The sequence below is a fragment of the Cupriavidus sp. 05L310 genome (assembly GCF_056398185.1).
Genome location: NZ_JBFTOX010000010.1, coordinates 1 through 57,352, shown reverse-complemented (window position 1 = coordinate 57,352; position 57,352 = coordinate 1). Strand labels below are relative to the sequence as shown.

46 protein-coding genes, 1 tRNA gene, 2 pseudogenes and 2 riboswitches (1 of these 51 cut by a window edge) are annotated in these 57,352 nt (G+C 65.2%); of the genes and pseudogenes, 16 read left to right on the top strand and 33 right to left on the bottom strand.

Annotated elements, in window-relative coordinates; all coding sequences use genetic code 11:
• Positions 1–1,363: the 5' portion of an aspartate-alanine antiporter gene (gene aspT / locus AC1DS6_RS09270; RefSeq protein ID WP_441634514.1), read on the bottom strand. Its footprint begins 326 nt before the window's first position; only the first 1,363 of its 1,689 coding nucleotides appear in the window; its start codon is at positions 1,361–1,363; its stop codon lies off the left edge, out of view.
• A 243-nt stretch (positions 1,364–1,606) separates the two neighbouring features.
• On the opposite strand from aspT, the gene gad reads away from it, so the two are divergent.
• Positions 1,607–2,980: a glutamate decarboxylase gene (gene gad / locus AC1DS6_RS09265; protein ID WP_441634516.1), complete on the top strand. Its 1,374-nt coding sequence runs from the start codon at positions 1,607–1,609 to the stop codon at positions 2,978–2,980.
• A gap of 213 nt (positions 2,981–3,193) precedes the next feature.
• A pseudogene (locus AC1DS6_RS09260) lies at positions 3,194–3,637 on the top strand (bifunctional aspartate transaminase/aspartate 4-decarboxylase); the annotation flags it as partial.
• Positions 3,638–3,667: 30 nt separating this feature from the next.
• Here the strand turns inward: AC1DS6_RS09260 and AC1DS6_RS09255 are convergent.
• A tRNA-Arg gene (locus AC1DS6_RS09255) sits at positions 3,668–3,743 on the bottom strand.
• Positions 3,744–4,130: 387 nt separating this feature from the next.
• On the opposite strand from AC1DS6_RS09255, the gene AC1DS6_RS09250 reads away from it, so the two are divergent.
• Positions 4,131–5,003: a c-type cytochrome gene (locus tag AC1DS6_RS09250; RefSeq protein WP_441634518.1), complete on the top strand. Its 873-nt coding sequence runs from the start codon at positions 4,131–4,133 to the stop codon at positions 5,001–5,003.
• A gap of 116 nt (positions 5,004–5,119) precedes the next feature.
• Here AC1DS6_RS09250 and hemN read toward each other — a convergent pair whose 3' ends face one another.
• Positions 5,120–6,553: an oxygen-independent coproporphyrinogen III oxidase gene (hemN, locus tag AC1DS6_RS09245; RefSeq protein ID WP_441634528.1), complete on the bottom strand. Its 1,434-nt coding sequence runs from the start codon at positions 6,551–6,553 to the stop codon at positions 5,120–5,122.
• A gap of 395 nt (positions 6,554–6,948) precedes the next feature.
• Here hemN and AC1DS6_RS09240 point away from each other — a divergent pair, with 395 nt between their 5' ends.
• On the top strand, positions 6,949–8,100 hold the full coding sequence (locus AC1DS6_RS09240; protein ID WP_441634520.1) for an ABC transporter substrate-binding protein: 1,152 nt from the start codon (positions 6,949–6,951) through the stop codon (positions 8,098–8,100).
• A 28-nt stretch (positions 8,101–8,128) separates the two neighbouring features.
• On the opposite strand, the gene AC1DS6_RS09235 is transcribed toward AC1DS6_RS09240, so the two are convergent.
• The gene (locus tag AC1DS6_RS09235) at positions 8,129–9,292 is read right to left on the bottom strand and encodes an ATP-binding protein (RefSeq protein WP_477102464.1); all 1,164 of its coding nucleotides are present in this window, start codon (positions 9,290–9,292) and stop codon (positions 8,129–8,131) included.
• On the bottom strand, positions 9,264–9,995 hold the full coding sequence (locus AC1DS6_RS09230; protein ID WP_441634524.1) for a response regulator: 732 nt from the start codon (positions 9,993–9,995) through the stop codon (positions 9,264–9,266). Before AC1DS6_RS09230 ends, AC1DS6_RS09235 begins: the two co-directional genes overlap by 29 nt.
• A 397-nt stretch (positions 9,996–10,392) precedes the next feature.
• Between AC1DS6_RS09230 and AC1DS6_RS09225 the strand changes: the two genes are divergently transcribed.
• Both AC1DS6_RS09225 and AC1DS6_RS09220 read left to right on the top strand, forming a co-directional pair.
• Positions 10,393–11,025, top strand: coding sequence for a hypothetical protein (locus AC1DS6_RS09225; protein ID WP_477102463.1), 633 nt, complete (start codon positions 10,393–10,395; stop codon positions 11,023–11,025).
• Positions 11,015–11,716, top strand: a complete 702-nt coding sequence (locus AC1DS6_RS09220) for an intradiol ring-cleavage dioxygenase (protein WP_441632271.1) — start codon at positions 11,015–11,017, stop codon at positions 11,714–11,716. The genes AC1DS6_RS09225 and AC1DS6_RS09220 overlap by 11 nt, the downstream gene beginning before the upstream one ends.
• A gap of 248 nt (positions 11,717–11,964) precedes the next feature.
• Here the strand turns inward: AC1DS6_RS09220 and AC1DS6_RS09215 are convergent, their stop codons facing one another.
• The gene (locus AC1DS6_RS09215) at positions 11,965–14,058 is read right to left on the bottom strand and encodes a UvrD-helicase domain-containing protein (protein WP_441632269.1); all 2,094 of its coding nucleotides are present in this window, start codon (positions 14,056–14,058) and stop codon (positions 11,965–11,967) included.
• Between the two features lie 223 nt (positions 14,059–14,281).
• Positions 14,282–14,369, top strand: a riboswitch (glycine riboswitch).
• Between the two features lie 21 nt (positions 14,370–14,390).
• A riboswitch (glycine riboswitch) is annotated at positions 14,391–14,530 on the top strand.
• A gap of 99 nt (positions 14,531–14,629) precedes the next feature.
• Here AC1DS6_RS09215 and gcvT point away from each other — a divergent pair.
• The 9 genes from gcvT to AC1DS6_RS09170 all read left to right on the top strand — a co-directional run bounded on the left by gcvT (position 14,630) and on the right by AC1DS6_RS09170 (position 23,499).
• A complete protein-coding gene (gcvT, locus tag AC1DS6_RS09210; RefSeq protein ID WP_441632267.1) occupies positions 14,630–15,757 on the top strand; it encodes a glycine cleavage system aminomethyltransferase GcvT in 1,128 nt (375 codons plus the stop codon).
• Positions 15,758–15,867: 110 nt separating this feature from the next.
• Positions 15,868–16,248, top strand: coding sequence for a glycine cleavage system protein GcvH (gcvH, locus tag AC1DS6_RS09205; protein ID WP_035873078.1), 381 nt, complete (start codon positions 15,868–15,870; stop codon positions 16,246–16,248).
• 101 nt (positions 16,249–16,349) lie between these two features.
• Complete coding sequence (gcvP, locus tag AC1DS6_RS09200; protein ID WP_441632265.1) at positions 16,350–19,271, top strand: aminomethyl-transferring glycine dehydrogenase; 2,922 nt, start codon at positions 16,350–16,352, stop codon at positions 19,269–19,271.
• A gap of 111 nt (positions 19,272–19,382) precedes the next feature.
• Positions 19,383–19,925: a DUF421 domain-containing protein gene (locus tag AC1DS6_RS09195; protein ID WP_441632263.1), complete on the top strand. Its 543-nt coding sequence runs from the start codon at positions 19,383–19,385 to the stop codon at positions 19,923–19,925.
• 31 nt (positions 19,926–19,956) lie between these two features.
• The gene (locus AC1DS6_RS09190) at positions 19,957–21,333 is read left to right on the top strand and encodes an L-serine ammonia-lyase (RefSeq protein WP_441632262.1); all 1,377 of its coding nucleotides are present in this window, start codon (positions 19,957–19,959) and stop codon (positions 21,331–21,333) included.
• Positions 21,334–21,418: 85 nt separating this feature from the next.
• Positions 21,419–21,742: an EthD family reductase gene (locus AC1DS6_RS09185; RefSeq protein ID WP_441632260.1), complete on the top strand. Its 324-nt coding sequence runs from the start codon at positions 21,419–21,421 to the stop codon at positions 21,740–21,742.
• Positions 21,743–21,824: 82 nt separating this feature from the next.
• Entirely contained in the window at positions 21,825–22,142 is a 318-nt protein-coding gene (locus AC1DS6_RS09180) for a hypothetical protein (protein WP_441632258.1), read from the top strand.
• 79 nt (positions 22,143–22,221) lie between these two features.
• Positions 22,222–22,959 carry an MBL fold metallo-hydrolase gene (locus tag AC1DS6_RS09175; RefSeq protein ID WP_441632256.1) on the top strand — a complete coding sequence of 246 codons (738 nt, stop codon included), beginning with the start codon at positions 22,222–22,224 and terminating at the stop codon, positions 22,957–22,959.
• Positions 22,960–23,019: 60 nt separating this feature from the next.
• Positions 23,020–23,499, top strand: a complete 480-nt coding sequence (locus tag AC1DS6_RS09170; protein ID WP_441632254.1) for an OsmC family protein — start codon at positions 23,020–23,022, stop codon at positions 23,497–23,499.
• Positions 23,500–23,615: 116 nt separating this feature from the next.
• Here the strand turns inward: AC1DS6_RS09170 and AC1DS6_RS09165 are convergent, their stop codons facing one another.
• From AC1DS6_RS09165 to AC1DS6_RS09040, 26 genes are all read right to left on the bottom strand, one after another.
• On the bottom strand, positions 23,616–23,837 hold the full coding sequence (locus tag AC1DS6_RS09165; RefSeq protein ID WP_441632252.1) for a hypothetical protein: 222 nt from the start codon (positions 23,835–23,837) through the stop codon (positions 23,616–23,618).
• A 100-nt stretch (positions 23,838–23,937) separates the two neighbouring features.
• Positions 23,938–25,053, bottom strand: coding sequence for a YbdK family carboxylate-amine ligase (locus tag AC1DS6_RS09160; protein ID WP_441632251.1), 1,116 nt, complete (start codon positions 25,051–25,053; stop codon positions 23,938–23,940).
• Positions 25,053–26,267 carry a cation:proton antiporter gene (locus tag AC1DS6_RS09155; protein ID WP_441632249.1) on the bottom strand — a complete coding sequence of 405 codons (1,215 nt, stop codon included), beginning with the start codon at positions 26,265–26,267 and terminating at the stop codon, positions 25,053–25,055. The genes AC1DS6_RS09160 and AC1DS6_RS09155 overlap by 1 nt, the downstream gene beginning before the upstream one ends.
• 160 nt (positions 26,268–26,427) lie before the next feature.
• Positions 26,428–28,341, bottom strand: coding sequence for a tetratricopeptide repeat protein (locus AC1DS6_RS09150; protein WP_441632248.1), 1,914 nt, complete (start codon positions 28,339–28,341; stop codon positions 26,428–26,430).
• Between the two features lie 202 nt (positions 28,342–28,543).
• Positions 28,544–29,695: a branched-chain amino acid ABC transporter substrate-binding protein gene (locus tag AC1DS6_RS09145; protein ID WP_045242258.1), complete on the bottom strand. Its 1,152-nt coding sequence runs from the start codon at positions 29,693–29,695 to the stop codon at positions 28,544–28,546.
• Positions 29,696–29,839: 144 nt separating this feature from the next.
• The gene (gene putA / locus AC1DS6_RS09140) at positions 29,840–33,841 is read right to left on the bottom strand and encodes a trifunctional transcriptional regulator/proline dehydrogenase/L-glutamate gamma-semialdehyde dehydrogenase (protein ID WP_441632244.1); all 4,002 of its coding nucleotides are present in this window, start codon (positions 33,839–33,841) and stop codon (positions 29,840–29,842) included.
• Positions 33,842–34,024: 183 nt separating this feature from the next.
• On the bottom strand, positions 34,025–36,343 hold the full coding sequence (locus tag AC1DS6_RS09135; RefSeq protein ID WP_441632243.1) for a primosomal protein N': 2,319 nt from the start codon (positions 36,341–36,343) through the stop codon (positions 34,025–34,027).
• A gap of 574 nt (positions 36,344–36,917) precedes the next feature.
• Complete coding sequence (hemE, locus tag AC1DS6_RS09130) at positions 36,918–38,015, bottom strand: uroporphyrinogen decarboxylase (RefSeq protein WP_477102462.1); 1,098 nt, start codon at positions 38,013–38,015, stop codon at positions 36,918–36,920.
• Between the two features lie 116 nt (positions 38,016–38,131).
• Positions 38,132–39,088 carry an alpha/beta hydrolase gene (locus AC1DS6_RS09125; protein WP_441632239.1) on the bottom strand — a complete coding sequence of 319 codons (957 nt, stop codon included), beginning with the start codon at positions 39,086–39,088 and terminating at the stop codon, positions 38,132–38,134.
• A 56-nt stretch (positions 39,089–39,144) separates the two neighbouring features.
• Positions 39,145–39,567, bottom strand: a complete 423-nt coding sequence (locus AC1DS6_RS09120) for a CoA-binding protein (protein WP_035873322.1) — start codon at positions 39,565–39,567, stop codon at positions 39,145–39,147.
• Between the two features lie 5 nt (positions 39,568–39,572).
• Entirely contained in the window at positions 39,573–40,550 is a 978-nt protein-coding gene (locus tag AC1DS6_RS09115) for an RsiV family protein (RefSeq protein ID WP_441632237.1), read from the bottom strand.
• A 787-nt stretch (positions 40,551–41,337) separates the two neighbouring features.
• Positions 41,338–41,754 (bottom strand): F0F1 ATP synthase subunit epsilon, encoded by a 417-nt coding sequence (locus AC1DS6_RS09110; RefSeq protein WP_035873030.1) that lies wholly within the window; start codon positions 41,752–41,754, stop codon positions 41,338–41,340.
• Positions 41,755–41,893: 139 nt separating this feature from the next.
• The gene (gene atpD, locus AC1DS6_RS09105; protein ID WP_441632234.1) at positions 41,894–43,297 is read right to left on the bottom strand and encodes a F0F1 ATP synthase subunit beta; all 1,404 of its coding nucleotides are present in this window, start codon (positions 43,295–43,297) and stop codon (positions 41,894–41,896) included.
• Between the two features lie 33 nt (positions 43,298–43,330).
• Positions 43,331–44,206, bottom strand: a complete 876-nt coding sequence (gene atpG, locus AC1DS6_RS09100) for a F0F1 ATP synthase subunit gamma (protein ID WP_441632232.1) — start codon at positions 44,204–44,206, stop codon at positions 43,331–43,333.
• Positions 44,207–44,280: 74 nt separating this feature from the next.
• Entirely contained in the window at positions 44,281–45,822 is a 1,542-nt protein-coding gene (atpA, locus tag AC1DS6_RS09095; protein WP_276287619.1) for a F0F1 ATP synthase subunit alpha, read from the bottom strand.
• 52 nt (positions 45,823–45,874) lie between these two features.
• Complete coding sequence (locus AC1DS6_RS09090) at positions 45,875–46,414, bottom strand: F0F1 ATP synthase subunit delta (protein WP_441632230.1); 540 nt, start codon at positions 46,412–46,414, stop codon at positions 45,875–45,877.
• 2 nt (positions 46,415–46,416) lie between these two features.
• Positions 46,417–46,887, bottom strand: a complete 471-nt coding sequence (locus AC1DS6_RS09085; RefSeq protein WP_441632228.1) for a F0F1 ATP synthase subunit B — start codon at positions 46,885–46,887, stop codon at positions 46,417–46,419.
• A 99-nt stretch (positions 46,888–46,986) separates the two neighbouring features.
• On the bottom strand, positions 46,987–47,253 hold the full coding sequence (gene atpE, locus AC1DS6_RS09080) for a F0F1 ATP synthase subunit C (protein WP_006157246.1): 267 nt from the start codon (positions 47,251–47,253) through the stop codon (positions 46,987–46,989).
• A 63-nt stretch (positions 47,254–47,316) separates the two neighbouring features.
• Positions 47,317–48,180: a F0F1 ATP synthase subunit A gene (atpB, locus tag AC1DS6_RS09075; RefSeq protein ID WP_441632227.1), complete on the bottom strand. Its 864-nt coding sequence runs from the start codon at positions 48,178–48,180 to the stop codon at positions 47,317–47,319.
• 246 nt (positions 48,181–48,426) lie between these two features.
• Positions 48,427–48,963 carry an ATP synthase subunit I gene (locus AC1DS6_RS09070; RefSeq protein ID WP_441632225.1) on the bottom strand — a complete coding sequence of 179 codons (537 nt, stop codon included), beginning with the start codon at positions 48,961–48,963 and terminating at the stop codon, positions 48,427–48,429.
• Positions 48,964–49,307: 344 nt separating this feature from the next.
• The gene (locus AC1DS6_RS09065; RefSeq protein ID WP_441632223.1) at positions 49,308–50,210 is read right to left on the bottom strand and encodes a ParB/RepB/Spo0J family partition protein; all 903 of its coding nucleotides are present in this window, start codon (positions 50,208–50,210) and stop codon (positions 49,308–49,310) included.
• Between the two features lie 37 nt (positions 50,211–50,247).
• Complete coding sequence (locus AC1DS6_RS09060; protein ID WP_035873008.1) at positions 50,248–51,021, bottom strand: ParA family protein; 774 nt, start codon at positions 51,019–51,021, stop codon at positions 50,248–50,250.
• Positions 51,022–51,089: 68 nt separating this feature from the next.
• Positions 51,090–51,797 carry a 16S rRNA (guanine(527)-N(7))-methyltransferase RsmG gene (gene rsmG, locus AC1DS6_RS09055; protein ID WP_441632221.1) on the bottom strand — a complete coding sequence of 236 codons (708 nt, stop codon included), beginning with the start codon at positions 51,795–51,797 and terminating at the stop codon, positions 51,090–51,092.
• The gene (gene mnmG / locus AC1DS6_RS09050; protein WP_441632219.1) at positions 51,798–53,738 is read right to left on the bottom strand and encodes a tRNA uridine-5-carboxymethylaminomethyl(34) synthesis enzyme MnmG; all 1,941 of its coding nucleotides are present in this window, start codon (positions 53,736–53,738) and stop codon (positions 51,798–51,800) included. It lies immediately after the preceding gene.
• 198 nt (positions 53,739–53,936) lie between these two features.
• Positions 53,937–54,797 carry an N-formylglutamate amidohydrolase gene (locus AC1DS6_RS09045; RefSeq protein ID WP_441632217.1) on the bottom strand — a complete coding sequence of 287 codons (861 nt, stop codon included), beginning with the start codon at positions 54,795–54,797 and terminating at the stop codon, positions 53,937–53,939.
• A 4-nt stretch (positions 54,798–54,801) separates the two neighbouring features.
• Entirely contained in the window at positions 54,802–55,797 is a 996-nt protein-coding gene (locus AC1DS6_RS09040; protein ID WP_441632215.1) for a tripartite tricarboxylate transporter substrate binding protein BugE, read from the bottom strand.
• A 123-nt stretch (positions 55,798–55,920) separates the two neighbouring features.
• On the opposite strand from AC1DS6_RS09040, the gene AC1DS6_RS09035 reads away from it, so the two are divergent.
• Positions 55,921–56,865 (top strand): LysR substrate-binding domain-containing protein, encoded by a 945-nt coding sequence (locus AC1DS6_RS09035; RefSeq protein WP_441632213.1) that lies wholly within the window; start codon positions 55,921–55,923, stop codon positions 56,863–56,865.
• A gap of 264 nt (positions 56,866–57,129) precedes the next feature.
• Here AC1DS6_RS09035 and AC1DS6_RS09030 read toward each other — a convergent pair.
• Positions 57,130–57,352, bottom strand: a pseudogene (locus AC1DS6_RS09030) (ABC transporter ATP-binding protein); the annotation flags it as partial.

Below are 57,352 nucleotides of genomic sequence, written 5' to 3'. Positions count from 1 at the left end.
CGTTGAGGCCGACCGAACTCATGAACCAGATCGTCGGCTCGGGGATGCGGCCGAACGTCGGGTGTATCGCCCGGAACCATCCGAAAATGATGCCCGCAATCAGCGTACCGCCTGCGGTGGAGATGGTTAGCGGAATACCGCCGACCTTCAACACGCTTGCACCGATCAGCGCACCGGCCATGATCGCCAGTGACATCAAAGCCACATCCGTCACGTTGGTTGGCCGGTCGACGTAGCCCAGATGCGTTGCGGTGGCGTTGATATCCTGGATACGGCCCACCAGCGTGATCACGTCGCCGCGATAGAGTTTCGTTTTCGGCAGCACCGGTATCACGGTTTCAGTCGGACCCCGCTTGATATTCTTGAGAAACACGCCACGTGCCCACGGCCAAGTTGCCAACTCCTTCAGTGAATGGTCATCGACCTCCTTGTTCGTGATGTAGATGTCGACGCCCTCTGTCTGCACATTGAGCAGTTCCGCATCGTCGACTTCCCTGCTGCTAGGACCCAAGCGTTCGATCAACTGATTGCGCTTACCGCCGATGGCGACAATATCGCCGGGCGCGAGGCTCGTGTTCAGGTGCGCCTCGATGATCTTGCCATCCCTGCGAATGCGTTCGATAAAGGCGCGATGTCCTTCCGGGGTGCTGGCCTCGATGTCCCCGACCGCCCTGCCGATAAAAGGACTGTCCGGCGCCAATGAATAGGCACGCAATTCGAACTCATGCCATTCCGTGCCAACTTCTCCCGACTCTCCCGCACCAAGTTGTCGCTCGTAATCCCTGCAAGCGGCTACCAGATCAATGCCCAGCAGCTTCGGGCCGATCTGGGCCAGGATGATCGCCGAACCCACGGTGCCGAAGATGTAAGTCACAGCGTAGGCAATCGGCATGCCTTCCAGCAGTTTCCTGGCCTCATCCGGCGGCAGCCCGAGCCGGTTGATCGCGTCAGTGGCAAGCCCCATCGATGCGGAAATCGTTTGCGACCCGGCGAAAAGCCCCGCCGCCGAACCCAGGTCGTATCCCGCCAGGATTGCCGCTCCGACCACCGCCGTCAGTGACAGCACGCAAGAGATCACTGCGAAGATAACCTGCGGTATCCCGTCCTTGGCGATGCCTCGCACGAACTGCGGTCCGACGCTATAGCCCACGGCGAACAGGAACATCAGGAAGAACACAGCTTTCACATTGACCGAGATCTTGACGCCCAGGGTCCCGATGACAATGGCTACGAGCAACGTTGAGGTTACCGCTCCCAGGCTGAAGCCCCTGAAGCTCTTCCCGCCCACCCAGTAACCGACCCCCAACGCAAGGAAAATGGCGATCTCAGGATAGGCTTTTAGCGTTGACACGAACCAGGACATGGCTACGGCTCCCGTTTGCTGCCAAACACGCGTTTTCAGGCATCGCGCTCGTCTTGGTTAAGCTAGCCCATACCGGCACTTGAACATTGATCCATGACAAGGAGCGGAGCGCGACCTCATCTATTGTGGAGTTGATCCGTCGCCTGTGCGCGTGAGAGACAGTCATACATGCGTGTTCTCGGGCGAAAACAATCTCCCACCGGACAAATCGGCCGATGGGTTAATCACTGCGAGAGGTGAATAATGGCCGCCAATCCGGATAAGGTTACTGCTTACGACGAGTTCAATATCAAGATCCCGGAGGATCACTTTCCTAAGTTGGGAATTTCCGCACGCGCCGCTGCGGCGCTCGTGGTCAGCGAGGAATGGACCGATGCGAACCCGATGCTGAACATGTCGTCCTTCGTGACGACCTGGGCCGAGCCAGAAGCCAGGGAGGTTGCCGCTCGAAACATCTTCAAGAACTATATCGATCACGATATGTATCCGCAGGTCTTCGAGATGGAGCAGCGGATGGTGCGCTGGCTGCACCAACTCTGGAACGGGCCCAAGGGCGTGGAGCCATATGGCACTGCAACAGTGGGCTCATCGGAAGCCTGCATGCTGGCTGGCCTGGCACACAAGTGGAACTGGCGGCAAAGGCGTCAGGCGGAGGGCAAAGATGTTTCGCGCCCTAATATGGTGACGGGTGGCAACGTTCAGATCGTCTGGAAGAAATTCCTGCGCTACTTCGATGTGGAACCGCGTATCGTGCCGCTCAAGCCGGGAAACTATCGGCTGACCGCCGAGGATCTCGACAGCTATGTAGACGAGAACACCATTGCCGTCGTCGCCATCGCCGGACAAACCTTTACCGGGGAAGATGACGACATCCAGGCGATTCACGACTGGCTGGATGACTATGAGAAGCGCACCGGAACTTCCGTCCCGATGCATATTGACGGCGCTTCCGGCGGCTTTGTGAACCCCTTCCTTTATCCCGACTACAAGTGGGACTTCAGCCTGCCACGCGTGTTATCCATCAATGCGTCCGGACATAAATACGGCCTGACGCCTCCCGGTCTGGGTTGGGTGATTTTCCGGGAGCGCAAGATTTTCAACGAGGATCTGGTGTTCTACGTGAATTACCTTGGCGGCGAAATGCCAACAGCCACGCTCAATTTCAGCCGCAACGCCTTTCAGGTTGCGGTGCAGTACTACCTGTTCCTGCATCTTGGCTTCGACGGCTACAAGAGAATCATGACGCACACGCTGGACAATGCGATCGCGCTGCGGAAGGTGCTGGTCGATAGTGGGTACTTCGACATCATGAACGAGACGCAACGTATCCCCGTGGTCGCAGTGACGCTGAACAAGAAGATCAAGAATTTCAACGAATTCGATGTCTCAAACAAGGTCCGCGAGCATGGCTGGGTTCTCTCCGCGTATTCCATGCCACCGAATGCCGAGACCGTGACCAGTCTTCGGGTTGTCATCCGGCCACATATCAATCAGACGGTGGCGATGTTGCTGGCAAACGATATTGTCAAAGCCTGTCAATACCTTGAGACGCACGGTGGTAACGCGACTCCTCCCGAACTCCATGCGAAAGAGAAGACCACTCAGGTCAAATGCTAGTTGTCAGCGCAATGTCCGGGCAAGCGTATTTGATTTGGCATGCCCGGGTATCGCCCCGTCTCATAGAGTAGGCCGGAGGCTCCGGCCGATTACTGGTGGGTGGTCCCCGTTGGATCCCGCCCGTATCCCCAGACGCGGCTTCAGGCCGGTGGATAACACCATCGCATGCCAGAACTCTTGCGTTGCGCGGTGCAATATTCTGGGCGATATGCCATGAGTCGACCGGATATGTCGAAGTTCGCAAACCTCTCGCCCTTTGAACTCAAGGACGAGCTGATCAAGCTGGCGGGCAGCGTTTCGAACCGGCTGATGCTCAACGCCGGGCGTGGCAATCCGAACTTCCTTGCAACGGTTCCACGCCACGGCTTTTGGCAGCTTGGGCTGTTTGCCATGATTGAATCGGAACGGTCATTTTCGTATCTCGCGGAAGGCGTCGGCGGCTTTCCCCGGCGCGCTGGCATTGCGGAGCGCTTCGATCTCTTCGCGCGCTATTACCGCGACGCCCCAGGAGTCAAGTTCCTGACCGGCGCCATCTCCTTCGTGCGCGACCAGCTTGGGCTGGATGGCGGAGATTTCCTCTATGAAATGTGCGAGGGCATCCTGGCTTGCAACTATCCGGTACCGGATCGCATGCTCAGGCTCAGCGAGAAAATCGTCTGCCGTGGCAGCAACTGCAAGGTGGAATCTTGGTGCGCCCGGCTGGGATCGAACCAGCAACCCCTGCCTTCGGAGGGCAGTACTCTATCCATTGAGCTACGGGCGCACAGGGTATGACGGGGTACTTCGCAGGCAGCGCGCGAGTGCCGCTGCCGGAAAGTCGCATAGGATACCGTGTTTGTCCGCGGACGTCCATGTCCGGCTCAATCAGGGTGGCGTGGTGACGTCTCTTCCAAGCCGCTTTTGCCTCATGCCATAGGCCTTTGAGGCTATAATCGCGAGTTATTTGTGTAAAAACGGGGCTGCGCAACGTCCACATCAGGTCGGTGGATGGCGGTGGCATACCCCGCTGGCTGGCCCCTTTGGGGACAGTTGACGCCGGATAACAGTCCGATGCACGCAATTGGCCAGGGGGAATTGGCCACCGAGCAAGCGGCCACATAAGCAGCCGATCGCGAGCGGCCACAGGTTTCCTGCAAATTGAGAGTTGAGTATGAGCGACGTCCACAACGCACACGACGAACACGAGTCTCCCATCAAGACCCCCAAGCAGCTGATCGCTGTGGTGATTGCCGCCTTCCTGGTGCCAATCATCGTGATCATCCTGCTGGTCAATTTTGTCGGACACGGCGCCAAGGAAGGCGCGGGCTCCACCGCTACCGTGGAAGCCGTCAATGACCGCATCAAGCCGGTCGCCTCGCTCGAACTGAAGGATCCGAATGCAGCGCGCGTCTATAAGACGGGCGAACAGGTCTACAAGGAAGTCTGCGCCGCCTGCCACGCCACCGGTGCTGCCGGTGCGCCCAAGTACGGCACCGCCGGCGACTGGGCTCCGCGTATCGGCCAGGGCTTCACCGGCCTGCTGAACTCCGTGCTGCACGGCAAGGGCGCCATGCAAGCCCGCGCCGGCACCACCGCCGACGATTACAGCGACTACGAACTGGGCCGTGCCGTGGTCTACATGGCCGACGCCGGCGGTGCCAAGTTCCCGGAGCCCGCAGCGCCCGCTGCTGCCGCTCCGGCTACCGCCGCTGCCTCGGATGCCGCTGCCGCGCCTGCCGCAGCAGCAGCCCCGGCAGCTCCCGCTGCTGCTGCCGCACCGGCTGCTGCTGCAGCGCCGGCTTCCGCCGAAGTGGGCAAGAAGGTCTACGACCAGGTCTGCGCCGCCTGCCACGCCGCCGGTGTTGCCGGCGCGCCGAAGCTGGGCGACAAGGCTGCCTGGGCGCCGCGCCTGAAGGAAGGCATGGACGCCGTTCACGCCTTCGCCCTGAAGGGCAAGGGCGTGATGCCGCCGAAGGGCGGCTACGCCGGCCCGGACGCCGACGTGATCGCAGCGGTCGACTACATGGCCAACGCGTCGAAGTAACCGGCCGGAAATCATCCCGGGGCCACCACGGCGCAAGCGGTGGAACGGACCCGGAGAACAAAAAGCCCGCGGCTCGCCGCGGGCTTTTTGTTTGCCTGCTGCCGGGCGTCAGTGGCTCAGACCACGCGCGAGTAGCGCAGTGGCGCCGGCAGCGGCGTACCTGCATCGGCGCCCGGGGTTCCCGCTGGTGCCACTGCCGGCACCGCGTCCGCAGCCCGCCGCGCGTCTTCACGCAGGAAGCCGTCGAAGACCATCGCCAGCCGGCGCACCAGCAAGCGGCCCAGCGGGGTCACTTCGATGCGGCCGGGCTCGCATCGCACAAGGCCTTCCCCGGCGAGCCGCCCCAGGTCCGCCATCTCGCCAGCGAAGTGCGCGGCAAAGTCGATGCGATGCCGGGCTTCCACCGCTGCAATATCGAGCACGCCGTTGCACATCAACGCACCGATGACTTCACGCCGCAAGTGATCCTCATCGCGCATGGCGAAGCCGCGCATCACCGGCAGCACGCCGCCGTCGAGCACGCGGTAATAATCGTCCAGCGTGCGCGCGTTCTGTACATAGCGGCCCGCCACCGCACCGATCGACGAGACGCCAAATCCAAGCTGGTCATGGCCGGCGTGGGTGGAATAGCCCTGAAAGTTGCGCTGCAGCCGGCCCTCGCGCTGGGCCACGGCCAGCGCGTCGTCCGGCAGCGCGAAATGATCCATGCCGATATAGACATAGCCCGCGGCGGTGAGCTGTTCGATGGTGCCGACCAGGATGTCGAGTTTTTCAGCGGGCGCCGGCAGCGCGCGCTCGTCGATGCGCCGCTGGGGCTTGAACACGTGCGGCAGGTGCGCATAGCTGTACACGGAGAGCCGGTCCGGGCGCATCGCCAGCACTTGCTCCACGGTGGCGGCGAAGCGCGCCGTGGTCTGGTGCGGCAGGCCGTAGATCAGGTCCATGCTGACCGAGCGGAAGCCGAGCCGGCGCGCGGCGTCGACCACTGCCCGGGTTTCGGCCTGCGATTGCACGCGGTGGATCGCTTGCTGCACCTCGGCGTCGAAATCCTGCACGCCCAGGCTGATGCGGTTGAAGCCGAGTTCGGCCAGCAGCGCCATCTGCGCGTCGCCGATCCGGCGCGGGTCGATCTCAATGGAGTGTTCGCCCTCGGGCAGCAGGTTGAAATGCTGGTGCAAGGCATCCATCACGCGGCGCATCTCCGCCGGGTCGAGGAAGGTCGGCGTACCGCCGCCCCAGTGCGATTGCACCACCTCGCGCCGCGCGCCGAGTTGTTGCGCTACCAGCGCCATCTCGCGCGCCAGGTAATCCACATAGCGGGCGCTGCGGCGATGGTCTTTGGTAATGATCTTGTTGCAGCCGCAGTAGTAGCAGATGTTCTCGCAAAACGGCACATGCACATAGAGCGACAAGGGCGGCTGCCGGCCGGCATCCACGCCAGCGCTGGCCGCGCAATCGGCCAGTGCTTGCCGGTAGTCCTGCTCGCCAAAACCGCCATGGAAGCGGTCCGCCGTGGGGTAGGAGGTGTAGCGCGGGCCGTTGATGTCCATGCGGCCGGCCAGCTCGCGGAAGTCCGACAAGGCATGCCGGTCCGGGGCCGAGGCGGCCCGGCCCAGTTGCTTGCTCTTGCAGGCGGCGCCGCAATTGCCGGAGCAGGTGTTCGGCGGACTGGCAATGGAAACGGGGACGGATGCGGTGGCGCGGGCGAGATCAGCCATGGGGCGGCCTTCGTGGTGGATTGGATGGCTCATCGTAGTGGGGGCCGCTCCTGCGCGCGTTGACCGGCGTCAAGTCGTGGCCCATGGCACCAGGGCCCTTGGCCGGCCACCAGCGGCCAGGCCGTCACCAGCGTGCGCCGCGTCATGCTAGCGTCACCTGGACCGGATAGGCTGCCCCGCGCTTGCCGGCTTTCCATCCACCAGCTCAATCCGTCCCTTCGGCCCCCATGCACGCTTCTCCCCTGATTGCGCAGGCGCATTGCGCGCCACAAATGCCGCGCCGCCGCCTGCTGGCCGCCCTCGGCAGCGCTCTGCTGGCGCCCGCCACGTTACTGGCGCAGTCACCCCCGCGACGCCCGCTGGTGATTGGCCACCTGGTGGATCGCGGCGGCGCGCAGGCCGATCTCGCGCGCGACTACCTGGCCGGCGCCAAGGTCATGTTCGACGCGGCCAACGCCGGCGCGCGCGAGCCGCGCGTGGTGCACGTGGTGCGGGAAGTCGAAACCGATCCGCGTGCGGCCACCGCGCAGGCGCTGTCGCTGGTCGACGGCGAGCGCGCCGAACTCCTGTTCGGTCCCAGCGACGCCTTGTTGCCGGTGCTGGCCGCCTCTCCCGAGCTGGCCCGGCGCGGCGTGCAGATCGTCGCGCCCTTATCGGGGCTGTCGCTCGCGGCCGATCATGTCTGGTACACGCGGGCCGACTACCGCGCCGAACTGGATGCGGCGATTCACCAGTTGCGCAGCTACGGGCTCAAGCAGCTGGTGTTGGCCGTGGCGCCGGATTTCGCTGCAGGAAGCCTGGCCGCAGGCACGCCGTGGCGGCGCCGGCTGGAGCAGGAGCCGGGCCTGCAAGCGCTGACGCTGGAAGCCGGCAAGGGCAGCGACAGCGGCGCGGCGGCGTCGCGCATCGCCGCGGCGCGCCCGGCGGCGGTGATCATGGCCGGCGACACGCTGGCCTACGGCAATCTCGGCCGTGCGCTGGCCGCGCGGGGGTGGTACGGCTTCCTAGTGGGCTTGTCCGCGGTCAACCCGCTGGCGGCGCGCGAGATCCTCGGCGCCGGCTATAACGGCGGCATCGTGCTGACGCAGATTGCGCCGGGTCCGCAGGACCTGACCCTGCGCGTGGTCAAGGAGCACGTGGGCCGGATGAAGCAGTTCCTGGACGAGCCCGCTTCACCCGCCACGCTGGCTGGCTACATCGGCGCGGCCTGGCTGGTGCGGGCTGCGTTGTCCGCGCCGCGCGCCGCCACGCCGGCCGACCTGCGGCGTGCCCTGCAGGCCCGCGTCGATGTGGGCGATTTCGTGCTGGATTTCACGCACGGATCGCGCGGCTCTCAATACGTGCAGCTCGCGGCGATGGGCAGCGGAACGGCCCGCTGAATGGTAGCGGCCGCGCACTAGCTGCCGCTCAGGCTCGCGGCAGCACGATCCGCACGCGCAGCCCGCCCTCCGGCCGGTTGGCCAGGCTCAGTTCGCCACCGTGGCGCGAGACGATATCCGCGGCGATCGACAGGCCCATGCCGACCCCGCCGGTGGCGCGGTTGCGCGAGGATTCGAGCCGGTAGAACGGCTCCAGCACGCGCGCCATTTCTTCCGGCGGAATGCCGGGGCCGTCGTCGCAGACGTCGATGACCACGCGCTCGGCGCTGTCGGCCAGCGCGATGCGCGCGCTGCCGCCGTAGCGGTGCGCGTTTTCCACCAGGTTGACCACGGCCCGGCGCAATTCGGCGGGATAGGCCAGCAAAGGCTCGGCGCCGCCGGACAGGCTGACGTCCTGTCCAATCTCCGTGGCGTCGTCCACCACCGCCTGCAACAGGGCATGCACATCCACCCGCTGGCGCGGCGCGGCGGCGCCGTCGCGCTCGCGCAGGTAATACAGCGTGGCATCGATCAGCCCGTTCATCTCGGCGAGGTCCTGGCGCAGGCGATAGCGCACCTGATTGTCGTCGACCCCTTCGATACGCAGGCTCATGCGTGTCAGCGGCGTGCGCAGGTCGTGGGACACCGCGGCCAGGAAACGCGATTGCTGCGCCAGCTGGGTGCGGATGCGCTGCTGCATATGGTTGAAGGCCTTGGCGGCGTCGCGGGCCTCGGCCGGGCCGCTGTCCTCATCCAGCGGCGGCGCGTGCACGTCCTGGGCCAGCCGGCCGGCGCTGCTGGCAAGGCGCTGGACGGGCCTGGCCAGCAGGCGCGCTCCCACCCACGACGCAGCCACGATGGCCGCAAGCTGGAACAGCAGCCCCAGCCGGGGCGGGCCAAAGCCACGGCTGCCGCGCGGCCGGCGTGGCGGCGGCGGACCGCCTTCGCTGCTGCCCGTGCCCGCTTCGGCGCCGGACGGGGGGACTCCCCCGCGGCCCGGTTCGCCCGGCGGTGGGGGCGGAGGCTCGTCGCCGGGGACGAAAGTGAATCCGCTGTGCCCGGGGTGAGGAAAGATGCTCTCGATGACCGTGACGCCGAGCAGGTGCACGGCCAGCATGATCGCCGCCATCACCAGGAACAGGCGGATGAACATGGAGTCATGGCGGGCCACCCAGGCCGGGCGCTCAGCCTTCGGCGGTGCCGGTAAAGACATAGCCTTCGCCTCGGACGGTACGGATCAGCGCCGGGTCGCGCGGGTCGTCGCGCAGCTTCTGGCGCAGGCGCGAGACCAGCAGGTCGATGCTGCGGTCGAAGACATCAAGATCGCGGCCACGCGCCTGGTTGATCAGCAGTTCGCGGTCGAGCACGCGGTTCGGGTGTTCGATAAAGGCCAGCAGCAGGCGGAACTCGGCATTGGACAAGGGCACCACGGTGTCCTCGCCGTCCACCAGTTGCCGCAGCGTGGTATTGAGGCGCCAGTGGCCGAAACGCAGCTCATGGCCGCCCACCGCCGGGGGGCGTTTCACGCCGCCGCCACGGCTGCGGCGCAGTACGGTGTGGATGCGCGCCACCAGTTCGCGCATCTCGAAGGGCTTGGTGACGTAGTCGTCGGCGCCCACTTCCAGCCCGACCACGCGGTCGGCCAGTTCGGTGCGCGCGGTGAGCATGATTACCGGCAAGTCGCCGCGCTCGCGGATTTCGCGGCAAAGCGCCAGGCCGTTTTCGCCGGGCAGGGAGAGGTCGAGCACCACCAGGTCGTAGTCGCGCACGGCCAGCGCGGCGCGCATGGCGGCACCACCCTCCGCGCCATCGGCTTCGATGCCGAAGGTGGCCAGGTACTCGGCCAGCATGGAGCGGATCTGCGGATCGTCGTCGACGATCAGCAAGTGCAAGGGCGTAGCGGGGGAAAGATCCATCGGGTTTCGCAGGAGGCTATTGCGGCGGTTTGCAGCGGAGTTCGCGGCAGGTTTGCGTCGAATCGGGGGGGAACCGGGCTCGGCCGGGCAGCGGCCGCCGCCAGGGATTCACTCTACCAGCCCGGCGTTGCGCCCTGATAGGCGCGTTGTGGCCGCTTTGTATCAGGCACGATACAAAGCCCGCCGCCCGGCGGCCCGCTTTGTACGGCATTGCTTCGGCGCGCTGACCAAGCGCTCAAGCAAACGGGGGCCTGGCTTTTTAAGATGGCATGTCGCCAACCCGCCGCTTTGCACCCGGCAGACCCGCACCGGCGGCCCGGCGCCCCGCTATGCTTGAGCCATCCGCATGGTATCGGCAGCCCGGACCTCTCCCCGCAAGACTTCCACGGAGATTCCCATGACCCAGCCACAAGCCTCGTTACCCCGCTTGTTACCCTCGATCCGTGCCCTGCTATCGCTTGCCGCGCTGTGCGCGGCGTGCGCGCTGGCCTTGCCTGCCCATGCGCTGCAGACCGGCGCGCCGGCCACGGCCGGGCCTGGCCGGCCAGGCCCGGCCGACTCGCTGCGTGACGCGCTGGCACTCACGCCGGCGCAGACAGCCCTCTGGCAAGCCGCCCGCGCCGCCGCGCGCGAGGCGCATGCGCATGCACTGGAACTGCGGGCGCGCTTTATCCGCGAGGAGGGACAGTCCGATGCCACCGGCACGGCCAATGCGCCGGAGCCGTCGCTGCGCGCCCGGGCGGCGCGCGAAGACCACCTGCACGACGCGCTCGACAAGGACCGCCGCGCCGTGCGCGACCGCTGGATCGCCTTTGACGAAAGCCTGGATGCCGGCCAGCGCAAACGCCTGCGCGCCATGCCGGAAGCGGGCCGCTGGCCGGGGCCGGGCGGGATGCCTGGCCTCTTCGCCGGCGGCGCGATGCCCCCGCATGGGCCCGCGCCCATGCCCTGCGCCTTCGGCGCGGACGGCCCGGGCAACGTACCCGGTGCTGCGGGACCTCACCGACAAGGAGCACACGATGCGCAGTAAGCTTGACTCCCCCGGCAGCCGCCGCCGCTTTCTCGGCGGTGTGCTGGGCGGCTCGCTCGGCGCGGGCCTGATCGGGCTGGCGGGCGATACCGCCGCGCAGTCCGCGCCGGCCGCCTGCCTGCTTACGCCGACACTGACCGAGGGCCCTTTCTATATTGACCAGGCGCTGATGCGCAGCGATATCCGCGATGGCCGGCCCGGCCAGTTGCTTCGACTGCGGCTGGTCGTGGTGGATACCGACCGCGGCTGCGCGCCGGTGGCCGGCGCGCTGGCCAGCATCTGGCACTGCGATGCCGGCGGCAGCTATAGCGGCTATGACCAGGCCGGCATGCACGCCGCGCCCACCAGTGCCGCTCGCTTCCTGCGGGGCGTGCAACCCACCGGAGCCGATGGCAGCGCGCAGTTCCTGACGATCTACCCCGGCTGGTACGCGTCGCGCGCGGTGCATATCCATCTGAAGATTCATGTCGGCAAGGAGGAAGTGCTGACCTCCCAGATGTTCTTTGACGAGGCGCTGAACCGCGAAGTGCTTCTCGGCCACCCCGCTTATCGCGCTCGCGGCGCCTCGCCGTACCGGAACAGCCAGGACCCGATTGCCGGCGCGCATCCCGGCCTGGTGCGGGTGCGCCGCTTGCAGGATGCGGCCGGCACGCTGGAGGGCGAGTTCACGATCGGTATCGCGCGAACCTGAGGCAGCCCCCGCTCCTGCCCATCAAAAAAACGCCCCCGGACACTAGAGTACGGAGGCGCGTAACAGGGAAGAAGTCGGGCATCACGGCCCGGCCACCCCGCTCCGAAGGGACGAAGCAGTGCGGCGCCCGGACCAGAACGACAGCCCAGGCACGATCCATGGTAATGAGGCATCAGGCCGGGGTCTTGTCCCGCTTGTAGGGCAATGTATCGGCAGTGTAGGTTCGGGCTTTGTACGTCCGGCGTCGGCTACGCCGCGGTCTTGCCGGGCGTGCCCAGCAAGGCCTTGAGTCCGGCCAGGCGGTCTTTCGGACTCATGGCCGGGGTCTCGTCCTTGATCTCCGGCGCTTCCTCTAGCTTCATCTCGCCGATAAACCGCGAGGGCTGGCATGAGTAGGTGTCGCGCGCGCGCTTGCGCTTCTTGCACCAGCTGATATGCAGGCTGCGCTGGGCGCGGGTGATGCCCACATACATCAGGCGGCGCTCTTCCTCGATTTTCTCGTCGGTCATGTCCTCGTCTTCGCGGCAGTGCGGCAGGATGCCCTCTTCCACGCCGACCAGGAACACGTGCGGATACTCCAGTCCCTTGGAGGCGTGCAGCGTGGACAGGCGCACGGCGTCGGGATCTTCCTCGCGGCCTTCAAGCATGCTCATCAGCGCCACCGTCTGCGTCAGCTCCAGCAAGTTCTTGCCTTCGTCGCCAAAGCCGTCGGCGGTGTCGAAGCCAGTGGCTTCGCCTTCACCCGTGGCCTCGGGCTTGGTGCCCTTGCGCTTGAGCCAGTCGAGGAATTCCAGCGTGTTGGTCCAGCGCGACTGCGCCTGGCGTTCGTCGAACATGTCGTAGAGGTAGGCTTCGTAGTGGATGCCTTCCATCAGGTCGTCCAGCACTTCGGTGGCGGGGTCGCTGGCCGCGCGCCCGGCCAGCCGCACCATCGCCTCGCAGAACACGCGCAGCGGCTCCATCTGGCGCGGCTGCAGCTTGCCCTCGATGCCGCCCATCATGGCCGCCTCGAACAGCGAGACCTTGGCCTGCCCGGCGAAGGTGCCCAGCACTTCCAGCGTGGTGTTGCCCACGCCACGTTTGGGCGTGGTGATGGCGCGGATGAAGGCGGGATCGTCGTCCGGGTTGGCGATCAGGCGCAGGTAGGCGCAAATGTCCTTGATCTCGGCCTTGTCGAAGAAGCTCTGCCCGCCCGACAGCACATAGGGAATGCGCTCGCGGCGCAAGATCTGCTCGAACAGGCGTGCCTGGTGGTTGCCGCGGTACAGGATGGCGTAGTCGCGGAACTGCGCGCGCCGCTCGAACTTGTGCGCCGACAGGCGGAACACCACGGATTCCGCCTCGTGCTCCTCATCGTTCATCGGGTTGATGGCGATGGGGTCGCCCATGCCGTGCTCGCTCCACAACTTCTTGTCGAACAGCTTGGGATTGTTGGAGATGACCGCGTTGGCCGCTTCCAGGATGCGCACGGTGGAGCGGTAGTTCTGCTCCAGCTTGACCACCTTGAGGTCGGGAAAATCGGTCTGCAGCAACTTCAGGTTGTCCAGCGTGGCGCCGCGCCAGCCATAGATGGCCTGGTCGTCGTCGCCCACCGCCGTAAAGGCCGGGGCGCGCAGGTGCGAGCCGCCGGCGAGTTGCTTGAGCAACTGGTACTGGCAGGCGTTGGTGTCCTGGTATTCGTCCACCAGGAAGTAGCGCAGCCGGTTCTGCCAGCGCAGGCGCACCTCTTCGTTGCGCGCGAACAGCTCGGCCGGCAGGCGGATCAGGTCGTCGAAATCCACTGCCTGGTAGGCATGCAGCGTGGCCACATAGTTGCGGTAGATCAGCGCCGCCTGGTGATCGTCGGGGTTTTCGGCCTGGGCGATGGCCGTCTCGGGATCGACCATGCCGTTCTTCCACAGCGAGATGGTGCTCTGCACGCTGCGGATCAGCTTCTTGTCGGTGCTGGCAAGCTGCTCCTGCACCATGCCGAAGCAATCGTCCGAATCCATGATGGAGAACCGCGGCTTCAGGCCTACGTGCTCCGCCTCGGCGCGCAGGATCTGCACGCCCAGCGAGTGGAAGGTGCTGACGGTGATCTGCTTGATCGGAATCCGCTTGCCCTCGCGCGTGGTCTTGCCTTCCATCAGCTTGGCGATACGCTCCTGCATCTCCTTGGCGGCCTTGTTGGTAAAGGTCACCGCGGCGATGTGCTTGGGCTGGAAGCCCTTGTCCTCGATCAGGTGGGCGATCTTCTGCGTGATCACCCGGGTCTTGCCCGAACCGGCGCCGGCCAGGACCAGGCAGGGGCCATCGAGGTAGCGAACGGCTTCGGATTGGGCAGGATTAAGTCCGTGGGTCATGCGAGGGCTGGTGGTGAGGCTGGGTGGCGGGATGTCCGGCAAGGGCGGGCGCGAGGCTCCGCGCGGCACATGGGCAGCACATGCGCGGCCACGGGTGAAGCCTGCGGCACAGGAAAAGCCATCGGAGCCGCAGATGTTAACATGCCCGCGGGCCGCCCCGTCCTCCCGGCCAGCCCGGCAATCGCCCGCGTTGACAAGCCCCCGAGGCTGGCTGTAGAGTCGCGCCATCCGACCGGGAGAGCGCGCAGATCTTGCGCCGCCGAAGGGGTATCACCCGAAAACTCTCAGGCACCATGGACTGGTCGGATCGGCTTGCAACATGCACACGATGCACGCCGTACTCTGGAGAGCGGCACCCGCCATTGCTGAATCAATGGTGAGCGTGCCCACCGAAGGGGCGCGCAAGGCCTGGGTCCTGGTTTAGCCGGGGCCGCCTTGTAATCTCTCAGGTATCGAGGACAGAGGGGTCATCCGCCGCAGCGGATTTGGCAGCGCTATTGCGCGCCGAATCCTGCGGCGGATGGCCCTTTTTTCGTTTTCGAACCGAGATTAGCCTTCCCCCGAGGATTCCATGACGCTCCAGGCCACGCCCCTCAACGCTATCCACCGCGCCCTCGGCGCCCGCATGGTCGACTTCGGCGGCTGGGACATGCCGGTCAACTACGGCTCCCAGATCGAGGAACACCACGCCGTGCGCACGGACGCCGGCATGTTCGACGTCTCCCACATGTGCGTGGTCGATCTCAATGGCGAGCATGTGCGTGCCTTCCTGCGCGGCCTGCTGGCCAACAATGTGGACAAGCTGCAAACGCCGGGCAAGGCGCTGTACTCCTGCATGCTCGACGAAAAGGGCGGCGTCATCGACGACCTGATCGTCTACTACTTCGCCGAGGATCACTTCCGCCTGGTGGTGAACGCCGGCACCGCCAACGCAGATATCAAATGGATCGCCGCACGCAACGCGGCCACCAATAGCGGCGTGAGCATCACGCCGCGCCGCCACGACAACGCGCCCGGCGGCGTGGACCCGCTGGCCATCGTCGCGGTGCAGGGCCCGAACGCCCGCGCCAAGGTGTGGAGCGCCTTTCCCTCGACGCAACCCAGCGAATCCCTGAAGCCGTTCAACGCCGTGGTGGTGCAGGATCCGGCGCTCGGCGAAGTCATGGTGGCGCGCACCGGCTATACCGGCGAAGACGGTTTCGAACTGGTGGTACCGGCCGAGAACGTGGCCGGCCTGTGGGAAAAGCTGATCGCCGCCGGCGTGCGCCCGGCCGGCCTGGGCGCGCGCGACACGCTGCGCCTGGAAGCCGGCATGAACCTGTACGGCCAGGACATGGATATCCACACCTCGCCGCTCAATGCGGGCCTGGCCTGGACCGTGGACCTGCAAAGCGAACGCGACTTCACCGGCAAGGCGGCACTGGTCGCCGGTGGCCAGACCCAGCAGTTCGTCGGGCTGATCCTGCGCGAAAAAGGCGGCGTGCTGCGCGCCCACCAGAAGGTGATCACCCCCGCCGGCGACGGCGAGATCACCAGCGGCACCTTCAGCCCCTCGCTGTCCCAATCCATCGCTTTTGCCCGCCTGCCTCGCGACGTTGCCATCGGCGCCGAGGTGCAGGTCGAGATCCGCGACCGCAAACTCGCCGCGACTGTGGTTAAACTGCCGTTTGTGCGTAATGGCAAGGCACTCGTGAGCTGAACGCTCGCACCCGGTCACAGCGCGCCCGCCGGCGGGTACCCATCGATCATCGTGTATCGGAACCTCCGCCCGGCTGGCGCTGAATAACAAATTGAATCTGGAGCAATCCCATGAATTTCCCCGCCGACCTGAAATACACCGAGTCCCATGAATGGGTGCGCGTCGAAGCCGACGGCACGCTGACCATCGGCATCACCGACCACGCGCAGGACGCGCTGGGCGACATCGTCTTCCTGGAACTGCCGGAAGTGGGCAAGTCGGTCGGTGCCGGCGACGCGCTGGCCGTGGTGGAATCGGTCAAGGCCGCGTCCGACATCTACGCCCCGGTGGCCGGCGAAGTGATCGCCGTCAACGATGCCGCCGCCGCCGCGCCCGAGAGCGTCAATGCCGACGCCTTCGACGCCTGGCTGTTCAAGCTCAAGCCGGCCAACAGCGACGACGTGAACGGCCTGATGTCGGCCGACGCCTACAAGGCCAACGTCGGCGCCTGATGCCAGATCGTCATTCCCGCGCCACGGGAATGACGGACAAAGACTGCCGCGACGCGGACCGGGCCGACCACCCGCCGCACCGCTCCCACGAGATTCTTGCCATGAACGCCCCCCTGCCCATGACTGCCGCCCAAGTTGCCCGGCCCACGCTGGCCGAACTGGAGGCGCGCGACGCCTTCGCCTCCCGCCATATCGGCCCCGATGCCGCCGAGCAACAGCACATGCTCAAGGTGCTCGGCTATGACAACCGCGCCGCGCTGATCGACGCCGTCATCCCCGCCGCCATCCGCCGCCGCGACGGCATGCCGCTGGGCGAGTTCACCGAGCCGCTGACCGAGGAAGCAGCGCTTGCCAGGCTGCGCGGGCTGGCGAACAAGAACAAAGTACTCAAGAGCTTTATCGGCCAGGGTTACTACAACACCCTGACGCCGGGCGTGATCCTGCGCAATATCTTCGAGAACCCGGCCTGGTACACCGCCTACACGCCCTACCAGCCCGAGATCTCGCAAGGCCGCCTGGAAGCCATGCTGAACTTCCAGCAGATGGTGACCGACCTGACCGGGCTGGACATCGCCAACGCGTCCATGCTGGACGAAGGCACCGCGGCCGCCGAGGCCATGACCCTGCTGCAGCGCGTCAACAAGCACGCTTCCAATACCTTCTACGTGGCCGACGACGTGCTGCCGCAAACGCTGGAAGTGGTACGTACCCGCGCCCTGCCGCTGGGCATCGAGGTCAAGGTCGGCCCCGCTTCGGAAGCCGCCGGCGCCCATGCCTTCGGGGTACTGCTGCAGTACCCCGGCGTCAATGGCGATGTCGCCGACTACCGCGCCATCGCCGATGCCGTGCACGCCGCCGGCGGCCTGGTGGTGGCTGCCGCCGACCTGCTGGCGCTGACCCTGATCGCCGCGCCCGGCGAATGGGGCGCCGACGTGGCGGTGGGCAACTCGCAGCGCTTTGGCGTGCCGCTCGGTTTCGGCGGCCCGCACGCCGGCTACATGGCGGTCAAGGATGCCTTCAAGCGCTCCATGCCCGGCCGCCTGGTGGGCGTGACCATCGACGCGCAAGGCAACAAGGCCTATCGCCTGGCCCTGCAGACGCGCGAGCAGCATATCCGCCGCGAGAAGGCCACCTCGAACATCTGCACGGCGCAGGTCCTGCTGGCCGTGATGGCCTCGATGTACGCCGTGTACCACGGCCCGCAAGGCCTCAAGCGCATCGCGCAGCGCGTGCACCGCCTGACCGCCACGCTGGCCGGCGGCCTGCAGCAGCTCGGCTATGCGCGCACCAACGCCGACTATTTCGACACGCTGACCCTGGAAACCGGTTTCAACACCGAAGCCCTGCACGCATCGGCAACCGCCCGCGGCATCAACCTGCGCCACGCCGGCGCCACCCGCATCGGTATCTCGCTGGACGAAACCACCTCGCGTGAAGACGTCGTCACCCTGCTGGAAATCTTCGCCCACGGCAAGCCGGTGCCCGATTTCGACGCGCTGGAAGCCGCCGCGCAGGACGCCTACCCGGCCGGCCTGGCGCGCCAGAGCGCCTACCTGACCCATCCGGTGTTCAACACGCATCACGCCGAGCACGAGATGCTGCGCTACCTGCGCATGCTGGCCGACAAGGACCTGGCGCTGGACCGCACCATGATCCCGCTGGGCTCGTGCACCATGAAGCTCAACGCCACCAGCGAGATGATCCCGGTGACGTGGCCCGAGTTCAGCAAGGTGCACCCGTTCGCGCCGCTGGACCAGACGGTCGGCTACCGCGAGATGATCGACCAGCTCGAAGCCATGCTGTGCGCCGCGACCGGCTACGCCGCGGTGAGCCTGCAGCCCAACGCCGGCTCGCAAGGGGAATACGCCGGCCTGCTGATCATTCACGCCTATCACGCCAGCCGTGGCGAAAGCCATCGCGACATCTGCCTGATCCCCTCCTCCGCCCACGGCACCAACCCGGCCTCGGCGCAGATGGCCGGCATGAAGGTGGTGGTGGTGGCCTGTGACGAGAACGGCAACGTCGACCTGGAAGACCTGGCGAAGAAGGCGGAACAGCACAGCAAGAACCTCGCCGCCATCATGATCACCTACCCGTCCACGCATGGCGTGTTCGAGCAGGGCGTGCAGCAGATCTGCGATATCGTGCACAAGCACGGCGGCCAGGTCTACGTGGACGGCGCCAATATGAACGCCATGGTCGGCACCGCCGCGCCGGGCCAGTTCGGCGGCGACGTGTCCCACCTGAACCTGCACAAGACCTTTTGCATCCCCCACGGCGGCGGCGGCCCGGGCGTTGGCCCGGTGGCGGTCGGCGCGCACCTGGCGGACTTCCTGCCCAACCAGGACAGCGTGGGCTATCGCCGCGACGACCAGGGCATCGGCGGTGTTTCCGCCGCGCCGTTCGGCTCGGCCAGCATCCTGCCAATCTCGTGGATGTACATCGCCATGATGGGCTCGGCCGGCCTGACCGCCGCCACGGAGAACGCCATCCTGGCCGCCAACTACGTGGCCCGCCGCCTGTCCCCGCACTTCCCCGTGCTCTATACCGGCCAGCACGGCCTGGTGGCGCACGAGTGCATCCTGGATCTGCGCCCGCTGCAGAAGAGCACCGGCATCTCCAACGAGGACGTGGCCAAGCGCCTGATGGACTACGGGTTCCACGCCCCGACCATGAGCTTCCCCGTACCGGGCACGCTGATGATCGAGCCGACCGAAAGCGAAGCCCTGCACGAGCTGGACCGCTTTATCGACGCCATGATCGCCATCCGCGCCGAGATCGGCCGTGTGGAGGACGGCAGCTTCGACCGCGAGGACAACCCGCTGAAGAACGCGCCGCACACCGCCGCCGTGATCACCGCCGATGCGTGGGAGCACAAGTACACGCGCCAGGAAGCCGCCTACCCGGTGGCCGCGCTGCGCACGCAGAAGTACTGGCCGCCGGTCGGCCGTGCCGACAACGTGTACGGCGACCGCAACCTGTTCTGCGCGTGTGTGCCGATGAGCGAGTACGCTGAGGAGTAAGCTGGTGGATGCCGGGGTTGCGGCCGTCGCGGCAACCCCGGCACTTCGCCAGCGCGCTATGCTCGGTGTGGATGCGCGGCCACCCGGCCGTGCCCGGCAAACGGAGCACGCATGTGGAATCTCAGCGCCCCATGGTGGGAATTCGTCCTGCGCGGACTGATCGTCTACGGCAGCCTGCTGGTGTTGCTGCGGCTTTCCGGCAAGCGCCAGATCGGCCAGCTCACGCCGTTTGACCTGGTGCTGCTGCTGGTCCTGTCCAACGCGGTGCAGAACGCCATGAACGCGGGAGACAACTCGGTCACCGCCGGCCTGATCCTGGCCGTGACGCTGATCGCGGCCAATCTCGGGCTGGCCTGGCTAAGCTGGCGCAGCCGGCGCTTCGAGGATGTGGTCGAAGGGCGCCCCGAGATACTGATCCACGAAGGCAAGGTGTTTCCCGACGTGATGAAACGCGCCTTCATTACGCGAGACGACCTGCACAAGGCGCTGCGCCATGCCGGCTGCGAGCGCGTGAGCGATGTGCATTTCGCCATCCTCGAAAACGACGGCACCATCAGCGTGATGGCGAAGAAAGACGCCCCACCCACCCCCCAGGACGCTGCCACCTCGCTGTGGCGCGCCCCCGATAACGACATCGGCAACTCGTCGGTCTGAGACCGGCGCGTAGCCAACCAGGAGCCTTGCCGTGGCTGTCAGCGTTTTCGACCTGTTCAAGGTGGGCATCGGCCCCTCCAGTTCCCACACCGTGGGCCCGATGCGCGCGGCCCTGATGTTTGCCCAGGGCCTGGCGCGCGACGGCCTGCTGCCGCAAGTGGCCAGCGTACGCATCGAGCTGTACGGCTCGCTCGGCGCTACCGGGCGCGGCCACGGCACCGACAAGGGTGTGATCCTCGGCCTGCAGGGCGAGGCGCCGGACACCATCGATCCCGACACCATCGAGCTGCGCCTGGCCGCGCTGCGCGCCAGCCGCACGCTATCGCTGCTGGGCACGCACCCCGTGCCCTTTGTCGAGAAGGAACACATCGTCTTCTACCGCCGCGAGGCCATGGCCGAGCATCCCAACGGCATGAAATTCCATGCCTTCAATGCCGGCGGCGAGCCCATCCGCGAGGGGCGCTACCTGTCGGTGGGCGGCGGCTTCGTCATCACCGCCGGCGCGGCCAACACGCAGATCCTGGAAGCTGACCAGCAACTGCCGTACCCCTTCCGCAGCGGGCGCGCCATGCTGGAAATGGCGGCCGCCAGCAAGAAGAGCATCGCGCGGATGATGATGGAGAACGAGTGCGTGTGGCGCAGCGAGGCCGAGGTCAACGCCGGCCTGCTGCAGATCTGGGCCGTGATGCAGGCCTGTGTGGCACGCGGCTGCCGTACCGACGGCGAGCTGCCGGGACCGTTCAAGGTCAAGCGCCGCGCCCCCGAACTGTTCCGCAACCTCACCGAGCACGCCGAGCGCGCGCTGGCCGATCCGCTCTCGGTCATGGACTGGGTCAACCTGTACGCGATCGCCGTCAATGAGGAAAATGCAGCCGGCGGCCGGGTGGTCACCGCGCCAACCAACGGCGCGGCCGGCATCATCCCGGCCGTGCTGCATTACTATGACCGCTTCGTGCCTGGCGCCAACCCGCAGGGCGTGATCGACTTCCTGCTTACCGCCGGCGCCATCGGCATGCTCTACAAGCTCAATGCCTCGATCTCGGGTGCCGAGGTGGGCTGCCAGGGCGAAGTCGGCGTGGCCTGCTCGATGGCCGCCGGCGCGCTCGCCGCGGTGATGGGTGGCACGCCCGAGCAGGTCGAGAACGCAGCCGAGATCGGCATGGAACACAACCTTGGCCTGACCTGCGACCCGGTTGGCGGGCTGGTGCAGATTCCCTGCATCGAACGCAATGCCATGGCGTCGGTGAAAGCCGTCAACGCCGCGCGCATGGCGTTGCGCGGCGACGGCATGCATTACGTGTCGCTGGATTCGGTCATCAAGACCATGCGCGAGACCGGCGCCGACATGAAGACCAAGTACAAGGAAACGGCGCGCGGCGGGCTGGCGGTGAATATCGTGGAGTGCTGAGCCCGCTTCCCGTTCCTTCTTCCACTGCCACGCTTTCTGCTACGCTTGCCGGGCATCCACCCACTTCACCCACTTGGAGTCCGGCATGGTCAGAATCAGTTTTCTCTACCCGCACAGCAAGGGCGGCAAGTTCGACATGGACTACTACCTGCAGCGGCACATGCCGCGCGCCATCGAACTGTTCAGCGCGCAACCCGGCTACCGGGGCGTGGCGGTGGAGCGCGGGCTGGGCGGCGGTGCGCCGGGCTCGGATCCGGCCTACACGGTGATGTGCCATTTCCTGTTCGAATCGGTGCAGGACTTCGTTGCCGCCGCAAAGGCCGCCGGCACCGAGCTGCAGCTCGACATCCCCAACTACACCGATGCGGTGCCGGTGGTGCAGATCAGCGAAGTGGTGTCCGTCGCTTGACGCGATTGCCGCCCCAGCCGCAGCAGCCCACCCAACTTATCCACAACCGTTTCGTCCACCCCAGGCCCGGCCTGCCCGGCAGATGGCTGGCCCGGCTGGTGTCCTCGCCGCGCTTGCTGGCGGCTTCGCTGGCTGCTTCGACTCCTGGGAATCCGTGGTCGCCTTCCTGTGCCTGCAGGACAGTGCGATCTCGCACGTAGAGGATGCCGGCCGCATCGCCCACGCCGGTATCGACCTGCCGATCGATCTCGCCGCCGTGCAGCCGCTGGAAGCGGTCATTGGCGAGTGCGATCTGCCGATGCTGCGCGAGCTCGGCGTGCCGCCCGGCGAGTGCGCGCAGCCGTTCTGCTTCCTGGTGCCGGCGGTGCCCTTCCGCGTGCTGTGGGAGCGGCTGCTGTGAGGCCATGAAGCCACGCGCGGATAGCCATGAATCCGTGCGGTAGCGCTATCATGTCCGTTCCCACTCAGGCGGTGCAGCCATGCAGACCTTCCATCAGCTGTTCGACGAAACCTCCTCCACCTTCACCTACCTGCTGATCGACGCCGCCACACGGGAGGCGCTACTGATCGATCCGGTGGATCACCAGCTAGACCGCGACCTGGCGCTGCTGCAGGCCAGCGGCGCCACGCTGGCGTGGGTGGTCGAGACCCATGCCCACGCCGACCACATCACCTCCGCGGGCCATGTTGCGCTGCAAACCGGCGCGCACACCGCCGCGCCCTCGGGCTGCGATATCCAGCCCGCGCAGAAGCAGCTGATCGACGGCGACACGCTGCGGTTCGGCACGCAGACGCTGCGCGCCATCCACACGCCCGGGCACACCGCCGGCAGCATGAGTTACCTGTGGGAAGAGCCCACCCCCGCCGGCGTGGTGCGCCGCATCTTCACCGGCGACGCGCTGCTGATCGACGGCTGCGGCCGCACCGATTTCCAGTCCGGCGATGCCGGCACGCTATACGACAGCCTCACGCAGAAACTCTTCGCGCTGCCCGACGACACCGTGGTCTATCCCGCCCACGACTACAAGGGCCGCACCGAATCCACCATCGGCCAGGAGCGCGCGCACAACAGCCGCGTGGCCGGCCGCACGCGTACCCAGTTCATCGAGATGATGGCGCAGCTGAACCTGCCGAAGCCCAAGCTGATCGACGTGGCCGTGCCCGCGAACCAGCGGCTTGGCTTGCGCGATGGGGAGCAGGTCCCGCACGGGGCATAGGCGGGCGCCGCCGAAAGCGCATTGGCCACGGCAAGATAATGCAGACAGGAGAGACAGGACATGGCCCAGTACACCGCAGAAATCCTATGGCTACGTGGAGAACAGGATTTCCTCGGCAACCGCTACAGCCGGAAACACACGCTGCGATTCGATGGCGGCATCGAGGTGCCGGGTTCGTCGTCGCCGCATGTCGTGCCGCTGCCCATGTCGGAGGCCGCGGCGATCGATCCTGAAGAGGCCTTCGTCTCCGCACTGTCCAGTTGCCACATGCTGTGGTTCCTGTCCATCGCCGCCAAGCACAAGTTCTGCGTGGACCGCTACTTTGATGCGGCAGTCGGGACCATGGCGAAGAACGCGGAAGGCAGGATGGCCATCACGGTGGTCACGCTAAGACCCGAAGTCACCTTCTCCGGGGAGCGGCGACCGAGCCGCGATGAAATCGCCCACCTGCATCACACGGCGCACGATGCGTGCTTCATTGCGAACTCGGTCAAGTCGGAGGTGCGCTGCGAGCCGGTGTACGTGGGCGCGCAGGCCTGATATCGCGGCGCCAGCGCAGGAACGGCGCGCGACAGGGGCAATGGGATGCGACTGCCACGCCAGGTGGCAGCGGTTGAGGATCGGCGTCGGCTTCCGGCCTCGCGGTGCGGACCGGGCTAGTCCCAGATGCAGCGGACCGCCGCCGCGGCGATCACCGGCACGGAAAGGACCAGCGGAATCGCGAAGTAAGGCACCTCGAAATTCACGACATGTTCATAGATGAGCCAGCCGATGCCGATGGCTAGCGTGACCAGTCCGACAATCGCAGCGAGAGCGTTCACGGCCCGGTCCGAAGGACGTCCGCGCGTCCGTTCTGCTTTGGTGGAAAGCGCTTTCATCGTAGCTCCGAAGGTTGTCGTCACGGGCATCTGATGCGTTAATTCTAGTCCTGCTCCGCCGGTTTGCGCGGGTTGCCTGCACGTGGTAACCGTAGCGCGCTCAGGTCGCCCAGCTATCGCAAGTCTGCCGCACCGTTTCGCGCAGACTCCGCGTGCTGGCGTCGATCTGGCGCACGCGCTCGGCATCGCCGTTGCGGCTTTGCGCCAGCGCGCGGATATTGGCCAGCGCATCGAGCGATCCCAGCGCTTCGGCATGGGGGACCAGCGCATCGCAGATCGAGATGATGTGATCCGCGATCGGCATGCGCGTGAGCTCGTTGGGATGCACATACTCGCCTTCCAGCCCGAAGCGGCAAGCCTGGAAGCGGTTGAAAGTGTAGACGAGGTAGTCGTCTTCCTGCGGCATGAAGGGGCGCGAGAGGAGCAGGTAGCGCGCAAGCGCCTGGATGTAGGCGGCGATATCGCAAGCACGGCCCACCGTGAGCGGCGTGTCCATCACGCGGACCTCGATGGTGCCGAACTCGGGCTTGGGACGGATATCCCAGTAGAAGTCCTTCATGCTCTCGATCACGCCGGTCTTGCGCATCTTCTCGAAGTAGGCGGTGAACGCATCCCAGGTGAGCAGGTGCGGCGCGCGCCCGCTCATGGGGAAGGCCGCGACCGAGTTCAGCCGCGCCGAGGCGAACCCGGTGTCCACGCCCTGCACATAAGGCGACGAGGCGGCCAGCGCGATGAAGTGCGGCACGTAGCGGCCGATGGCATGGAGCAGGAACAGCGAGTCGTCGGCGCTCGGGCAGCCGATATGCACGTGCTGGCCGAACACCGTGAACTGCTTGGCCAGGTAGCCATAGAGTTCGGAGATGTACTGGTAGCGCGGCGAATCGGAGATGGTGCGGTCGGCCCACTGCTGGAAGGGATGGGTGCCGCCGCCGCAGATGCCTAGGTTGAGCGAACGCGAGGCATCCACCATCAGGTCGCGCATGGTGCCGAGTTCGTCCAGCGCCTGTGCATAACTCGTGCAGATGCCGGTGCTGATCTCGATCATCGAGGGGCTGATCTCAGGCTTGATGTCGCCGGCATGCTGCGCGCCTTTCAGCGCACGCAGCAGGTCCGGCGCGAACGGCGCCAGGTCATAGTCGTGACGATTGACGAGTTGCAGCTCCAGTTCCACGCCGAAAGTCAGCGCTTCGGAGTGCTTGAACGGTTCGAGTGACATCAGCGCCCTCCTCCATTGCTTCTGACCTCGCCCGCAAAGCGAAGTGCCCAGGCCGCCATCGTGGGCCCCATCAATTGTTCGATCGCCAGCGTGCACAGGATAATGGCCGCCAGCGGCTCGCCGGTGTTCGGATACAGCAGCGCGACATCGCTCATCAACAGGTACGCCAGACCCGACATGGGCGCCAGCGCGAGACCGAGCGCCACGCACTGCTTCAGGCTCAGGCCCGAGAAGGAGCCCAGCGAGACCACGCCCACCAGCTTGGCGAAGTGGCGCAGCAGTACCAGCACACAGGCGGCGCCGCCGCCGATGGCCCAGTCGTGCGCGGTCAGCGGCAGGCCGAGCGACACCACCATCACGATGATCAACAGGCTGCCCGCGCTGCCGAAATGCGCCGGCCACACGCGCGGCTGGCTGTCCTGGTGCTTGAAGACGACGCCGGCCAGCATCAGCGTGAGCGGCATGGAAAGCTTGAGTACGCGCGTGAGCGCCAGCGTGAGCAGCACCAGTCCCACCAGCACCAGGAAGCTGTAGTGATCGTCCGAGGCCATGCGTGCGTAGATGCCGTGCCCGAGCTTGCCGACGATCCAGGCCAGCAGGCAGGATCCCACCAGCAGGTAGAGCGGATGCAGCAGCGCGGCGCCGAGATTGCCGTATTCGGAATGCAGCCAGCCCGTGGCCAACTGGACGATGGTGGCGGCGTAGATGCTGTTCAGGGCCGCCATGGCGAGCAGCCGTTCAGTCACCTGCCCTTCCGCGCGCAGTTCATTCTTGAGTTGCAGCACGATGGTCGGCGAAGTGCTGACGGCGATACCGCCGGCCAGGATGGCCACGGCCGGGCTCACGCCGATCCATTGCAGCACGGTGGCCACCAGGCCCCAGGTCAGCAGGCTTTCAAAGGCACTGGTGAAGAGCAGCCAGCGGTTAGCCCGCAGCCAGGTGAGCGAGAGCCGGTGCCCCAGTTCGAACAGCGCCAGCGCCAGCGCCATATCGATCAGGACGCGGCTCTGCGCGATCATGTCTTCGTCCACGATGCCGCGGCCAAGCATGCCGGCCAGCAGGCCCGCGGCGGCATAGCCGACGATCCGGGGCAGCCGCAGGTACGTGCGGCATATCTCTCCCGCCAGGCCGGCGCCCACCAGCGCCAGCCCGACCCAGAAAAGCCCGCCCGGTACCAGGGGCAGGCTTGGAAACAATTGGCTTAGTCCATTCATGGGCTACATGGTAACGGAGGCGCACGAAAATCCCTGTCGGATTTTGTCCGACAGAGAATGGAATTTGCAGGCAACGTGATGCGTTCAGGCGTAAAAAAACGCCATCTTACCGGGATGGCGTTTTTTTTTGCATCAGGGTCGGAGCGCTTCCGTACAGACGCTACACGCCCCAGAACTTCCATGCCGGCCGGGTCGCGCGCAAGCTGGCTTCCACGCGAGCGTACAGTGTGCGCGATTTGCCCTGCGCGGCGCCACCCGCGCGGGCCTTCTCGAAATAGCCCAGCGCGGTCTCGCGTTGCTCCAGCCCGAGCGCGGCCTCGACGGCACCGAGATAAGCATCGCCTTCCCAGCCGTCGCGCGCGGCAAAGGCCGCCTGGAAATCCGTCAGCGCCTCGGCGTACTGCTTCTCGCCGGTGCGGATCAGGGCACGCTGCAAACGCGGGAAAGCCTGGTCACGGGGGTCGTCGGCAGTCAGCCCGATGGCTTGCTCGAACAGCGGCAGTGCACGGTCGGGGGCGCCAAGGTCACGCCAGATCATGCCGAACTCGTTGCACAGCCACGCGTCCTCGATCAGCAGCGCGCGGCGTTGCAAAGCCTCGATCTCGGCCAGCGCATCGGTACGGTCATGCTGGTCCATGCCGCCCGTGGCATTGCGCAGCAGCCCGGCGAAGTGGGCGCGGGCGTGCGCCAGCGCGTGCGCGGCCTGGCTGCGCTCTTCCACTGGCAGGGCATCGGCGCGGGCATCCATATGCGCCAGCGCATCGCGGGCTGCCGAAGTCACTTCCGCACCGCCGATCGCCTTCCAGGTGCTCATCAGCCGGCTGAAGATCCAGCCCACATTGGCGGGATCGCGCTCCAGCGGGTAGCGATTGAGGACATCGCCCGCCACTTCCACGGCTTTCTGGTGCTGGCCGGCGGCCTCCAGGCATTCGAGCAGGTCGATCCAGTGCTCGATGAATTCGCTGACCGCGATGCCCTTCTCGTGCAGGGCGATGCGCTCGGCGAGGTTGGCGGCACCTTCCAGCCGGGTGGCCAGGTTGTGGCACAGCATCGAATAGATATGCGGGTCGGCGTCGTCGTAGCCGCCCTCGCCGCTGGCAAAGTACGACTCGAAGCGCGCCACGCCCAGGCGATACGCCTTGATCAGGTGCGGCGTCAGCGCGGCCTCGGCGGCCGGCACGGCATCCATGAACTCGGCCAGCGCCACGCCGGCGTTGTAGTAGCCGGTCGCGTCGGTGGCGTTCTCCACGAAAGCGAAGCGCAGCCACGGCTCGGCTTCACCGGACTGGTGGCGCCATTCCAGTTCGCGCACCTGCGCCTTCGGGTCCGGCGCCTGGCGCTGGTAGGTGGCGAAGTCGTCCCAGGCGCCGTCCAGCTCGCCGGCCCGGTAGCGCAGCGGGGCACGGATGCGGCGGGCTTGCGGATGGTCCGGCTGGCTGGCCAGCACGATCCCCGCCTGTTCGGCGGCCAGGGCGTCGCCCGCGGCTTCGTCGAGTTCGAGCAGTTCGGGGTTGTCCAGGCCGATCCGTGCCAGGCACAGGCGCAGCATCGGCTCGGCCTGCTCGCCGGCGGCGTTCACGTGGGCCACTGCCTGGCCCAGAATGTCAGCGGCGCCCAGGTCGGGGGCGCGGTACAGCAAGTCGTACCAATAAGCGCCAGCCCGGGCGAAATCCCCCAACCGGTAGTGCACCAGGCCCGCATGCAGGCGCGCGCTCCACTCCCCCGAGGACAAGCCGTTGCGCAGCGCCGCTTCTTCCAGCCAGGGCAGCGCCTCCTGAGGGCGGTCCATCCCCAGCAGCAGCATGCCGTAGCGATGCGCGATCACGCCGCGCGAGGACCAGCGGTGCGCCGGATGCAGCGGCAGACCGGGCAGCTTCGCCAGCGCGGCGTCGAGCACGGCGAAAGCCTGCTGCGCGTCGCCGCGGTCATAGTGCAGGCGTGCCCGCAGGCAATCGAAATCCACCACTTGCGGCTGCGCCTGCGAGAGCTGGTCGAGGATGACCAGCGCTTCATCGTAGCGCTCGGCGTTGGCTAACTCGATGGCGTGGTCGTAGCTGACTTCCTGCACGGACACGGACTGCTCCTTCTGGGTGGATGTGCGAGTGCGGGATTATGCGCCATCGCGGCCCCCTCCCGCACGTGAGAAAAAGGGGGGAGATTCCCGTCGCAAGCACGATACTGGTCAGCGGCGTCGCCCCGATGTACGCAGAAACGGCAACGCCACCCAAAGGTGGCGTTGCCGTTTCGCCACTGGGCGCGAGCCCAGGCCGGGTGGCTTACTTGCCGCCAACCGTCTCCAGCACGGTCCACTTGCCGCCAACCACCTTGTAGACGGTGATACCGCCGTCCTTCAGGTCGCCACGCGCGTCGTAGGCCAGTGTCTTGGTGGTCACGCCTTGCATGTTGGTGGCCGCCAGCACCGGCAGGTAGCGCGCCGGATCGGCCGAACCGGCCTTGATCATGGCGGTCATCATGGCCGTGGCGCCGTCATAGGCGTACGGCGAGTAGGTCTGCACCTTGCCGCCGAAGCGCTTCTCGTACTTCTTCTCGTAGGTGGCGCCACCGGGCATCTGCTCCAGCGGCAGGCCGGCCAGCGATACTACCGTGCCCTCGGCGGCAGGGCCGGCCAGCTTCAGGAAGTTGTCGGTCTTCGACATTTCGCCCGATACCACCGGCGACTTCATGCCGAGCTCCTTGACCTGCTTGGCCATCGGCGCGGATTGCGTTTCCGCGCCGCCGAAGAAGATCACGTCCGGGTTGCTGCGCTTGATATTGGTCAGCACGGCCTTGAAGTCCACCGCCTTGTCGTTGGTGAACTCGCGGCGCACGATCTTGCCGCCTGCAGCCTTGGCCGCCTTCTCGAACTCGTCGGCAAGGCCCTGGCCGTAGGCGGTGCGGTCGTCGACGATGGCGATGTTCTTGGCGCCCAGCTTCTTCACCACGAAAGCACCGATCACCGAACCCTGCTGGGTGTCGGAGGTCATCATGCGGAAGGTGGTCTTGAAGCCCTGGCGGGTGTACTCGGGCGCGGTGGCCATGGCGATCTGGGGAATGCCGGCGCGGTTGTAGACCATCGAAGCCGGGATGCTGGTGCCCGAGTTGAAGTGGCCCAGCATGCCCTGGACACCGTTGTCCACCAGCTTTTGCGCCACGACCGAGCCGGTCTTGGGGTCGGCCGCGTCGTCTTCGGAGAGCAGTACGAACTTGACGTCCTTGCCGCCGATCTTGGGCTTGGTGGCGTTCATTTCCTCAATGGCGAGGACGATGCCGTTTTGCATGTCCTTGCCGTATTGCGCCTGGCCGCCGGTCATCGGCGCGGCAAAACCCAGCTTGATTTCCTGCGCCTGGGCGAAGGCGGCCGAGGTGGCGCACAGGCCTGCAACGGTCAGGGCAACGGTCAGGGCCGTCTTGTGGAAAGTCGAGTTCATCAGTTCTCCTTGGTGGCTTTTGGATAGCCTTGCTGCGCTTTTGGACGCGTCCGGGTGTGGCGCGAAACGCTCCCCGATTTTTCAAATACGCGAGGTCTGCGGGATCGCCGCTGCCTCGCGTCGCTTCGATCGACGGCCGGCCGGTCAGCCGATCGTCATCAAACTGGCATTGCCGCCCGCCGCCGCCGTGTTGACGGACAGCGAACGCTCGATCAACAAACGCTCGATGGCCACATTCGGTTCACCGTGAGCCAGGCCTTGCACCGAAATGATCGGACCCTGACGCGTGGCCAGTTTCTCGCACACGGTGCGCAACTGGTCGGAATCGCCGTGGTGCAACACCGCATCGAAATTCGTGTCGCCGGCAGCCCAGTCGGGCACCAGGCGGACGCGCGATTGTACTGCCTTGGGCAGCCGTGCAAACAGCGCCCGCGCCATGGGGCTTTCGGGCCATACTGCCTGGCTGCCGGCGGCCAGCACCGCTGCCAGCTGGGTGGCCAGGTCGGCCTCCTGCTGGGCCAGGCACAGCACGGCCGCGCGCGGCAGCAGCGTATAGGTGTTGCGTTCGCCGGTCGGGCCGGGCAACGTGACCGACAGGCCGGCTGCCGAGGCGGCCGCAAAGCGTTCGCACACCGTCGCCAGTTCGGGGAGTGCCGCGCTCTCGTGCTGGGCCCATTCCTTGAGCGTAGCCAGTGCATCGGCCAGCGCGCGGCGCACCGGGCTGGTTGCATCGGCGCCGCCGAGCGTATCGGAGGCGCGCACCACGCGGGCCACGGCGTCCTGCGGGCAGACCGATAGCAGGCGGTGCAGGTAGAGCGGGCCGCCGGCCTTGGGACCGGTGCCGGACAGGCCTTCGCCGCCAAAGGGCTGCACGCCGACCACCGCGCCGACGATATTGCGGTTGACGTAGAGATTGCCCACCTCCGCCCGCTCCACGATGTGTTCAATGGTCTCGTCGATACGGGTATGGATGCCCATGGTCAGGCCGTAGCCGGTGCCGTTGATCTGATCAAGCAAGGTGTCGAGCCCGGTGCGCGGATAGCGCACCACGTGCAGCACGGGGCCGAAGACTTCGCGCTGCAACTCCTCGATGCTGTCGAGTTCGATCAGCGTCGGCGACACAAAGGTGCCGTTGCGGCAGGCGGCGCTGGCCGCGCCGTTCGGATCGGCCTGGTGGACGCGGCGGCCCTTGGCGCGCATGGCGTCGATATGGCGCACGATATTGTTGCGCGCTTCCTCGTCGATGACCGGTCCGACGTCGGTCGACAGCCGGTCCGGGTTGCCCATGGTGAGTTCGTCCATGGCGCCCTTGAGCATCTCCAGCACGCGGTCGGCCACTTCTTCCTGCAGGCACAGCACGCGCAGCGCGGAGCAGCGCTGGCCGGCGGAGTCAAAAGCGGAATTCACCACATCGCCCACCACCTGTTCCGCCAGCGCGGAAGAATCGACGATCATCGCGTTCTGGCCACCGGTCTCGGCGATCAGCGGCACCGGGCGGCCGGCGGCGTCCAGCCGGCCGGCCACGCTGCGTTGCAGCAGGCGCGCCACTTCGGTGGAGCCGGTGAACATCACGCCCTTGACGCGGGCGTCGCCCACCAGCGCGGCGCCCACGGTCTCGCCACGGCCCGGCAGCAACTGCACCGCGCCGGCCGGCACGCCGGCTTCGCGCAGCAGGCGCACGGCCTGGGCAGCGATCAGCGGGGTCTGCTCGGCGGGCTTGGCCAGCACCGTATTGCCGGCGGCCAGCGCGGCAGCGACCTGGCCGGTAAAGATGGCGAGCGGGAAATTCCACGGGCTGATACAGACCACCGGCCCCAGCGGGCGGTGGGTATCGCTGGAGAAGGTCTCGCGTACCTGCGCGGCGTAGTAGCGCAGGAAGTCCACGGCCTCGCGCACTTCGGCGATGGCGTTGGAGAAGGTCTTGCCGGCCTCGCGCATGATGATGCCCATCAGGGACTGCATCTGCGCTTCCATCAGTTCCGCCGCGCGTTCGAGCGCGACCGCACGGACGTCCGCCGGGGTCGCCTGCCAGATCGGCGCGGCATTGACGGCGGCCTGCAGCGCGGCTTCCACCTCGGCCATGCTGGCTTCGGTGACATGGCCGACCACGTCACGCAGGTCGGACGGATTGCGCACAGGAGCGGGCTGGCCGGCGTCCGCGCCGGCAGCGGCTTCCACGCCCAGCAGCGGCACGGCACTGACGGCCTCGCTGGTACCGGCCAGCAGCGCCGAGGACAGCGAGGCAAGGCGATGTTCGTTGGAAAGGTCGATACCGGCGGAGTTGGGCCGCGATTCGCCATAAAGGCTGCGCGGCTGCGGGATACGCGGATGCGGCAGACCAAGCGCGCCTTCGTCGGCGTGCATGCGCTCGACCACGGTGACCGGATCGGCCACCAGTTCGTCCAGCGAGATGGTGTCGTCGGCGATGCGGTTCACGAAGGACGTGTTGGCGCCGTTTTCCAGCAGGCGGCGCACCAGGTAGGCAAGCAGCGTCTCGTGCGTGCCTACCGGCGCGTAGATGCGGCATGGACGGTTGAACTTGCCGTCGGCCAGCGGGCCGACCACCTGGTCGTACAGCGGCTCGCCCATGCCGTGCAGGCACTGGAACTCGTACTGGCCGGGATAGTAATTGTGGCCGGCGATCTGGTAGATGGCCGCCAGCGTGTGGGCGTTATGGGTGGCGAACTGCGGGTAGATGGCGTCCGGCACCGACAGCAGCTTGCGCGCGCAGGCCACGTAGGACACGTCGGTATAGACCTTGCGGGTATAGACCGGATAACCCTCCAGCCCGTCCACCTGGGCGCGCTTGATCTCGCTGTCCCAGTACGCGCCCTTGACCAGACGGATCATCAGGCGGTGGCGGCTGCGGCGTGCCAGGTCGATCAGGTAGTCGATCACGAAGGGGCAGCGCTTCTGGTAGCCCTGCACCACGAAGCCGATGCCGTTCCAGCCAGCCAGCTCGGGCTCGAAGCACAGACGCTCCAGCAGGTCGAGCGAGATTTCCAGGCGGTCGGCTTCCTCGGCGTCGATATTGATGCCGATGTCGTACTGCCGGGCCAGCAGGGTCAGGGACTTGAGGCGGCCATACAGTTCGCTGACCACGCGCTCGTGCTGCGCGCGGCTGTAGCGTGGATGCAAGGCCGAAAGCTTGATCGAGATGCCGGGGCCTTCATAGATGCCGCGCCCGCGCGAGGCCTGGCCGATGGCGTTGATGGCCTGCTCGTAGGAGGCCAGGTAGCGCTGCGCGTCGGCCTCGGTCATGGCCGCCTCGCCCAGCATGTCGTAGGAGTAGCGGAAGCCCTCGGCCTCGTACTTGCGTGCGTTGGCGAGCGCCTCGGAAATGGTCTCACCGGTGACGAACTGCTCGCCCATCAGGCGCATCGCCATGTCCACGCCCTTGCGGATCAGCGGCTCGCCGCCCTTTCCGATGATGCGGGTGAGCGCCTTGGACAGACCGGCCTCGGTATGGGTGGCCACCAGCTTGCCGGTGAACAGCAGGCCCCAGGTCGCGGCGTTGACGAATACGGACGGGCTCTGGCCCAGGTGCGACTGCCAGTTGGCGCCGCTGATCTTGTCGCGGATCAGCGCGTCGCGGGTGGCCTTGTCGGGAATACGCAGCAGCGCTTCGGCCAGGCACATCAGCGCCACGCCTTCCTGGGAAGACAGCGAGAACTCCTGGATCAGACCCTGTACCAGCCCTTCCCGGCCCGTGCCGACCTTGCGTTCGCGCAGCCGCGTGGCCAGGGTCCGGGCCATGGCCAGGGCGGCTTCGGCCTGTTGGTGCGGCAGGCGGGCCTGTTCCAGCAGCACCGGCACGCACTCGGGTTCCGGGCGGCGGTAAGCAGCGGTGATGGCGGCACGCAGCACCGACTGCGGCTGCACGCTCTGGGCAAACTCCAGGAAGGGTTGCACCGCGCCTTCGCCGGTCCCCGCGTCGAAGCCGTCGGCGCCATCCGCCGCACCCTCGCCCCCCATGCCCGCGGCACTGGTCTCATGCGGGACGTTGCCTCGCTCGACCTGCTCCAGATACGTAAATATTGCCTGCTTGATCAGCCAGTGCGGCGTGCGGTCGATTGACTGGGCAACGCGCTTGAGGCGCTCGCGGGAGGCGTCGTCGAGTTTGACGCCAAGGGTGGTGGTGGCCATGCGCTTGATTCTCCGTAAGACGCGAACGCTGGTTCCCGATACCGCGAGGAAACCTGCAGATGGCGCGATCATACTCTGGGGCAAACCAAAGGTGCAACTAGGTACAACCACCCATGCCAATCCAAAAATGTGGGTTGCACCGTACCTGGCGCTGCGCTGGCCTCAGCGCGTTCCGGAACGGATTCAAATTCGCAGCGGATCGATCTCCAGTTGCCAGCGCACGCCCTTGGCATCGGCCATTGCATCACCAAAAGTTTGCACCCACTCGCTGATAAACCGCTGCAGCGCAAGGCGTGATGTGCTCTCTACCAGCATCTGCGCACGCTCCCGGTTGAATACGCGCACCATCGACATCGGCACCGGGTCATGGAGTTGCACCTCCGGCGCCATGGGGCATGCATCTGCGCGGTTGCGCGCGCTTTGCAGGAAAGCCAGCGCGCGTTCCAGCTGGGCATGCTCGGCCGTGACCAGCACCTGGTAAGCAAACGGGGGCAACCCGGCCTGCCGGCGCTCGCGCAACTGCGTGGCCGCGAATCCATCATAGTCATGGCGTACCAATGCCTGCAATGCCGATGCGTCGGGATAGCGTGTCTGGATCAGTACTTCGCCAGCCAGCCCTGCCCGTCCGGCGCGGCCGGCCACCTGCATCAGCGAGGCGAACAAGTGCTCGGCGGCGCGGAAATCATGGCTGAACATGGCGGCGTCGGGATGGACGATGCCGACCAGCGTCACACGCTGGAAATCGTGTCCCTTGGCCACCATCTGGGTGCCGACCAGGATGTCGACCTCGCCCGCGTGCACTTCGTCGAACATGGCCTGGGCGCTGCCCTTGCGGCGCGTGGAATCGGCGTCGATGCGGGCAATGCGCGCTTGCGGGAAACGCGCGGCCAGGGCCTCCTCGATGCGCTGGGTGCCCCGCCCAAGCGGCGCGACGTCCACGTTGCCGCAGTCCGGGCAGTGATGCGGCACCGGTGATTCCAGCCCGCAGTGATGGCAGCGCAGGCGGCGCTCCGGCCGGTGCAGCACCAGGTAGGCCGAGCAGCGCGGGCAGCCGGAAAGCCAGCCACAGCTGTCGCAGGCCAGCACCGGCGCATAGCCGCGCCGGTTGAGAAAAAGCAGGCTCTGCTCGCCACGCTTCAGGCGAGCCTCGATGGCGTTGAGCAAAGGCACCGACAGGCCTTCGTAGAGCGCGCGCTGGCGCTGGCGCTCCTGGTTGATATCGATCAGGCGCACTGTCGGCAGCGTGGCGTCGGTCTGGGCGCGCTCGCGCAGCACCAGCTTGCGGTAGGTGCCCTGCTCGGCGCGCCACCAGGACTCCATCGACGGTGTGGCCGAGCCCAGTACCACCGCGGCGCCAAGCTGCTTGGCGCGCCATACCGCGAGGTCGCGGGCCGAGTAGCGCAGGCCTTCCTGCTGCTTGTAGGAGGTATCGTGCTCCTCGTCGACCACGATCAGCGCCAGGTGCGGCAACGAAGCCATGACCGCCAGGCGCGTGCCCAGCACGATGCGGGCCTCGCCGCGGTGCGCGGCCAGCCATTGCAGGGTGCGCTCCTGGTCGGCCAGGCCGCTGTGCAGCACCGCCAGCGGCAGATGCGGGAAACGCGCGGCAATGCGGCCCTGCAACTGCGGGGTGAGGTTGATTTCGGGCACCAGCATCAGTACCTGCGCCTGCGCATCCCGCGCCAGCACTTCGGCCATGGCGTGCAGGTACACCTCGGTCTTGCCGCTGCCGGTCACGCCGTGGAGCAGGAAAGGTGAGAATCCCGTGGCCTGCACGATCGCTTCCACAGCCACGCGCTGCTCGTCGTGCAGCGGCGGCGCGGCGGACGGCTCGCTTGCCGCAGGCGTGCCCAGCAAAGGCCGGTCGGCACGCTCGGAGGTCACCCAGCCGGCCCCGGCCCACTCCGCCAGGCGCGACGGGGCGGCGCTGCACAGCGCACGCGCCTCGGCAGCGGATACCGCCGGCCCGTCCTCCGCGGCGGCTACCAGCGCCTGTGCCAGCGCCAGCACGGTACGCGCACGCGCCGGCACCGCCGCCAGCAGGGCCGCGCCTTGCCCCGGGACTACGCGGTAATGCTCGCTGCGGGCACGCAGGGCCAGCCGCGCCCAGCCGTCGGCTTCGCGCAGCGCCGGAGGCAGCGCAGGCAACATGACTTCGCCCAGGCAGCGGTGATAGTAGCGGGCGGCAAACGCCGCCAGGGCGACCCAGTGCGCGCCGAGCGGCGGCAGCCAGTCCAGGTGCTGGGCGACGGGACGCAGGCGCTCGGCAGGTACGTCCGAGTGCGCCGAACGCGATACCGCCACGCCCACCAGCATGCGGCGGCCAAACGGCACGGCCACCAGATCGCCTGGCTGTACTTCGGGACCGGCAAGGTAGTCGAAAACGTCGTCGGCCGGTGTATCGAGCGCCACCTGCACCACGGCGAGCGGGGCACCATCCCTGCCCGCAACGCTTGCCGGTGCCGCTGCCGACCCGGCTTCCCCGGGGATCGCCGGGGACATCACACTGCGCCTCCCGACCCGGACACGGAGCGCAGCAGCAGGTACGTTCCACAATGGGGCAAAGAGGCCCGAAGCGTGTGCAGACCGGCGCCAGGCCGCATTTCGGCCAAATTAAGTGTGCGGCGCAACATCAACTTAAAGTAACGCTTCAAATGTGCCCCTAAGTCGATGATAGATGGCTGGTTTTCCCGGCCTCGGGCACCGCCTGTGGATAACTTTGTTGAAAACTCGCCCGGAGTTCCCGCAAACGCCCGTAAAACAAGGCTCCCATGGGCATTCCAACCCGACCTTGCCTGGATGCAATCCCTTGTAAATCAAGGACTTGCAGACCTCCCTCAGATGAGTTAAGGACTAACCCGCTCTTGCACTGCGGAAAACCCATTGATGTGCATAAGTCAAGCCTTGACAAGCGCGAACCAGCACCGAAAGGACGAAATATTGCAAAATAGTTTACTTGACAGCGCTTCTTGCAAGCCTCACCCGGCACGCGGGCATCCCTGCGCGGCGCGCGAGGCCTGCTCGCTGCGCCGCACAGATGGCAGCCCTGGGCGGGCGGTAAGACGTGCACCCCCTGTCACGTCGCGGCGACGCGCAGTTGCCGGCTGTAGCGATGTACCTCGTCCACCAGCACCGTCACATTCTCGGGCGGCGTGAACTGGGAAATCCCGTGACCCAGGTTGAAAACGTGACCGTCGCTGCCGCCGCCGGCGGCATAGCTGTCGAGCACGCCGCGCACCTGCTCGCGAATCGCGGCCTCCGGCGCAAACAGCACATTGGGGTCGATGTTGCCCTGCAGGGCCACCTTGCCACCAGTCCGGCGGCGCGCCTGGGTCAGGTTGACCGTCCAGTCCAGTCCCAGCGCGTCGGCGCCGATGCCGGTGAGTTCTTCCAGCCACAGGCCGCCGCCCTTGGTGAACACGATGGCCGGCACCTGCTGGCCGTCGTGCTCGCGCTTCAGCCCAGCCAGCACCTGGCGCATATAGGCCAGCGAGAAGGCCTGGTACATGCCATCGGCCAGCGTACCGCCCCAGGTATCGAACAGCATCACCGCCTGCGCGCCAGCCTCGATCTGCGCATTCAGGTAGGCCGCGACTGCCGCGGCGTTGATCTCCAGGATGCGGTGCATCAGGTCCGGGCGGCTGTACATCATGGCCTTGACCGTGCGGAAATCCGAGGAGCCGGCGCCTTCCACCATGTAGCAAGCCAGTGTCCAGGGGCTACCCGAGAAACCGATCAGCGGCACGCGCTGGCGGCCGTCCTGCACCAGGGCGCGGCGGATCTCGCTGACCGCGTCGAACACATAGGAGAGCGAGGCCATGTCCGGCACCGCCAGCTTCTTGACATCGCCCTCGGTACGCAGGGGATGCGCGAAGCGCGGTCCTTCGCCTTGCGCGAACGACAGGCCCAGGCCCATGGCGTCGGGCACGGTAAGGATGTCGGAGAAGAGGATGGCCGCATCGAGCGGATAGCGCTCGAGCGGCTGCAGGGTGACTTCGGTCGCGTAGGCCGGGTTCTTGGCCAGGCCGAGGAAGCTGCCGGCGCGAGCGCGCGTGGCGTTGTATTCAGGCAGGTAGCGCCCCGCCTGACGCATCAGCCACAGCGGGGTGTACTCGGTGGGTTGCCGGCGCAGCGCGCGCAGGAAGGTATCGTTCTGCAATGCGGTCATGGTCATCCTCGTAAGACCGCCATTTTACGGGATGGCCAGTCGCTGCCGGCAGTCTTGTGGCTGGCTCGGGACGATAGGCGAGGCGCGGCGGCCCCSGCGGCCATTCCGCCGGGGCCGCCCGCTCAGATATCCGCCGCCAGTTCCTTGAAGGCCTGCGCGGCGCGGCGCATCCATTCGCGCGCGCGCGGGACATCGGGCTGCAGGCGGGCAAAGCCGTGCGTCATGCCGCTCGCTTCCAGCGTGATCACCGGTGCGCCGTAGCGCACCAGGTAATCGGCATAAGCCAGGCCGTCGTCACGCAGCACATCGTGAGCGGCGACCATCACTACGCTGGCCGGCGGCAGGTGCTTCGGCGCGGCGCCCATCAGGTGGATGCGCGTGTCTTCGATGGCAGCGCCTTCGGCGAGGCGCCCGGCACCGATGAATTCGGTCCAGAACCAGGCCATTTCGTCGCGTGTGAGGCCAGGACCATCCGCGAAGGCGCGATAGCTTTCGGTCGCCAGCACCGGGGCCGTCACGGGGTAGACCAGCAACTGGGCGTTGACCAGGCCCGGACGCGCATGCGCATTGGCCCAGCGCGCCGCCTGCGCCGCCAGGTGGCCGCCCGCGCTGTCGCCGGCCACGGCCAGGAAGCCCGCGTCCAGGCGCAAGCGCACGCGCTGCTCGGCGAACCACAGGACGGCTTCCAGCGCGTCGTCGCAAGGCGCCGGAAATGGAAATTCCGGCGCCAGCCGGTAATCCACGCTCGCCACCGCGCAGCCCGTGTCGGCAGCCAGCAGCGCTGCCACGCTGTGGTGCGTGTCATGCGAGCCGACCACCCAGCCGCCACCATGGAAGTAGACGATCAGGCGCGGCTCGGCCACGGCCTCGGGCCGGAACAGGCGCGCGGCCAGGGTGCGGCCCGGCAGCGGGATCTCCAGATCGGCGGCAACGACGCCTTCCGGATCCGGCATGATCGAGGTGGCTGCGATCTCGGCGAAGCGTGCGCGGCGGCCGGCCGCATCGGCCGGTGTGGGTTGGCCGGCGTAGCGCTCGGCGAGACGGCGATAGTAGTCGAGGAGCTGGGGATCGATGGCCATGGCTGCTTGCGAGTGGAATTTGTCTGGTCTGTGCTCGACCGGCTAGTGTAGCGGGATCAGGACGCGAGGCGCATCAGCTCGATCTTGCTGCAGCGGTCCTGCACCGCCAGCAGGCCGGCGGCGCTGGCCCGGCCGAAGGCGACGTCATTGACGATGCCGAGCTGAAACCAGACCCCGCGGGCGCCGATCGCGATGGCGTCCTCGACCACCGGAGGCACGTCGGCGGCGCGACGGAAGATATCGACCCATTCGATACGCTGCCCCGACTCAGCCAGCACCGCGGCGGCATCGGCCAGGCTGGCGTGGCAGGTTTCCCCCAGGATGCGCTCGCCGGCATGGCGCGGGTTGACCGGCACGATACGGTAGCCGTGGCGCTGCAGGAAGGTAGCCACTTCGTGACTGGCGCGGTCGGGGTGGTCGGAGAGGCCAACCACAGCCACGGTCTTCATCGCCAGCATGCTGTGTATGGCCTGATGCATCTCGCTCACGTCTGTTCCTTCTCGTTGGGTTCCGGGGATTTGTCGCGGCCGGTGGCAGGCGGGCGGGCACAACTGCCCAGCCGCGCGAAAGGCACCGCCACCTGGTATGCGCCCTGTGCAAACGGCCCTACCGCGTAAGGCGCATAGTGCATTACCAGGCCACCGCGGTACAGGATAAATGGAGTGCGCGTATCACGCAGGGCTTGCACATCAAGCGCGCCGCGTTCGGGCTCGGCCGCGCCCTGCCGCTTCAGCTCGACCTGCAGTTCGTCGTTGAGTTTTTGCAGGCAAGCCTCGCCCGGCTGCAGCAGGTCTGCAAGCCGGACAGGCGTATAGACAGACCGGGCCGGCGCCGCGGATGCCGCTGATGCGGATTCGGCAGTATCGCTCCGCCAGGTGCCGCCGACAAAGTCGAGACTGCCGTGGGCACCGCCGCTATAGCGCCAGGTGGTACGCAGCAGGCTGACAACGCCGCCGTCGAGGCGCATCAGCTCGATCCCGCTGCGGCATTCCTGCTCGCCCTCACCGCATCCGCTGTCACGCAGCGATGCAATTAGCGCATCGAGTCGGGGGCGGCCAGTCTCCGGAAAGCGTTCGGTAAGTTGCGCGCCTGCCACTTTCACGGTGCGCTCACGGTAAATCGCCTTGCGGGTCAGCGTTAGTGTCTGCCGGCGGGTACCATCGATACTCATCCACTGCCCGGTGGCACTCAGCCCATCGGCGGAGACGGTGCCTTCGAAACGTGCACCAGCGCGGGGCTCGGGATACTCAGCCGGCGCCTGGACGTCGTCGCGCTCGCGCACGCTCAGGCGCCCCTGCGCTGTCAATTGGCCATCGAGTTGACGTGGTGCGGCGGCAAGCATTGAATCGTAACGGGCCGTTCCTTCGACCCGCTCGGTCCCGGCGCGCGAGAAAATCGTCAGCGCTACCTGCACGCCGCCGTCAAGCTCGCCCTGCCACAGCACGCCATTGGGCGCTTGCAACTCGGCGGCGCAAGCAAGACCGCCAGCAAACAGGGAAGCGGTTGACAGCGCCGCAATGCCAAGCTGGACAAGGCCTCTTGTGGTATGTGCGGAAGCAGGAGCGACGGGGGAAAAAGCGGAGTGAGGCGGCATGGCAATCGATGGCCGGACCGCAAAGCGGATGGCGAGTTCAGCGAAATCTATCGGACCCGCGCCACGTGGTGATGTTCCCGCCGCCTGGCGGCGGAGCAGATGCAATGCGCGCTAAAACGCCTATTTAGACGCTTTTTTAGTTACCGCGCTTTCAACTTCTTGCAAACCGATACATTTTGTTACTGCCATCCCCAAAAGTTTCCCCCACAATGCTTTAACACAATCAGTTTTTTGTGAAAGGCGTTCCCTCCCCCAAACAGAAAGGGAGGGCGCATTGAAGAAAGCCTAAGGAAGCATTCCCACCTAGATTGACCGGATCGCAGACGATGCTGCGGTCGGTGTACCAGGTTGAGATGATGTTGGCGCGTGCCGGTTCTGGTTGGTGAGATCGTCTGAATGCGATCAATACTGTCCGACCGGATGTTGGACCACCAAGAAAGTGGTTTGCGCCTGTTGGTTGACCTGGACCTTACCCGTTCCTTCGAATTGACCCCTCGAAGGGATTTTCCCGTCCGCGCGGAGCCTCCCCGGCCCGCGCGCTTTTTTTTGTCCTGAGCCGACAGAATAGTCGTTGGGATTCAAAAAAGGCAGCCGCGAGGCTGCCTTTTTTTTGCCGCTGCCAAAAAAACAACAGCTGCGGCGGTACTGCTTCTTCTTACCGTTTCCGACGCAGGCGCGCGATGGCAGCCAGTTGCGCAGTAGCAACAGCCAGCTCGCCTTGCGCACGTGCCAGGTCGAGATCGCTGCTCTGATTCTGCATCAGCTCCTCGGCGGCGCGCTTGGCTTCCTGCGCCTTGGCTTCGTCGAGGTCGCCGCCGCGGATCGCGGTGTCCGCCAGCACGGTGACGTGCTTGGGCTGGACTTCGAGAATCCCGCCGGCCACGAACACGAACTCTTCGCTGCCGTCTTCCTTCTCGATGCGCACCGCGCCCGGCTGAATACGCGTAATCAGCGGCGTATGGCCCGGCAGGATACCCAGCTCGCCCGACTCGCCCGGCAGCGCCACGAACTTCGCCTGACCGGAGAAGATCGACGATTCGGCGCTGACGACGTCTACAAGAATGGTTGCCATGTGAATTCCTTTAGTCCCTGAAAGCTTCGGCTTCCCGTTGCCAGGAAGCAAGTATTCCGCGCTCAGGCTGAGCGCGGCCGCCGCCGACATTGCTGTCCGCGGCAACCGCCACTACGGCGCTGAAAGCGAAAGACGCCGCTTACTGGAGCTTCTTGGCCTTCTCGAAGGCTTCGTCGATCGAACCGACCATGTAGAACGCTTGCTCGGGCAGGTGATCGCACTCGCCGTCCACCAGCATCTTGAAGCCACGGATGGTTTCCTTCAGCGGCACGTACTTGCCCGGCGAACCCGTGAACACTTCCGCGACGTGGAAGGGCTGCGACAGGAAACGCTGGATCTTACGAGCACGCGACACAGCCTGCTTGTCTTCCGGCGACAGTTCGTCCATGCCCAGAATCGCGATAATGTCGCGCAGTTCCTTGTAGCGCTGCAGCGTTTGCTGAACGCGACGGGCCACGTCGTAGTGCTCCTGACCCACGACTTGCGGGTCGAGCTGACGCGAGGTCGAGTCGAGCGGATCGACGGCGGGGTAGATACCCAGCGCGGCGATGTCACGCGACAGCACGACGGTCGAGTCCAGATGCAGGAAGGTGGTAGCAGGCGACGGGTCGGTCAAGTCATCCGCAGGCACGTACACGGCCTGGATCGACGTGATCGAGCCGGTCTTGGTCGAGGTAATGCGCTCTTGCAGCTTGCCCATTTCCTCGGCCAGCGTCGGCTGGTAACCCACTGCGGAAGGCATACGGCCCAGCAGTGCGGACACTTCCGTACCGGCCAGCGTGTAGCGGTAGATGTTGTCGACGAAGAACAGGATGTCGCGGCCTTCGTCGCGGAACTTCTCGGCCATGGTCAGGCCGGACAGTGCCACGCGCAGACGGTTGCCCGGCGGCTCGTTCATCTGGCCGAACACCATGGCCACCTTGTCGAGAACGTTCGAGTCCTTCATTTCGTGGTAGAAGTCGTTCCCTTCACGGGTACGCTCGCCCACGCCGGCGAACACCGACAAACCGCTGTGCTGCTTGGCGATATTGTTGATGAGCTCCATCATGTTCACGGTCTTGCCAACGCCGGCGCCACCGAACAGGCCAACCTTACCGCCCTTTGCGAACGGGCAGACCAGGTCGATCACCTTGATGCCGGTTTCCAGCAGGTCAACCGAAGGCGACAGTTCGTCGAACTTCGGAGCCTTCTGGTGGATACCGCGCCGCTCGTCCGATGCGATCGGGCCGGCATCGTCGATGGGACGACCCAGCACGTCCATGATGCGGCCCAGGGTGCCTTGACCAACCGGCACCGAAATCGGGGCGCCGGTGCTCTTCACCGCCATGCCGCGGCGCAGGCCGTCCGACGAACCCAGGGCAATGGTACGCACCACGCCGTCACCCAGCTGTTGCTGCACTTCGAAGGTCAGGCCCTTCTCGGCGAACGAGGCTTCGTTGCTCTCTTCCAGCACGAGCGCGTCGTACACCTTCGGCAGCGCGTCGCGGGGGAACTCGATGTCCACCACGGCGCCAATACACTGCACAATATTTCCGATACTCATTTCGTATCTCCGATAGCTTGAATACTTGACGCCTTAGACGGCTGCGGCACCGCTGACGATTTCCGACAGTTCCTTGGTGATCGCTGCCTGACGGGTCTTGTTGTAGACCAGTTGCAGTTCGCCGATCACGTTCTTGGCGTTGTCGGATGCAGCCTTCATGGCCACCATGCGCGCCGACTGCTCGGACGCCATGTTTTCGGCCACGGCCTGGTACACCAGCGCTTCGACGTAGCGGACCAACAGTTCTTCCACCACGGTCTGGGCGTCGGGCTCGTAGATGTAATCCCACGAGTAGGCGCGCTTTTCATCTTCGGTCTGGGCAAACTTGTCGGCGGGGAGCGGCAGCAGCTGCTCCACCATCGGCTCCTGCTTCATCGTATTGATGAACTTGGTGTAAGCCAGGTACACAGCGTCCACCTCACCATTGGTGTAGGCGTCGAGCTGGACCTTGATCGCACCGATCAGTTTTTCCAGATGCGGGGTGTCACCGAGCTGCACCACGTGCGAAACCACCTTGGCGCCGATGCGGCCCAGGAACTGCATGCCCTTGGAACCAATGGCGGTGCTTTGCACCTGCACGCCGCGGCCTTGCAGCTCACGCAGCTCATTGGTCACCGCGCGCAGCACGTTCGTGTTCATGCCGCCGCACAGCCCCTTGTCGGTCGTCACCACGATCATGCCGACGCGCTTGATGTCGCGCGCCACCATGAAGGGGTGCTTGAACTCGGGGTTGGCTTCAGCCAGGTGCGCCGCGATATTGCGCACTTTCTCAGCGTAAGGACGGGCGTTACGCATCCGTTCCTGCGCCTTGCGCATCTTGGACGCGGCGACCATCTCCATCGCCTTGGTGATCTTGCGCGTGTTTTGCACGCTCTTGATCTTGGTTCGAATTTCTTTCGTTCCGGCCATATCTTCCTCTCCATTCGTGCTGCGGCGGCACCGTCATGGCAACGGCGCCGGCGCAGTTTCGTGGAATTGCGCGGTTAGAACGCGGCGGACTTCTTGAAATCCTCGATCGCGGCACGCAGCGTGGCTTCATCTTCCTTCGACAGATCCTTGGTATCTTCGATGCGGTTGATGAGGTCGGCGTACTTGGTCTTCAGATGGTCGTGCAGGCCCTTCTCGAACGCGAGAATGTCCTTCACTTCCACGTTGTCGAGGAAGCCGTTGTTGGCTGCGTACAGCGACGCGGCCAGCTGCCACACCTGCAGCGGCAGGTATTGAGCCTGCTTGAGCAGTTCGGTCACGCGGCGGCCGCGCTCGAGCTGCTTGCGGGTGGCATCGTCCAGGTCGGAAGCGAACTGCGCGAACGCAGCCAGTTCACGATACTGGGCCAGGTCGGTACGGATACCGCCGGACAGCTTCTTGATGACCTTGGTCTGGGCGGCACCACCAACGCGCGACACCGAGATACCGGCGTTGATTGCGGGGCGGATACCTGCGTTGAACAGGTCGGTTTCCAGGAAGATCTGGCCGTCGGTGATCGAGATCACGTTGGTCGGCACGAAGGCGGACACGTCGCCAGCCTGCGTTTCGATCACGGGCAGCGCGGTCAGCGAGCCGGTCTTGCCGGTCACGGCACCCTTGGTGAACTTCTCGACGTAGTCGGCGTTCACGCGGGCTGCGCGCTCGAGCAGACGCGAGTGCAGGTAGAACACGTCGCCGGGGTAGGCTTCGCGGCCCGGCGGGCGGCGCAGCAGCAGCGACACCTGGCGGTAGGCCCAGGCTTGCTTGGTCAGGTCGTCATAGACGATCAGCGCGTCTTCGCCGCGGTCGCGGAAGTACTCACCCATCGTGCAGCCGGCGTAGGCAGCCAGGTACTGCATGGCGGCGGAGTCCGAAGCCGTTGCCGCGATCACGATGGTGTACTCCATCGCGCCGAGCTCTTCGAGCTTGCGCACCACGTTGTTCACGGTCGAAGCCTTCTGACCGATTGCCACGTAGACGCAGAAAACGCCCTTGCCCTTCTGGTTGATGATGGCGTCGACAGCGACGGCGGTCTTGCCGGTCTGGCGGTCGCCAATGATCAGCTCGCGCTGGCCACGGCCGATCGGCACCATCGCGTCGATCGACTTCAGGCCGGTCTGCACCGGCTGGCTAACCGACTGGCGTGCGATCACGCCAGGGGCAACCTTCTCGATCACGTCAAATTCCTTGGCGTTGATCGGGCCCTTGCCGTCGATCGGCTGGCCCAGCGTGTTGACCACGCGGCCCAGCAGTTCCTTGCCAACCGGCACTTCCAGAATGCGGCCGGTGCACTTGACCGGGTCGCCTTCGGAAATGTGTTCGTAGTCGCCCAGCACCACGGCGCCGACAGAGTCGCGCTCGAGGTTCAGCGCGAGGCCGAAGGTGTTGCCGGGGAATTCCAGCATCTCGCCCTGCATCACGCCGGACAGGCCGTGCACGCGGCAGATACCATCGGTCACGGAAATCACCGTGCCGGTGTTGCGCACTTCAGCGTCAGCGCCAAGACCCGAGATGCGGGACTTGATCAGCTCGCTGATTTCTGAGGGGTTCAGTTGCATCACAATGCTCCTAATTCTTCAATCCGTCGGCCGGTATGCGCGCTTACGCGCATCATGCGGTCAGCGCCACTTGCATTGCTGCCAGGCGCGCACGCACGGAGGTGTCGAGCACTTCGTCGCCGACCTTGACGCGCACGCCGCCAATCAGCGACGGGTCCACCGCAACCGAAGGCTGCAGCTTGCGGCCGAACTTGCGTTCGAGTGAGGCGACGAGGTCGGTCAGGGTTGCGCCCTCGATAGGGAAGGCACTCGTGATCTCGACATCTGCCGACCCTTCACGGTCGTTCTTGAGCGCATGGAACTGCTCGGCGATTTCCGGCAATACCGACAGGCGGTGGTTAGCCACCAGCAGGCTGACAAAGCGCCTGGCTTCGTCGTTGACCGGAGACTTCAGGGCCGACAGGAACAGTGCGGTCAGCTTGTCGCCTTGCACGTTCGGATCGCCAGCCACCGCCTTCAAGTCGGGATTGGCGGCAACTTGCCCCATTTCCGACACCAGCTCGGACCATGCATCCAGATTGCCGCTCGACTCGGTCGCGACGCGGAACAGCGCCTCTGCGTAGGGACGGGCAATGGTTGCGGTTTCAGCCATGATTAGAGCTCAGCCTTGAGTTGATTGAGCAGATCCGCGTGGACCTGCGCGTTCACTTCGCGCTTGAGGATCTGCTCGGCACCCTTGACGGCCAGCACGGCGACCTGGTCGCGCAATTGCTCGCGCGCGCGGGTAACTTGCTGATCGGCTTCGGCCTTGGCCTGGGCAATGATGCGTGCGGCTTCTGCCTGGGCGTTCTGCTTGATCTCGTCAGCCGTCAGCTGGGCGCGCTTCTCGGCGTCGGCGACGCGTTGGGCACCTTCGGTGCGGGCTTCGGCCAGGGCCTGGTCCACACGCTTGTTGGCGAGTTCGAGCTCAGCCTTGCCTTTTTCGGCGGCGGCGAGGCCATCGGCGATCTTCTTTGCGCGTTCGTCGAGCGCCTTCACCAGCGGCGGCCAAATGAATTTGGCAACTACCCACCACAGGATGAAGAACACGACCATCTGCGCAAGAAACGTTGCGTTCAGATTCATGGTGTGTTCCTTTCGGTAATCAAACTACAGATAAATGCGCAAGGGCGGCCAGGCTAAGTGGCCCGCGCCGCCCGTCAGCATCATGCAGACCGAAAAGAATTACTTGATGACAGCCAGCAGCGGGTTGGCGAATGCGAACAGCATTGCAACACCAACACCGATCAGGAATGCCGCGTCGATCAGGCCAGCCAGCAGGAACATCTTGGTTTGCAGCGGGTTCATCAGCTCGGGCTGACGTGCGCACGCTTCGATGTACTTGCCGCCCATCAGGGCGATACCCAGGCAGGCGCCGATTGCGCCCAGACCGATGATGATGCCGATACCGATGGCGGTCAGACCCTGGATGTTGGCGAGATATGCTTGCATGACGACTCCTTTAATTGAGAAGAGACTTAGAACCAAAAAACCGAAAAACCGAAAACTTGAAAATCAGTGGTGATCGTGAGCCTGGCCGATGTACACCAGCGTCAGCATCATGAAAATAAAGGCCTGGAGCAAAACGATCAGAATGTGGAAGATCGCCCAGACAGCACCGGCCAGTACGTGACCGACGAAGCCCAGCGCGGACAGGTCTGCGCTGAACGTCCAGATGGAACCCAGCAGCGCGATCAGCAGGAACACCAGTTCGCCGGCGTACATGTTGCCGAACAACCGCATGCCCAGCGAAACCGCCTTGGCCAGGAATTCGATCAGGTTCAGGACCAGGTTGAACGGGGCCAGGTACCACTTGGCGCCGAACGGGGCCGACAGCAGCTCATGTGCGAAACCGCCCACGCCCTTGATCTTGAAGCTGTAGTAAATCATCAGCACCAGCACGGCGCATGACATGCCCAGCGTGCCGTTCAGGTCGGCCGTGGCAACGGCGCGATGGTGCGGCAGGTGGATGTGGAAGATGCCCAGCAGGCCGTTCAGGCCGGTGACCCAGTCGACCGGGATCAAGTCGACGGCGTTCATCACGGTGATCCAGCAGAACACCATCAGCGCCAGCGGAGCGATGAAGGAACGGTCGCCGTGGATGATGCCCTTGGCCTGGTCGTCGACCATCTCGACGATCATTTCGACGAATGCCTGGAAACGGCCCGGCACGCCGGCGGTGGCGCGGCGCGCTGCGGCGTACAGGAACAGGCAGGCGATGGCGCCGCACAGTACCGACCAGAACACGGTGTCGTAGTTGATGATGCTGAAGTCAACCACGGAGGCTTGCTTGCCGCCGACCGAGTTGAAATTCTGCAAGTGTTCGGCGATATAGCCGGAGGGGGTGAGGGCCTGTTCGGCGCCTTGAGCAGCTGACATGTCGAAACGAACCGTAATATTGCGAAACCAGTTGCCGGCATTTTGCCGGTACGCTTCTTGCACCGCCTTCAGCATGATTTGCTGGTCACCGCGGGCAAGCTCGTTTGAACCTTATCTGCGCCGCGCTTCACTGTTGTGACGCGCCACGCCAAAAAACTCTTGATATTCTGTTTTCGTGCCCCACTTCGACAGGAAGCACACTTATTCGATCTACTGCGCCTGGCCACTTTGCCCTGAGGCACACCCTCAGCGAATCGCCAGCGCCACCCAGTAGGTCTTGAGCGCAAGCAGGAACGTGACCAGCATCGGAACCCAGCGCAACTCGCTGTACAGCACCACCACCAGCACAAACAGTGCGGCGGTGGCAAACACCTTGATCGCCTCGCCGACCACAAGCCCGCTGATCGAGGGACGCTCGCGCGACATCCAGAGGCGCAAGGCGAAGAAGCCGCTGGGCACGAAACATACCGTGCCACCAAATAGTGCGGACCAACCCGCCGCCCCGGCGTTACCGCCGGCAAACAGTCGCCAGGCAATGGCCGACAAAACAGTAACCGCCATCTGCGCCAGCACGACCCTGCCGGGCGTCATGCGCGAAGGGCGCAGCGCGCGCTCGCCGAACAGCGTTTCCGCCTCGACGCGCGACAGCGGATCGACCGCCTCTTCCTCGCGCTCCGCCTCGTCGTCTTCCCAGGTTTCCCAGGCTGCATTACGTGCGACTTTAGGTGCGTTACGCGGCTGCCGGTCTTTATCCTGACCAGCATCATGACGATCTGAAACCACCTGCGTATTGCCTCTGCTTGTTGTTTAATCCGACCCGGAACTTTTCTGGACCGGCCGGAATTCAAACCGCACGATTTTACGAGGAATGCACCATGCGAGTCAATCTGCTTACAGACTCCTTGCAACAGTCCGCATTCCGCTTGCAATCTCCACGCGCCCATAGTGCGCGCGCGACCGACTGCCTCCAATAACGCGCCAAGTAATTGAAGCGCCTTGGGACAGCGGCGCACCATGGTCGTTTAACGCCCTTGCGTGGCGCTTACGAAGGGATCATCGCGGCCGGTCCGTGGCACTAAAACCACGCAGCCCGGCCGTTAATCGCGCACTATTTTCGGGAAGCCCACTCAGGCGGGAGACTGGCTCTCGCCGGGCTCGCGCAGGCGTGTCAGCACACCGTCGAGCGCATCGTTGCTGGTGAAGTGAATGGTGAGCTGGCCTTTGCCGCGGGTGCCCAGCTTGATCTGCACTGGCAAGCCAAGCACGTCGGATAGTTCTTCCTCAAGGCGCGTCACGTCGCGCGCCGGTGCGCCGTTGTTTGGTTTCTGCAACCTGAGGTCCAGGGGCTTGAGGGTGGAGGCTACCAGCTTTTCGGTCTCGCGCACCGACAATCGCTTATTAATGATTTGATTGGCGAGCGTGATCTGGTTGGCGCCGTCGACGGGTAGCAACGCGCGCGCGTGCCCCATGTCGAGATCGCCCGCCATCAGCATGGTCTGTACCGGCTGGGCGAGGTTCAGCAGACGCAGCAGGTTGGATACCGCGCTGCGCGAGCGCCCTACCGATTCCGCCGCCTGCTCGTGCGTGAAATTGAACTCGCGCACCAGGCGCATGATGCCTTGCGCTTCTTCCAGCGGATTGAGGTCTTCGCGCTGGATATTCTCGATGAGCGCCATCGCGGCGGCGGCTTCGTCTGCCACGTCCTTGACCAGCACCGGCACCTCGTCGAGCCCGGCGATCTTGGAGGCGCGGAAGCGCCGCTCCCCGGCAATGATCTCGTAGCGATCCGGCTCGGCCACGCGGCGCACCAGGATGGGCTGCATCAGACCCTGGGAGCGGATGCTCGCGGCCAACTCCTGCAACGCACCCTCATCCATGCGCGTGCGCGGCTGGTACTTGCCGGGCTGGAGCTGGTCCAGACGCAGCACCGAAGGCGCGCCCTCCTGCTTGACGGCATCGACAATTTCGGCCGGCCCACCCAGCAGGGCTTCCAGTCCGCGGCCCAGGCCCTTCTTCTTCACGGTGCTCATCTCGGTATCCTGTATACGTGAATCTCAGGCCCGGCGCTTAGCCGAGTTGCTTGACGCGCGCGATCATTTCCGCGCCGAAGTCGAGGTAAGCCTTGGCGCCCTTGGAGGACGGATCGAAGGCCACGCCGGGTACGCCGTAGGACGGTGCTTCCGCCAGCCGCACATTGCGCGGAATGACGGTCTTGAACACCTTGTCGCCGAAATGCGACTCAAGCTGGGCTGACACCTGCTGCTGCAATGTCACACGTGGATCAAACATCACACGAAGCAAGCCGATCACCTTCAGGTCGCGATTGAGGTTGGCGTGCACCTGCTTGATGGTGTTGACGAGATCGGACAGCCCTTCCAGCGCGAAGTACTCGCATTGCATCGGCACGATTACGCCGTTGGCGGCGCAGAGGCCGTTGAGGGTCAGCAGGGAGAGCGAGGGTGGGCAATCGATCAGCACGAAATCGTACTCGTCATCGACTTCGGCAAGGGCGTTCTTGAGCCGGCGCTCGCGCTGATCCAGCTCGACCAGCTCTACTTCCGCACCGGCCAGTTCACGGTTGGCAGGCAACACATCGTACTTGCCGGACTCGGAGTGCTGGCGCGCCTGTTTCACCGTAGATAGCCCGACCAGCACCTGATAGACGCTGTGTTCGAGCGACTGCTTGTCGATGCCGGATCCCATCGAGGCGTTGCCCTGGGGATCGAGGTCGACGAGCAGCACGCGCTGGTCCTGTGCCGCCAGCCCGGCGGCAAGGTTCACCGTGGTGGTGGTCTTGCCGACGCCGCCCTTCTGGTTTGCGATCACGAATACCTTGGCCATAAGCTCCTGCTGCTCCTGCTTGATTTCAACCTGCCGGGGGTGGGCGCCGGCGACAACCACCGGCCGGGTCAGCGGCGCGACAGCACCACCAGGTGACGCTCTGCGTCCAGCTCCGGCACGGTCAGGCGCGGGATTGCCTCGACCTGCCACTGTGCCATCAGCCCGGCCGCTTCCATGCGATCGATCTCGGGCTGGGGATAAACGCCCTTCATTGCTATCAGCTTGCCGCCCGGCGCCAGCAGGTGGCCGGCGAGCGAGACGAAATCGCTCAACTCTGCAAATGCGCGCGAGGTGATCACCGCATAGCCCTTGTTGTCCTCCAGCTTCTCGACCGGCCCCCAATGGGCAGCGGAATTGGACAATCCGAGCTGTGCCCGACACTGCGTGAGGAAGGCTGTCTTCTTTTGCACGATGTCGACCATCAGTACCGATACATCGGGACAGGCGATGGCAAGCGGCAGGCCGGGCATGCCGCCGCCCGAACCCACGTCGAGCACCCGGCGGCGCGCGCCCTCCTCCACCACGGCGGCGCGCGCCGCCTCCGCCAACGCCGGCACAGCGGCCAGCGAATCCAGCATGTGGTGGGTGAGCATCTCGTCAGGATGACGGATGGCGGTCAGGTTATAGACGCCGTTCCATTTGCGCAGCAGCGCGAGGTAGGCAAACAACTGGTCTATCTGTGGCGCGGAGAGAGCCAGCCCGATGGCGGACAGGCCGGCTTCCAGCCGACGGCGCTGGTCGGCATCGTCCACGGCGGTGTAACGTTGGTTCCTCACTCAGGCGGCCTCTTGGCTGGAGCCGGACTTGGTACGCCCCATGCCCTTTTTCTTCAGATGGACCAGCAACAGTGAAATCGCCGCCGGCGTCACGCCGGAAATACGCGATGCCTGGCCGAGTGTCTCCGGGCGGTGCTGGTTCAGTTTCTGGCCGACCTCAATGCCCAGGCCGCGCACTTCGGTGTAATCGAAGTCTTCTGGCAAGCGGGTGGATTCGTTGGCTTCCAGCTTATCCACCTCCGCAGCCTGGCGTGCGATGTAGCCGTGATACTTGATGCCGATCTCGATCTGCTCGCAAATCTGCTCGACCAGCAGGGGATCGGTATCCAGCGGCTGGGCCGGCGCGAACTTGCCATCCTGCAGTGCCATCAGTGCGTCGTACGTAACGGCCGGACGGCGCAGCAGGTCGGCGAGGTTGTACTCGCGCTCGATCGCCTTGCCGAGCAGCGGCACCGCATCCGCCTCGGGCAGCAGGCTCGGATTGACCCAGGTCCCCTTCAATCGCTCTGTTTCACGTGAAACAGCATCGCGTTTCCGGTTAAATGCATCCCAGCGCACATCGTCGACAACGCCAAGCGCCCGACCAGCCTCGGTCAATCGCATATCGGCATTATCTTCGCGCAGGCTCAAACGGAACTCCGCGCGGCTGGTGAACATTCGGTACGGTTCCGAGACCCCGCGGGTGATCAGATCGTCGACCAGAACCCCAAGATAGGCCTGGTCCCGCCGGGGAGTCCAGGCTTCGCGCTCCTTCACGAAGCACCCGGCATTGATACCGGCCAGCAGGCCTTGGGCCGCCGCCTCCTCGTAGCCGGTGGTGCCGTTGATCTGCCCCGCGAAGAACAGGCCGCGGATCGCCTTGGACTCCAGGGAGGCCTTCAGGGCACGCGGATCGAAGTAGTCGTACTCGATGGCGTAGCCAGGGCGCAGGATATGCGCGTTCTCCATGCCACGGATCGAATGCACCAAGGCGAGTTGCACGTCGAACGGCAGGCTGGTTGAGATCCCGTTGGGATAGAACTCGTTGGTCGTCAGCCCTTCCGGCTCCAGGAAAATCTGGTGGCTGTCCTTGCTGGCGAAGCGGTGGATCTTGTCTTCAATGCTGGGGCAGTAGCGCGGCCCTACCCCCTCGATCACGCCGGTGTACATCGGCGAACGATCGAGGCCGCCACGGATAATATCGTGGGTACGGCTATTGGTATGCGTGATCCAGCACGGCAATTGCTGCGGGTGCTGTTCGGCACGGCCCAGGAAGGAGAACACAGGCACCGGGTCGAGATCGCCGGGCTGCTCCTCCATCACGGAGAAGTCGATGGTGCGGCCATCAATGCGCGGCGGCGTACCGGTCTTCAAGCGGCCCTGAGGCAGCTTGAGTTCCTTCAGCCGCGCGGACAGCGATACCGACGCAGGATCGCCTGCACGTCCGCCGGTGTAGTTATCCAGCCCCACGTGAATCTTGCCGTCGAGGAAGGTGCCGGCGGTCAGCACAACCGCGCGCGCGCGGAACGTAATGCCAACCTGAGTGACGGCACCGACCACGCGGTCTCCCTCCACCACGAGGTCATCCACGGCCTGCTGGAACAGCATGAGGTTCGGCTGGTTTTCCAGCCGGGTACGGATCGCCTTGCGATACAGCACGCGGTCGGCCTGAGCACGGGTGGCGCGAACGGCCGGGCCCTTGCTGGAATTCAGGATGCGGAACTGAATGCCCGACTCGTCCGTGGCAGCCGCCATGGCACCACCCATTGCGTCCACTTCCTTGACGAGATGGCCCTTGCCAATGCCGCCGATCGACGGATTGCAACTCATCTGGCCAAGGGTCTCGATGTTATGGCTCAGCAGCAGCGTCTGGCAGCCCATACGAGCCGCGGCGAGCGCGGCTTCCGTGCCGGCGTGGCCGCCGCCGACAACAATGACATCGAATTCTTTTGGGTAAAGCATGGAGGCGCCTCCTCCGGGAGGCTGGCGGGAAATGAATCGGGATGCCGAATTATAGCGGCATTCGCTGTGGCGTCCCTGCGCCGCGGCATGTTTCACGTGAAACATGCCGCATGAATAACTCGGGTGTGTTCCACGTGAAACAAAAAAAGCCGGGCGCGATGGCCCGGCTTGGATACTGACTGGATTAACGTCTACGCATCATGCCCCGCCCTGCTCTCGCAAGTAGCTGGCAATGCGTTCGACCAGTCGGCCGAGATCCGCCTGAACCTGGCCGAACCCGGTGCTGCGCTCGCGCGTTGCCTCATCCATATACAGCGGTCGGCGAATCTCGATCTGCAAGCTGTTGCGCCGCTCGGCGGGGCGCCCAATTTGCGCTATCAGTTGCACGCCCTTGTACGGATCGTTACGCGCCACCGTATAGCCGAGCGCCCGCAATTCGGATTCCACTAGTGCGACGAAATCCGGCTCGCAGGTCGTGCCGTCGCGATCGCCCAGCACGAAGTCCGCCAGTGGACGCGGACTCTGGATCTTGAGCCGCTCATAGGCGTTGTTCGGCATCGAGTGCAGGTTCAGATGCCAGACCGCACCGAAGCGCTGGTAGGCCTCCTCCACCGCCGCCGATAGTGCCTGATGGTAAGGGCGGTAGTATCGATCAATCCGGCCGCGTACCTCTTGCAGCGAGAGCTTGCGGTCGTAGATCCGTGTGGCCGCATCCACATTGCGCCAGATCAGTCCATAGCCCAGGCGCGTCTTTTCACCTGGCGCCAGCGGCTCAGGCCAGGCGCCATCCAGCAGTTCAGGATCCAGATCGTCTAACATACGATTGGGATCGATATAGACGCGGGGGAAATTCGCAGCAATCAGCGTGCCGCCGATCCGCGGCACGGCTTCCCACAGCGATTCCACGTGGGTGTCCTCGCCGCTCCGAAGGCGCTGCCGCGGGATGGCCGCACCGAAGTCCTGCGGGTAGCACGTGCCGCTGTGCGGCGAATCGCAAACCAGCGGCAAGGCCTGAGCCTGCGGCGCGGACTGGACAAAGGGTTCGAAGCTATCATTCATGCAATCAATCCAGTTTGATATTGGCGGCCTTGGCGACGCGCGCATAGCGCGTCATGGCCTGCTGGATCTGCACCTTGAAGCCATCCGGCGTGGTCGGCACGAGCGTGCCGCCGGACTCTTCCACCTTGCGCTTGAACTCCGGGTTCTGCATGGCCTTGTGGATGGCGCTGTTGAGCTTCTCGACAATAGCCGGCGGCGTGCCCGCGGGTGCCACGATGCCGAACCAGCCGCCATCCCCCATCTCCTTGTAGCCCAGTTCCGCGTAGGTCGGCACGTTGAGCAACTGCGGTGAACGAACTGCGCCCAGCACAGCGAGCGCGCGCAGCCGGCCGGATTTCACGTGGGGCAGCGTGGACGACAGGTTGTCGGTGATCGCATTGACCTGCCCCGCCACCGCATCGTTGAGTGCCAGGCCGGCGCCCTTGTAAGGTACGTGCAGCAGGTCGATCTTGGCCAGCATCATGAAGTTCTCGATATTCACATGGCCCAGCGAACCCGCGCCCGGTGAAGCGAAACTGTACTTGCCGGGGTTGGCACGGACCAGGGCAACGAACTCCTGCATGGTCTTGGCCGGCACGCTCGGATGCACGGCGAACACACTGGGGATCGCCACCACATTGGTGACTGGCGCGAAATCCTTGATCGGGTCGTAATTCAGCTTGGGGTACACGGCCGGGTTGGAACCGTGCGTGCTGACGGTAGCCATGCCGATGGTATATCCATCCGGAGCCGCGCGCGCGACCTGCTCCATGCCAAGCGAGCCGCCGGCACCGCCCTTGTTCTCCACCACGATCGACTGGCCCAGTTCACGGCCGCCGAACTCCGCCACCAGGCGCGCCGACAGGTCAGTCGAACCGCCCGCGGCAAAAGGTACGACCAGGCGGATCGGGCGGTTCGGATAGTTGGCCTGCGCGAACGCGCCGCCAGCGGCAGAGAGGCTGGCGCATGCCGCCAGGCAGGACAGGACAAAATGCCGGCGCGGCAAACTGGCTCGGATCATGGGGTTTTCTCCTTGGAGTTATATGGGAAGGTGGCCAAGTGTCGGCAGTTTACCGGGTCCGCACAAACGACTATATTGCACGGTTGCATTACCAAAGCTCATTCTCGGCTCCGCCCTCCCCCAATGCGGCTACGCTCGCCCTCGATGTCCGAACTGCATGCCTTTGCCGCCGCCGCGCGGCTGGGCAGCTTTACGCGTGCGGCCGAGGATCTGTGTGTCACCCAGGGGGCGATCAGCCGCGCCATTGCCCGTCTCGAATCGCACTTTGGCCAGCCCCTTCTCCAGCGCAATGCGCATCGCCTGACCCTGACGGATGCCGGCCGGCAACTGCTCGACTCGGTGGCCGGCCCGCTGGCAGCCATTGAGCACGCCAGCGCCGCCCTGCTCTCTCGCGACCGTCAGCATCACCTCACGCTGTCCGCGGTGCCCACGCTGGCCAGCGTATGGCTGATACCAAGGCTGCCGGATTTCCACCGTCGCTACCCCGAGATCCGCCTGGACTTTGTGCCGTACCGGCGCAACGAGGATTTCACAGGCCCGGCGCCGGATGCTGCAATCCTGGCCGGCACCCCGGACCGCTGGCCAAGCCTGCAATGCGACTACGTGATCGGCAGCGAGATGGTACCCATCTGTCATCCCGACCGGGCCCGCGCCCGCCATGAGGCTGGACGATGGTCCGAGCCGGCAGAACTGCTGCAAGAACCCTTGCTCTACCACACCACCGCCCCTGCCAACTGGCAACACTGGCTGTATGCGGCAGGCGTACCCAGTGCTGCGCCGGCGCTTGCCACGGGCTTCGACCAGGTCTCGATTCTGGTCCAGGCGGTCAAGGCGGACATGGGGGTGGCCGTACTGCAGCGCTGTCTGGTACGGGATGAGATTGCCGCGGGGCTCGTGGTGGCGCCGTTCGATTTGCCGATCAGGCTGACGCGGGGGTACTTTCTGTGTGCGCCGAGGGAGAGGCGGGACCATCCCGCATTTGCCAAGTTTCGTGCGTGGCTACTTGGCATGGCGGCGCATGATCCCGACGTGCTGCAGGCCAATCAGGAAAATTCACCAGACAAATAACAGAAGGAAAAATTCTGTAAATTATTTTTGTTCGCCGAATAGTCACTCGCCTCTTGGTACGCGGATATCTACACAACGAATTGATCGCCAATTCGTATATGCATTTACATTCTTTCCATAGATATATAGCGTACCTATCGCTGCGCTAACCATGGATCAAGAACGCATCTGTGGGGTCCGGCTTCTTGCCATCCAATCCACAAATAGTAATGACTGGAAATGCCAGTTATTATTCGTCGTATAAATTCCGACAATCAATAAGGCCTAGGCCGCCTTCTTCGCCAGCCCCAGATACGTCTCGATCACCTTCGGATTCGCCGCCAGCTCCGCCGCCGGCCCCTCCATCGCCATGTCCCCCGTCTCGATCACATACCCATAGTCCGCCACCTGCAGCGCCGCGCGTGCGTTCTGCTCGATCAGCAGTGTCGCCACACCGGTCTTGCGCAGGTCGTTGATGATGTGGAAGATTTCCTTCACGATCAGCGGC

What these genes read in the sequence shown, in the direction of transcription:
- AC1DS6_RS09180 (WP_441632258.1), top strand. Translation starts at nt 21,825, where the DNA reads ATGGCTGGCCCGGCTGGTGTCCTCGCCGCGCTTGCTGGCGGCTTCGCT.
- gad (WP_441634516.1), top strand. Translation starts at nt 1,607, where the DNA reads ATGGCCGCCAATCCGGATAAGGTTACTGCTTACGACGAGTTCAATATC.
- atpG (WP_441632232.1), bottom strand. Translation starts at nt 44,206, where the DNA reads ATGGCCGGAACGAAAGAAATTCGAACCAAGATCAAGAGCGTGCAAAAC.
- gcvH (WP_035873078.1), top strand. Translation starts at nt 15,868, where the DNA reads ATGAATTTCCCCGCCGACCTGAAATACACCGAGTCCCATGAATGGGTG.
- AC1DS6_RS09240 (WP_441634520.1), top strand. Translation starts at nt 6,949, where the DNA reads ATGCACGCTTCTCCCCTGATTGCGCAGGCGCATTGCGCGCCACAAATG.
- atpD (WP_441632234.1), bottom strand. Translation starts at nt 43,297, where the DNA reads ATGAGTATCGGAAATATTGTGCAGTGTATTGGCGCCGTGGTGGACATC.
- hemN (WP_441634528.1), bottom strand. Translation starts at nt 6,553, where the DNA reads ATGGACATCAACGGCCCGCGCTACACCTCCTACCCCACGGCGGACCGC.
- AC1DS6_RS09195 (WP_441632263.1), top strand. Translation starts at nt 19,383, where the DNA reads ATGTGGAATCTCAGCGCCCCATGGTGGGAATTCGTCCTGCGCGGACTG.
- gcvP (WP_441632265.1), top strand. Translation starts at nt 16,350, where the DNA reads ATGAACGCCCCCCTGCCCATGACTGCCGCCCAAGTTGCCCGGCCCACG.
- AC1DS6_RS09230 (WP_441634524.1), bottom strand. Translation starts at nt 9,995, where the DNA reads ATGGATCTTTCCCCCGCTACGCCCTTGCACTTGCTGATCGTCGACGAC.
- AC1DS6_RS09165 (WP_441632252.1), bottom strand. Translation starts at nt 23,837, where the DNA reads ATGAAAGCGCTTTCCACCAAAGCAGAACGGACGCGCGGACGTCCTTCG.
- AC1DS6_RS09060 (WP_035873008.1), bottom strand. Translation starts at nt 51,021, where the DNA reads ATGGCCAAGGTATTCGTGATCGCAAACCAGAAGGGCGGCGTCGGCAAG.
- mnmG (WP_441632219.1), bottom strand. Translation starts at nt 53,738, where the DNA reads ATGCTTTACCCAAAAGAATTCGATGTCATTGTTGTCGGCGGCGGCCAC.
- gcvT (WP_441632267.1), top strand. Translation starts at nt 14,630, where the DNA reads ATGACGCTCCAGGCCACGCCCCTCAACGCTATCCACCGCGCCCTCGGC.
- AC1DS6_RS09125 (WP_441632239.1), bottom strand. Translation starts at nt 39,088, where the DNA reads ATGGCCATCGATCCCCAGCTCCTCGACTACTATCGCCGTCTCGCCGAG.
- AC1DS6_RS09160 (WP_441632251.1), bottom strand. Translation starts at nt 25,053, where the DNA reads ATGTCACTCGAACCGTTCAAGCACTCCGAAGCGCTGACTTTCGGCGTG.
- AC1DS6_RS09235 (WP_477102464.1), bottom strand. Translation starts at nt 9,292, where the DNA reads ATGTCTTTACCGGCACCGCCGAAGGCTGAGCGCCCGGCCTGGGTGGCC.
- AC1DS6_RS09110 (WP_035873030.1), bottom strand. Translation starts at nt 41,754, where the DNA reads ATGGCAACCATTCTTGTAGACGTCGTCAGCGCCGAATCGTCGATCTTC.
- AC1DS6_RS09220 (WP_441632271.1), top strand. Translation starts at nt 11,015, where the DNA reads ATGCGCAGTAAGCTTGACTCCCCCGGCAGCCGCCGCCGCTTTCTCGGC.
- AC1DS6_RS09045 (WP_441632217.1), bottom strand. Translation starts at nt 54,797, where the DNA reads ATGAATGATAGCTTCGAACCCTTTGTCCAGTCCGCGCCGCAGGCTCAG.
- AC1DS6_RS09225 (WP_477102463.1), top strand. Translation starts at nt 10,393, where the DNA reads ATGACCCAGCCACAAGCCTCGTTACCCCGCTTGTTACCCTCGATCCGT.
- AC1DS6_RS09175 (WP_441632256.1), top strand. Translation starts at nt 22,222, where the DNA reads ATGCAGACCTTCCATCAGCTGTTCGACGAAACCTCCTCCACCTTCACC.
- AC1DS6_RS09155 (WP_441632249.1), bottom strand. Translation starts at nt 26,267, where the DNA reads ATGAATGGACTAAGCCAATTGTTTCCAAGCCTGCCCCTGGTACCGGGC.
- AC1DS6_RS09085 (WP_441632228.1), bottom strand. Translation starts at nt 46,887, where the DNA reads ATGAATCTGAACGCAACGTTTCTTGCGCAGATGGTCGTGTTCTTCATC.
- AC1DS6_RS09135 (WP_441632243.1), bottom strand. Translation starts at nt 36,343, where the DNA reads ATGTCCCCGGCGATCCCCGGGGAAGCCGGGTCGGCAGCGGCACCGGCA.
- AC1DS6_RS09250 (WP_441634518.1), top strand. Translation starts at nt 4,131, where the DNA reads ATGAGCGACGTCCACAACGCACACGACGAACACGAGTCTCCCATCAAG.
- AC1DS6_RS09185 (WP_441632260.1), top strand. Translation starts at nt 21,419, where the DNA reads ATGGTCAGAATCAGTTTTCTCTACCCGCACAGCAAGGGCGGCAAGTTC.
- AC1DS6_RS09090 (WP_441632230.1), bottom strand. Translation starts at nt 46,414, where the DNA reads ATGGCTGAAACCGCAACCATTGCCCGTCCCTACGCAGAGGCGCTGTTC.
- AC1DS6_RS09040 (WP_441632215.1), bottom strand. Translation starts at nt 55,797, where the DNA reads ATGATCCGAGCCAGTTTGCCGCGCCGGCATTTTGTCCTGTCCTGCCTG.
- AC1DS6_RS09215 (WP_441632269.1), bottom strand. Translation starts at nt 14,058, where the DNA reads ATGACCCACGGACTTAATCCTGCCCAATCCGAAGCCGTTCGCTACCTC.
- AC1DS6_RS09120 (WP_035873322.1), bottom strand. Translation starts at nt 39,567, where the DNA reads ATGCATCAGGCCATACACAGCATGCTGGCGATGAAGACCGTGGCTGTG.
- putA (WP_441632244.1), bottom strand. Translation starts at nt 33,841, where the DNA reads ATGGCCACCACCACCCTTGGCGTCAAACTCGACGACGCCTCCCGCGAG.
- atpA (WP_276287619.1), bottom strand. Translation starts at nt 45,822, where the DNA reads ATGCAACTGAACCCCTCAGAAATCAGCGAGCTGATCAAGTCCCGCATC.
- hemE (WP_477102462.1), bottom strand. Translation starts at nt 38,015, where the DNA reads ATGACCATGACCGCATTGCAGAACGATACCTTCCTGCGCGCGCTGCGC.
- AC1DS6_RS09035 (WP_441632213.1), top strand. Translation starts at nt 55,921, where the DNA reads ATGCGGCTACGCTCGCCCTCGATGTCCGAACTGCATGCCTTTGCCGCC.
- atpB (WP_441632227.1), bottom strand. Translation starts at nt 48,180, where the DNA reads ATGTCAGCTGCTCAAGGCGCCGAACAGGCCCTCACCCCCTCCGGCTAT.
- atpE (WP_006157246.1), bottom strand. Translation starts at nt 47,253, where the DNA reads ATGCAAGCATATCTCGCCAACATCCAGGGTCTGACCGCCATCGGTATC.
- AC1DS6_RS09065 (WP_441632223.1), bottom strand. Translation starts at nt 50,210, where the DNA reads ATGAGCACCGTGAAGAAGAAGGGCCTGGGCCGCGGACTGGAAGCCCTG.
- AC1DS6_RS09170 (WP_441632254.1), top strand. Translation starts at nt 23,020, where the DNA reads ATGGCCCAGTACACCGCAGAAATCCTATGGCTACGTGGAGAACAGGAT.
- AC1DS6_RS09145 (WP_045242258.1), bottom strand. Translation starts at nt 29,695, where the DNA reads ATGAACTCGACTTTCCACAAGACGGCCCTGACCGTTGCCCTGACCGTT.